Annotated in this window: 46 protein-coding genes (2 of these 46 cut by a window edge); 20 read left to right on the top strand and 26 right to left on the bottom strand. The window is 41.2% G+C overall.

Annotation, left to right across the window (positions count from 1 at the left end; genetic code table 11):
* From RMX69_RS17035 to RMX69_RS17025, 3 genes are all read left to right on the top strand, one after another.
* Window positions 1-1,043: the 3' end of a DUF3131 domain-containing protein gene (locus RMX69_RS17035; protein WP_322638163.1), read on the top strand. It extends 1,789 nt beyond the left edge of the window; the window shows 1,043 of its 2,832 coding nt (coding positions 1,790-2,832); its start codon lies off the left edge, out of view; it ends in the stop codon at window positions 1,041-1,043.
* Between the two features lie 452 nt (window positions 1,044-1,495).
* Window positions 1,496-3,457, top strand: coding sequence for a glycosyltransferase (locus tag RMX69_RS17030; RefSeq protein WP_322638162.1), 1,962 nt, complete (start codon window positions 1,496-1,498; stop codon window positions 3,455-3,457).
* Between the two features lie 195 nt (window positions 3,458-3,652).
* Window positions 3,653-3,979, top strand: a complete 327-nt coding sequence (locus tag RMX69_RS17025; protein ID WP_094351411.1) for an STAS domain-containing protein — start codon at window positions 3,653-3,655, stop codon at window positions 3,977-3,979.
* 42 nt (window positions 3,980-4,021) lie between these two features.
* Here RMX69_RS17025 and RMX69_RS17020 read toward each other — a convergent pair whose 3' ends face one another.
* Window positions 4,022-5,212 carry a SpoIIE family protein phosphatase gene (locus tag RMX69_RS17020; protein ID WP_289798216.1) on the bottom strand — a complete coding sequence of 397 codons (1,191 nt, stop codon included), beginning with the start codon at window positions 5,210-5,212 and terminating at the stop codon, window positions 4,022-4,024.
* A 150-nt stretch (window positions 5,213-5,362) separates the two neighbouring features.
* Here RMX69_RS17020 and RMX69_RS17015 point away from each other — a divergent pair, with 150 nt between their 5' ends.
* Window positions 5,363-5,779, top strand: a complete 417-nt coding sequence (locus RMX69_RS17015; protein WP_289798215.1) for an ATP-binding protein — start codon at window positions 5,363-5,365, stop codon at window positions 5,777-5,779.
* 333 nt (window positions 5,780-6,112) lie between these two features.
* Here RMX69_RS17015 and RMX69_RS17010 read toward each other — a convergent pair whose 3' ends face one another.
* The 10 genes from RMX69_RS17010 to RMX69_RS16965 form a co-directional block, all read right to left on the bottom strand.
* Complete coding sequence (locus RMX69_RS17010; RefSeq protein ID WP_322638161.1) at window positions 6,113-10,840, bottom strand: response regulator; 4,728 nt, start codon at window positions 10,838-10,840, stop codon at window positions 6,113-6,115.
* Window positions 10,841-10,902: 62 nt separating this feature from the next.
* Window positions 10,903-12,150 (bottom strand): hypothetical protein, encoded by a 1,248-nt coding sequence (locus tag RMX69_RS17005; protein ID WP_322638160.1) that lies wholly within the window; start codon window positions 12,148-12,150, stop codon window positions 10,903-10,905.
* A gap of 345 nt (window positions 12,151-12,495) precedes the next feature.
* Window positions 12,496-12,708, bottom strand: a complete 213-nt coding sequence (locus RMX69_RS17000) for a CopG family transcriptional regulator (protein ID WP_289798212.1) — start codon at window positions 12,706-12,708, stop codon at window positions 12,496-12,498.
* Window positions 12,709-12,763: 55 nt separating this feature from the next.
* On the bottom strand, window positions 12,764-13,438 hold the full coding sequence (locus RMX69_RS16995) for a response regulator transcription factor (RefSeq protein WP_094351405.1): 675 nt from the start codon (window positions 13,436-13,438) through the stop codon (window positions 12,764-12,766).
* 496 nt (window positions 13,439-13,934) lie between these two features.
* Window positions 13,935-15,368, bottom strand: a complete 1,434-nt coding sequence (locus tag RMX69_RS16990) for a HAMP domain-containing sensor histidine kinase (RefSeq protein ID WP_322638159.1) — start codon at window positions 15,366-15,368, stop codon at window positions 13,935-13,937.
* Between the two features lie 747 nt (window positions 15,369-16,115).
* On the bottom strand, window positions 16,116-18,164 hold the full coding sequence (locus tag RMX69_RS16985; protein WP_322638158.1) for an amylo-alpha-1,6-glucosidase: 2,049 nt from the start codon (window positions 18,162-18,164) through the stop codon (window positions 16,116-16,118).
* A 178-nt stretch (window positions 18,165-18,342) separates the two neighbouring features.
* Complete coding sequence (locus RMX69_RS16980; RefSeq protein ID WP_322638157.1) at window positions 18,343-18,984, bottom strand: GNAT family N-acetyltransferase; 642 nt, start codon at window positions 18,982-18,984, stop codon at window positions 18,343-18,345.
* 63 nt (window positions 18,985-19,047) lie between these two features.
* A complete protein-coding gene (locus tag RMX69_RS16975) occupies window positions 19,048-19,860 on the bottom strand; it encodes a PD-(D/E)XK nuclease family protein (protein ID WP_322638156.1) in 813 nt (270 codons plus the stop codon).
* A gap of 89 nt (window positions 19,861-19,949) precedes the next feature.
* Window positions 19,950-20,171, bottom strand: coding sequence for a hypothetical protein (locus tag RMX69_RS16970; protein WP_289798207.1), 222 nt, complete (start codon window positions 20,169-20,171; stop codon window positions 19,950-19,952).
* 82 nt (window positions 20,172-20,253) lie between these two features.
* The gene (locus RMX69_RS16965) at window positions 20,254-20,493 is read right to left on the bottom strand and encodes a hypothetical protein (protein ID WP_289798206.1); all 240 of its coding nucleotides are present in this window, start codon (window positions 20,491-20,493) and stop codon (window positions 20,254-20,256) included.
* 649 nt (window positions 20,494-21,142) lie between these two features.
* Here RMX69_RS16965 and RMX69_RS16960 point away from each other — a divergent pair.
* Window positions 21,143-24,670, top strand: a complete 3,528-nt coding sequence (locus RMX69_RS16960; protein ID WP_322638169.1) for an NB-ARC domain-containing protein — start codon at window positions 21,143-21,145, stop codon at window positions 24,668-24,670.
* Between the two features lie 63 nt (window positions 24,671-24,733).
* Here RMX69_RS16960 and RMX69_RS16955 read toward each other — a convergent pair whose 3' ends face one another.
* The 3 genes from RMX69_RS16955 to RMX69_RS16945 all read right to left on the bottom strand — a co-directional run bounded on the left by RMX69_RS16955 (window position 24,734) and on the right by RMX69_RS16945 (window position 26,279).
* Complete coding sequence (locus RMX69_RS16955; protein WP_289798204.1) at window positions 24,734-24,937, bottom strand: hypothetical protein; 204 nt, start codon at window positions 24,935-24,937, stop codon at window positions 24,734-24,736.
* 10 nt (window positions 24,938-24,947) lie between these two features.
* Window positions 24,948-25,511: a peptide deformylase gene (def, locus tag RMX69_RS16950; RefSeq protein WP_322638155.1), complete on the bottom strand. Its 564-nt coding sequence runs from the start codon at window positions 25,509-25,511 to the stop codon at window positions 24,948-24,950.
* Window positions 25,512-25,991: 480 nt separating this feature from the next.
* Window positions 25,992-26,279 (bottom strand): Mo-dependent nitrogenase C-terminal domain-containing protein, encoded by a 288-nt coding sequence (locus RMX69_RS16945; protein WP_289798202.1) that lies wholly within the window; start codon window positions 26,277-26,279, stop codon window positions 25,992-25,994.
* A 373-nt stretch (window positions 26,280-26,652) separates the two neighbouring features.
* Here RMX69_RS16945 and RMX69_RS16940 point away from each other — a divergent pair, with 373 nt between their 5' ends.
* The 3 genes from RMX69_RS16940 (at window position 26,653) to RMX69_RS16930 (ending at window position 29,976) form a co-directional block, all read left to right on the top strand.
* Window positions 26,653-27,555 carry an ABC transporter permease gene (locus RMX69_RS16940; RefSeq protein ID WP_322638154.1) on the top strand — a complete coding sequence of 301 codons (903 nt, stop codon included), beginning with the start codon at window positions 26,653-26,655 and terminating at the stop codon, window positions 27,553-27,555.
* A 24-nt stretch (window positions 27,556-27,579) separates the two neighbouring features.
* A complete protein-coding gene (locus tag RMX69_RS16935) occupies window positions 27,580-28,392 on the top strand; it encodes a DUF3598 family protein (protein WP_322638153.1) in 813 nt (270 codons plus the stop codon).
* 72 nt (window positions 28,393-28,464) lie between these two features.
* Entirely contained in the window at window positions 28,465-29,976 is a 1,512-nt protein-coding gene (locus RMX69_RS16930) for a BamA/TamA family outer membrane protein (RefSeq protein WP_322638152.1), read from the top strand.
* 105 nt (window positions 29,977-30,081) lie between these two features.
* On the opposite strand, the gene RMX69_RS16925 is transcribed toward RMX69_RS16930, so the two are convergent.
* Complete coding sequence (locus tag RMX69_RS16925) at window positions 30,082-30,759, bottom strand: hypothetical protein (protein ID WP_322638151.1); 678 nt, start codon at window positions 30,757-30,759, stop codon at window positions 30,082-30,084.
* Window positions 30,760-31,305: 546 nt separating this feature from the next.
* On the bottom strand, window positions 31,306-31,977 hold the full coding sequence (locus RMX69_RS16920; RefSeq protein ID WP_322638150.1) for a LuxR C-terminal-related transcriptional regulator: 672 nt from the start codon (window positions 31,975-31,977) through the stop codon (window positions 31,306-31,308).
* Window positions 31,978-32,077: 100 nt separating this feature from the next.
* Here RMX69_RS16920 and RMX69_RS16915 point away from each other — a divergent pair, with 100 nt between their 5' ends.
* The 3 genes from RMX69_RS16915 (at window position 32,078) to RMX69_RS16905 (ending at window position 34,848) form a co-directional block, all read left to right on the top strand.
* The gene (locus tag RMX69_RS16915) at window positions 32,078-32,734 is read left to right on the top strand and encodes a DUF3386 domain-containing protein (RefSeq protein WP_322638149.1); all 657 of its coding nucleotides are present in this window, start codon (window positions 32,078-32,080) and stop codon (window positions 32,732-32,734) included.
* Between the two features lie 149 nt (window positions 32,735-32,883).
* Window positions 32,884-33,393 (top strand): HugZ family protein, encoded by a 510-nt coding sequence (locus RMX69_RS16910; protein ID WP_322638148.1) that lies wholly within the window; start codon window positions 32,884-32,886, stop codon window positions 33,391-33,393.
* Window positions 33,394-33,840: 447 nt separating this feature from the next.
* On the top strand, window positions 33,841-34,848 hold the full coding sequence (locus tag RMX69_RS16905; RefSeq protein ID WP_322638147.1) for an alpha/beta hydrolase: 1,008 nt from the start codon (window positions 33,841-33,843) through the stop codon (window positions 34,846-34,848).
* A gap of 17 nt (window positions 34,849-34,865) precedes the next feature.
* On the opposite strand, the gene RMX69_RS16900 is transcribed toward RMX69_RS16905, so the two are convergent.
* Window positions 34,866-37,598 carry a zinc-dependent metalloprotease gene (locus RMX69_RS16900; RefSeq protein ID WP_322638146.1) on the bottom strand — a complete coding sequence of 911 codons (2,733 nt, stop codon included), beginning with the start codon at window positions 37,596-37,598 and terminating at the stop codon, window positions 34,866-34,868.
* 970 nt (window positions 37,599-38,568) lie between these two features.
* Between RMX69_RS16900 and RMX69_RS16895 the strand changes: the two genes are divergently transcribed.
* Together RMX69_RS16895 and RMX69_RS16890 are read left to right on the top strand one after the other, a co-directional pair.
* Window positions 38,569-38,952: a hypothetical protein gene (locus tag RMX69_RS16895; protein ID WP_409878201.1), complete on the top strand. Its 384-nt coding sequence runs from the start codon at window positions 38,569-38,571 to the stop codon at window positions 38,950-38,952.
* A gap of 760 nt (window positions 38,953-39,712) precedes the next feature.
* The gene (locus RMX69_RS16890) at window positions 39,713-41,161 is read left to right on the top strand and encodes an AAA-like domain-containing protein (RefSeq protein WP_322638144.1); all 1,449 of its coding nucleotides are present in this window, start codon (window positions 39,713-39,715) and stop codon (window positions 41,159-41,161) included.
* Window positions 41,162-41,244: 83 nt separating this feature from the next.
* On the opposite strand, the gene RMX69_RS16885 is transcribed toward RMX69_RS16890, so the two are convergent.
* Entirely contained in the window at window positions 41,245-41,622 is a 378-nt protein-coding gene (locus RMX69_RS16885; protein WP_289798192.1) for a hypothetical protein, read from the bottom strand.
* A gap of 982 nt (window positions 41,623-42,604) precedes the next feature.
* Here RMX69_RS16885 and RMX69_RS16880 point away from each other — a divergent pair.
* The gene (locus RMX69_RS16880; RefSeq protein ID WP_289798191.1) at window positions 42,605-43,096 is read left to right on the top strand and encodes an orange carotenoid protein N-terminal domain-containing protein; all 492 of its coding nucleotides are present in this window, start codon (window positions 42,605-42,607) and stop codon (window positions 43,094-43,096) included.
* A 312-nt stretch (window positions 43,097-43,408) separates the two neighbouring features.
* On the opposite strand, the gene RMX69_RS16875 is transcribed toward RMX69_RS16880, so the two are convergent.
* On the bottom strand, window positions 43,409-44,188 hold the full coding sequence (locus tag RMX69_RS16875) for a glucosamine-6-phosphate deaminase (protein ID WP_289798190.1): 780 nt from the start codon (window positions 44,186-44,188) through the stop codon (window positions 43,409-43,411).
* Window positions 44,189-44,424: 236 nt separating this feature from the next.
* On the opposite strand from RMX69_RS16875, the gene RMX69_RS16870 reads away from it, so the two are divergent.
* Window positions 44,425-45,111: an HAD-IA family hydrolase gene (locus RMX69_RS16870; protein WP_322638143.1), complete on the top strand. Its 687-nt coding sequence runs from the start codon at window positions 44,425-44,427 to the stop codon at window positions 45,109-45,111.
* A gap of 205 nt (window positions 45,112-45,316) precedes the next feature.
* Here RMX69_RS16870 and RMX69_RS16865 read toward each other — a convergent pair whose 3' ends face one another.
* Window positions 45,317-46,231: an AraC family transcriptional regulator gene (locus tag RMX69_RS16865; RefSeq protein ID WP_322638142.1), complete on the bottom strand. Its 915-nt coding sequence runs from the start codon at window positions 46,229-46,231 to the stop codon at window positions 45,317-45,319.
* A 208-nt stretch (window positions 46,232-46,439) separates the two neighbouring features.
* Between RMX69_RS16865 and RMX69_RS16860 the strand changes: the two genes are divergently transcribed.
* Both RMX69_RS16860 and RMX69_RS16855 read left to right on the top strand, forming a co-directional pair.
* Complete coding sequence (locus tag RMX69_RS16860; RefSeq protein WP_289798187.1) at window positions 46,440-47,171, top strand: SDR family oxidoreductase; 732 nt, start codon at window positions 46,440-46,442, stop codon at window positions 47,169-47,171.
* Window positions 47,172-47,224: 53 nt separating this feature from the next.
* The gene (locus tag RMX69_RS16855) at window positions 47,225-47,431 is read left to right on the top strand and encodes an aldo/keto reductase (RefSeq protein WP_322638141.1); all 207 of its coding nucleotides are present in this window, start codon (window positions 47,225-47,227) and stop codon (window positions 47,429-47,431) included.
* On the opposite strand, the gene RMX69_RS16850 is transcribed toward RMX69_RS16855, so the two are convergent.
* The 3 genes from RMX69_RS16850 to RMX69_RS16840 all read right to left on the bottom strand — a co-directional run bounded on the left by RMX69_RS16850 (window position 47,384) and on the right by RMX69_RS16840 (window position 51,021).
* Window positions 47,384-48,022, bottom strand: a complete 639-nt coding sequence (locus RMX69_RS16850; protein ID WP_289798185.1) for a PadR family transcriptional regulator — start codon at window positions 48,020-48,022, stop codon at window positions 47,384-47,386. The genes RMX69_RS16855 and RMX69_RS16850 overlap by 48 nt on opposite strands.
* Window positions 48,023-49,135: 1,113 nt before the next feature.
* Window positions 49,136-49,591, bottom strand: a complete 456-nt coding sequence (tsaE, locus tag RMX69_RS16845) for a tRNA (adenosine(37)-N6)-threonylcarbamoyltransferase complex ATPase subunit type 1 TsaE (protein ID WP_289798184.1) — start codon at window positions 49,589-49,591, stop codon at window positions 49,136-49,138.
* 26 nt (window positions 49,592-49,617) lie between these two features.
* Window positions 49,618-51,021 (bottom strand): gluconeogenesis factor YvcK family protein, encoded by a 1,404-nt coding sequence (locus RMX69_RS16840; RefSeq protein ID WP_322638140.1) that lies wholly within the window; start codon window positions 51,019-51,021, stop codon window positions 49,618-49,620.
* A 175-nt stretch (window positions 51,022-51,196) separates the two neighbouring features.
* Between RMX69_RS16840 and ruvC the strand changes: the two genes are divergently transcribed.
* The gene (gene ruvC / locus RMX69_RS16835; protein ID WP_322638139.1) at window positions 51,197-51,688 is read left to right on the top strand and encodes a crossover junction endodeoxyribonuclease RuvC; all 492 of its coding nucleotides are present in this window, start codon (window positions 51,197-51,199) and stop codon (window positions 51,686-51,688) included.
* 221 nt (window positions 51,689-51,909) lie between these two features.
* On the top strand, window positions 51,910-54,078 hold the full coding sequence (topA, locus tag RMX69_RS16830; protein ID WP_322638138.1) for a type I DNA topoisomerase: 2,169 nt from the start codon (window positions 51,910-51,912) through the stop codon (window positions 54,076-54,078).
* A gap of 492 nt (window positions 54,079-54,570) precedes the next feature.
* Here topA and RMX69_RS16825 read toward each other — a convergent pair whose 3' ends face one another.
* The 3 genes from RMX69_RS16825 to RMX69_RS16815 all read right to left on the bottom strand — a co-directional run bounded on the left by RMX69_RS16825 (window position 54,571) and on the right by RMX69_RS16815 (window position 56,173).
* A complete protein-coding gene (locus tag RMX69_RS16825; protein WP_289798181.1) occupies window positions 54,571-54,870 on the bottom strand; it encodes a HigA family addiction module antitoxin in 300 nt (99 codons plus the stop codon).
* A gap of 10 nt (window positions 54,871-54,880) precedes the next feature.
* A complete protein-coding gene (locus RMX69_RS16820; protein ID WP_289798180.1) occupies window positions 54,881-55,201 on the bottom strand; it encodes a type II toxin-antitoxin system RelE/ParE family toxin in 321 nt (106 codons plus the stop codon).
* 456 nt (window positions 55,202-55,657) lie between these two features.
* Window positions 55,658-56,173 carry a phosphoribosyltransferase gene (locus tag RMX69_RS16815; protein WP_289798179.1) on the bottom strand — a complete coding sequence of 172 codons (516 nt, stop codon included), beginning with the start codon at window positions 56,171-56,173 and terminating at the stop codon, window positions 55,658-55,660.
* 99 nt (window positions 56,174-56,272) lie between these two features.
* Here RMX69_RS16815 and RMX69_RS16810 point away from each other — a divergent pair, with 99 nt between their 5' ends.
* Window positions 56,273-57,671: the 5' portion of an MFS transporter gene (locus RMX69_RS16810; RefSeq protein ID WP_322638137.1), read on the top strand. It continues 53 nt past the right edge of the window; 1,399 of the gene's 1,452 nt are visible here — the first part of the coding sequence; its start codon is at window positions 56,273-56,275; the stop codon falls past the right edge of the window.

Genomic DNA, 57,671 nt, shown 5'->3' with positions numbered 1-57,671 from the left:
TCCAACCAGTCGATTATGGTGGAAATCCAGTTCCCGAAGGAAATGGTTGGTCAGCTTTAGATTTGGGTAGAATGCTGGCAGCGCTTTACAACTTAAAAAGCTGTCATCCAGAATACACGGCTGCTGTAGATAAAATTGTCCTGGATTGGTCATACTTGCGTGTGGTGCGCGAAGGTATTCTTTCTAGTGCCACCGTTACCAAAGAGGAAGATGGGCGATATCTCACCCGCGTTAACCCCGAAATCCGCTTGGGTTATGAGGAATATGCCGCTCGTGCTTTTCAATTATGGGGGTTTAATCTCGATCGTTCTGCTGTTGGGGGTGAATATCAAACTGCCTCAGTGGAGGGATTGAAAGTCCCAATTCAACGCCATCGCACAGATACTAATTCCAAAGTTAACCAATACACAGTTAGCAATCCTTTTGTACTCTATGCATTGGAGTTTGGATTAGATCCAAAAATGCGATCGCTCTTTGAGCCAATTTTCCAAGCACAAGCTGAACGTTACCGCCGCACCGGCACTCTCACAGCCTCAGCCACCACCTTAATCGATCGTAAACCTTACACTGTCCACAGTACAATTACTGCACAAGGGGACTCTTGGGTAGCTTTAGGAGATGATGGTCAACCAGTACCAAAGGGGCGATTGGTAAGTACAGCGGTAGCTTTTGCCTATAATGCCCTGCTTCCAGACAATAAGTATAGTCAACAGTTACAGGAAGGAACGACTGACTTATATAATCCACTAATTGGATTTTATGAGGGCTTCTACGAAACCACCGGCAAAACAGCAGTTGGTTTCACCAGCAGCACCAACAGTATGATTTTGCAATCCTTGCTATACAATGTGACAAATCGACAACCCTTAATTCGTCCGATTACCACTATGAAATCTCTTTGGTGGCAGACAGTTACCAAGGGAAATTCTGGGCGAGGTCTACCAAATAGTGCCACACAACAAACCAAGTTAACTTCTGATAGTTCTGGAAGTTACTGGGTTTCAAGTGGTGAAAATACTCACCTAGTAACTGGCACAAAATAACATAACCAAAACCCTCATTTTCAGGTAGGGGCAATTCATAAAACATTGGTATCAACTTAAGCCGAGAACTATATCAGACAGGCGTTTTGCAAATCCCTCATGCCCTCATCCCCTAACCCCTTCTCCCAAAGGAGAAGGGGAATTGAATATCTAGCTCCCCTCTCACGGATGGGAGAGGGGGGTGAGGGCAAAACGTTGTCACCAAGGGGGTTTAGCGTTAATTTGACACCAATGTTCATAAAATTGCCCCTACAGCATGTAGTTTTGCATAAGTCTTAGTAATACCAAAATCCTTGTAGAGACATAGCATTGCTATGTTTCTATATCCAGATTCATAACTCAAATCAGCAACGCCAATTTTGGGTTGATTGAGAAAAAGTTGTTAGTCACAAATTTAACTAGGGAATACTTATTTTGATGGGGATGCAGATACATTAACTATCGGTACTAAGATGACTTCAGTTTCTCTGACAAACTTTTCTGGGAACAGCCGCTCATTACTCAAAAAAAGAACGCTATTATTTCGTTATTTAGCAGAAATCAATTTAATTTTTGGTATCTGGTATTTGCAATGGCGCGTCACCCATTCGATCAATCTTGATGCCCTCTGGATTTCTATTCCTTTGCTGATAGCTGAGATTTACAGCTATTTCGGTGGCGTAATGTTTGTAATTGGGTTGTGGCGACCTTTAGTCAGACAAGTTAAATCTCTCGACCAGATGACCCCACCCATACCCAGAGCCGACTGGCCAACAGTGGATGTGTTTATAACCTGCTACAATGAGCCGCCGGAAATTGTCGAAGAAACTGCCAAAGCGGCCCTAGCAATGGATTATCCGCCCATCAAGTTACGCGTTTATGTGCTGGATGATGGTAACTCGGCTGATATGCGAGCGATGACAGAGAGATTGTGTATTGAAGATTTGCAGTCAGAACAATTACAGCTAGAAGCGGAACGGATTGATGCAGAACATGCTGGATTGTTGGAGCGCTTGAAGCAACTGGAAAATCTGACACCTAATACTCAAGCTGCCGAACAATGGCTGCAAACATCAGAATCAGTGGTGAATCAGCCTGCGGCTGGATTTGTGCAAAGTTTGCGATCGCTGATTCTTTGGCTACCTCCGACTCATCAAAGTATTCGCGATCGCCTAATTACCGAACGAAAAACTTTAGAAGAAGCTATTTACAAAAAAGAACTAGAACTAGTTGAACTCACTCGTTTTCGCTACATTGCTCGTCCTAAGACGCCTGGTGTAGCACATCATGCGAAAGCAGGCAACATCAATTACGCAATTTTTTCTGGAGAAACTTCAGGAAATTTTATTGTTACTCTAGATGCTGACCACATTCCCAAGCGAAATTTTCTCAAGCGAGTTCTGCCTTATTTCTACACCTATAATCTTTCAACCGGAAAATACGACCAGAACCAAATTGCTTTTGTACAGACGCGCCAAGATTTTTACAATATCCCTCCAGGCGATCCTTTTGGACATCGAGCAAATTTATTTTATGGGCCACTTCAACAAGGTAAAGATGGCATGAATGCCGCGTTTTATACGGGCACAAATGCGATCCTCAGACGTGAGGCATTAGTTAGTGTAGGATTGCAAAACTTTGCTGATGAATTCGCCAAAGATGAAAAACGTTTAGATGAATTTGATTTAGTTGGTGGGGTATCCAGTAATAGCATTACGGAAGATATGAATACAGCCATGCGTCTACATAGTGCTGGCTGGAAATCTATTTATCACAATGAACTTTTGGCAGAAGGTTTAGCCCCAGACGATCTAAGTTCTACTCTTAAACAGCGGCTACGCTGGGCACAAGGAACTATCCAAGTGCTAGTGAGGGAAAATCCACTGACAAAATCAGGGCTAACCTTTTGGCAAAGGTTGCAATATTTCAAGACGATGTATAGCTATTTCTCTGGTTTTGCAACTCTGGTTTTTATTTCTTGTCCAATTATCTATTTTTTTACGGACATTGTTCCAGTCAAAACCTACGGCCCTGACTTTGCCATACACTTTTTCCCAGCTTTTATTATTAACCGTCTGACTTTCCTTACAGCCACCTGGGGCATTCCAGCTAGAGAAGTATGGCGTTCTGAACAATATGCGATCGCTTTATTTCCCTTATTAATCCAAGCTGTATGGAGTGTGTTAATAGGGCAAAAACTCAATTTTCAAGTCACACCTAAGCAACGGCAATCCGGGATTTATCTCCGGCTCGTTTGGCCACAGTTGGTTGTTTTTATCCTTACCATCTTGGGAATGTTATGGAGCCTTTACCAATTCGCAATTGGCCATTTAAATAATCCTGATGTTCACCTACTCAATGGTGCATGGGCTATCTATAATTTATTACTTTTGTGGGCGATCATCCGCGCATCTGTTTGGCAGCCTCCAAAATAGGTTGAAAAGCTCAAAAAGATGGCTATTTTGGAGCTTTGGAAATTTATCGGAAATGGGTTGACGCTAGCTTTTTTACTGCCATAGCAAATAATAGTAATCAGCAAGTATTAAAACAAAACTAATTGTGGACTTTATCTCTTGCAGTTTGCATGAATTCAATGCCAAAATATAACTATACAATAGGGCAATAAAACCATGAATTTGAGTGTAAAAGTACTAGAAATATCTGGAATTTTAGATGGTATTAGAGGTAACGAACTACGTCGTGAAGTTAGAGGTATGCTAGCAAACGGGGCCGATATTTTGTTGATCGATATGAAAGAAGTCAAGTTTATTGATAGCTCTGGTTTAGGTGCTTTAGTATCAGCCATGCAAATGGTACGAACTGCTAATGCTAAACTGTTTGTTTGTTCGATAAGCGATCAAGTCAGGATGTTGTTTGAACTGACTAAAATGGATAGGATTTTTCAAACCTTTGCTGACAAAGATGAATTTCGCCGCCAAATATTGGCAACACAATAAGCTATTATTCAATCCCAAGTTAACTATGCATATTTGACTATTCTAACCAAAATTAACTTTTACTAAAGATAAGTCATCATCAAGATTGTCTTGAGCATTTAAGGTGAGAATTTTTGCTAATAGTTGATTGAGGTTGCAAGTATGTTTTTGACTATATTTGGTTAGTAATTCCATGAAAGCATCGATACCCCAAATTTTACCATCTGACTGATTAATTTCATAAGCACCATCACTAAAAATGTATAAAGTGCTGTTTTCTTCAATTTCAAAAATAGCATCCTCAAATTGAACTTCAGGCAAAAAGCCAATTGGTAAATCTAAAGAAGTTAGCTGTTTAACTTCGATGTTGTTAGTAGAGGTATTAGATAACAGTAAAGCTGGTGGATGTCCGGCGTTGGCATAAATGAGTTGACGTTTAAGGCGGTGATAAACTCCATACCAGATTGTAAAGTATTTATCACCGTGCTTACTCATTTGAAAGGCATGATTGAGAGCTTTTAGGACTTCACTTGGTTGACAAAAGTTAGTGTTAGGTAGAGATTGCGATCGCAAAACATTTTGTACGGATACCGATAGGAGGGCTGAACCCACCCCATGACCAGATACATCTAACAAATAAATTGCCAAATGATCCTCGTCAATCCAATAATGGTCGAAGCAATCACCCCCTAGCTGCGCTGAGGGAATAAACAGATTTTCTGTAGTTACTGCTCCTACAAGCGGTGAGGGTAAAAGCGATCGCACATAATCAGCGGCCTCAGCCAATTCTGCTTCCAAAATTTGCTTTTGAGTTTGCAAATCCTGATTTAGTGTCTCCAAAGCTTGCTTTTGACTTTGTAAATCCTGATTTAGCTGGTGTAACCTTAGTCCTGCTCTTACGCGTGCTTTCAATTCATTCATCTCTATCGGTTTAGAGATAAACTCATCTGCTCCAGCGTCAAGTCCCCTAACTCTATCTTCCTCTTCTCCTCGAGCTGCTCCCCTAGCCGTCAATAGAATAAAAAAAGTAGTTGCCAATTCTGGATCTGTTCTAATTCGACGACATACTTCTAGCCCATCTACTTGTGACATCATCCAGTCACAGATAATCAGAGCCGGATGTAGCAGTTGTGCTTGTTTAATTCCTTCTTCGCCATTGCTGGCTACAGTAGTCTCATAACCTTGCTTTTGGAGTGTACTTTTTAGTACAGCTCGTACTGTTGGGTCATCATCAATAACCAGAATTTTAAACATAAATTACAATTTATTAAGTAAAATGTTCGGTAAATAGTTGCTTTAATTTAAGTTATATGCAATTGAGTTTTTAATGTATAGTAAAAATACTCAAATTAAATAAACTAATTAAAGAATATGATTATTTCACAATATTTTCTTAGTTAAAAAGTGAATCATAAAATTTATCTCAAAGTCAATACAGACCTGACAGCTTCATCTCAAGTTTTGTCTTGGTTCGAGCAGATGAATCAACCACCTATTCCCGATCAACAAATGTGGTGGCAGTGTCAAACACTTTTGATAGAAGGCTTTACTAACATTGTTGAACATGCCCACAAAAATTTGCCTATTGAAACTCCTATTGAGATAGAAGCTGTGCGGTTAGATGAATATATAGAAATCCGCATTTGCTCTCAAGGACAGCCTTTTGACTTAGAGCAAAAATTACGGCAAACATCTGAATTTGAGAATAACGATCGAGAGCGCGGACGTGGTTTAAAAATCATGTCCACCATTGCTGACAAGTTAAGTTATGAGCCGACAGCAGATAATCGTTACTGTTTATTTATTATTAAATATTATTAAATATACTGATGTTGAAGAATAATTCAGAATTCAGAATGGGCTAAACCTTAGCTATCCGCTAACAGGAGTCAGAATCAAGACGCTCGTGACGCTCGTTCGCCCTTGAGAGAAGACTCGCTTTCCGCCAGCGATGCACTGAGTTTCGACACTTCGACAAGCTCAGTGCATCGCTGCGCGGTAATCGAGCGACTTGTGCCGAGCGAAGTCGAGGTAAGTCAAGATTAAACTACCGCCTGTCGTTGTGTCGTACAAAATTCATTCTGAATTCTGACTCACCTCGACTGCGCTCGGCGAACACCTGACTCCTGAATTATGTTCGATAAAAGTGGAAAATTAGGAGTTAGGAGTTTTCATTAAAAACTCTTGAATGCGTTTAATAAAATCTTCTAACTCTAAGATTAAGTTACTAGTACCTCGACGCTCTTGTTTATAAGCTAATTGTTCTAGTTTTTCTGCTGCCAGATGCATGGTTGTAACTCCCATATTGGCACTAGAACCTTTAATTTGATGACCTTGGAGTACTATTTGATCAAAGTCATGATCTGCGATCGCTATTTTAATTAACTCTAGACGAGGTTGAATATCCTCAACAAATATTTGCAGTAGTTCCAATTCAAATTCTGGGTTATTTTCTGAGAGTTGGTGCAAACGTTCCCAATCAATTGGGAGGTTAACTGAACCTACATCTGTTGTAGAAACTGTTTGCTCTGTGGCAGCTGTTTCTTTTGCCTCGAATATCACATTTCCCCAACGCTCTAGCGTCGCCGCCAAATCTTCTTTGATTACTGGCTTGCTCAAATAGTCATCCATTCCGGCATCTAGACACATTTGTTGGTCTTCTCTCATCGCATTAGCTGTCATTGCAATTACTACCGGACGATAACCACTAGCAAAGTAGTTTTCTTGCCAACGATGAATTTCTTTTGTGGTTTCTAAACCATCGAGAACTGGCATTTGGCAATCCATCAGAATTAAATCGTAGGGAATTTTTTCTAATAGCTGCAAAACTTCTTTCCCATTCCCAGCAACGTCAGCACTATAACCCAGGCTTTTGAGTTGCTTCAAAGCGACTTTCTGATTCACCAAATTATCTTCGGCTAAGAGAATTCTTAATTTTTGGGAGTTACGAGGTGGAAGCCGCGAACTAGAAGAATAATAGTTGAGGTTGTTTTCAGAATTTTGCAGTTTTAAATCCTGACTTCTGTTAGAGAAGCGGGGCGTAGCCCATTCTAACTCCTGAATTTTGACTTCAGACTCCTCTTGCATCTGTGTTCCTAAAATAGTCATGATGGTATCGAGGAGCCGCGATGGCTTAATAGGTTTGACTAAATAAGCCGCAAATCCTATTTTTAGCGCTCGTTGGATTTCATCGCGTTGATTAGTAGAGGTAAGCATAATCAAAGGTAGCCCAGCGATCGCTGAATTTGCTTTAATTTGTTCTCCTAAAGTCATGCCATCTATTTTTGGCATCTGCATATCAATCACAGCTATGTCATAGAAATTTTTTTGCTTGGCAGCTTCCTGAATAGCTTTGAGAGCAACACTAGCCGAGGCAACCTGATCCACCAGCATCCCCCAACGGGTAGCTTGATGGTAGATAATTTTGCGATTAGTAGCATTATCATCCACCACTAACAAGCGCCGATTGATCAAAAGTTCGCGTTCGCCTTCTAAGGAAATAGACTCAAGTTGCTTGGCAAAAGTTACTTCAAACCAAAACTTAGATCCTTTCCCCAAGCGACTTTCTACACCCATTTCTCCTCCCATCAAGCTTACTAGTTGCTTGCAGATGGCTAATCCCAAACCTGTGCCGCCATATTTGCGGGTGGTGGAAGCATCTACTTGGGTAAATGGCTTAAACAGTTTGGATTGATCTTCTGGGGTAATGCCAAGACCGGTATCTACGATCGCAAAATAGATGGTGGCTGTAGTTAGGGAAAGCGAACGCAATTCTGCGCGTAATACTACCTCTCCTTTACTGGTGAACTTGATCGCATTGCTAATCAGGTTCATAAGAATTTGCCGCAGACGGCCAGCATCGCCTTGGAGGTGGGTAGGGACGTTGCTATAGATTAATCCTGCAATTTCTAATCCCTTATGATGAGCTGAGGGAGCCAATAATTCCAATACTTCTTCTACACAGGTAGATAAATTAAAATCTAGAGTTTCTAGTGCCATTTCCCCAGCCTCTAGTTTGGACAGATCCAAAATTTCGTTGATCAGACTTAACAGAGCATCGCCACTAATGCGAATTGTCTCCATAAAATCCCGTTGCTCGGAATTTAGGGGAGTTTCTAACATTAAGCCTGTCATGCCTAATACAGCATTCATCGGAGTCCGAATTTCATGGCTCATGTTGGCCAAAAAGGCACTTTTGGTTTGAGAAGCTAATTCAGCTTGGTGACGAGCAATTTCGAGTTCTCGTCGTTGTTGAGTTTCTGCATCTAACATTTGGGCTTGGGCTAAGGCAATACCTACTTGGTCGGCTATTTGCCGTAAAAGATGAGTTTCAAAGCTAGACCATTGGCGGGAACTGCCGCACTGATGGACAATCAGTAAACCGCAGAGTTCTTCTTTGACAAGAATGGGTATGACTAAATTACACTGGACTCCAAATTGTTGTAGTAATTCGAGATGGTTGTTTTGGACTTCAGCTATATCCAAGTCAGCAAGCCCCAGATTCGGTTTTTGACGGTACTGCTGTAGATAGTACTGCTGGATATATTCGGCTTGAAAGTAAGCATCGACTAGCTCTTTATCTTTAATTGCCAGCCAGCCAGAAATTACTGCCTCAACCACGGTAGCTCCAGAGCCATCAGCCAAAGGTTGATAAATCAAAACTCGATCGCTATGGAGAATTTTTTGTACCTCAGTGACAGTGATTTGGAAAATTTCTTTGATTTGCAAAGACTGACGAATTTTGAGGGTGATTTCAGTAAATAGTTGCGATCGCAAGTTTTGGCGTTGGAGTTGTTCTTCTGCCTGCTTGCGCTCAATAAACTGCCCTACTTGCTCGCCAATCAAATTCATGACTTTTGCCAAATCTGGGTCAGCTTGCTGGATTTCATGGCTAAAGCAGGTAATGACACCGATGATTTTTTTACCACTACAGATCGGAAAACCAAAAGCTCCATGCAGTTCTGCTTCGGCAGCGATTTGAGAGCGAATGAAACTCCGATCTTTAACGACATCAGCGATCCAAACAGGTTCAAGACTAGCCCAGACACGACCAGGCAGCCCAATTCCTGGTGCAAATGTAATCTGCCGACTGAGGATGTCAAATTCTTGCATCTCAAAGGAGATTTTATACCATGCATTTAGCAAGGACAGTAGATTTGCTCGCCGATCCAGCATCCAAAATTCACTAAAATCCCATCCCAAACTTTCGCAGATTCCTTGCAAGATTTGGGGCATGGCTTCATTGATTGTGGTTGACTCTGCCAAGACACGGGTTGTAACATACTCTGCTTTCAAATGCTGTTCAGTTCGTTTGCGTAAGCGAAGTTCCTCAAAGACATCGCTGATGTCAATACCTGTAGCAACAATGTATTCAACGTGCCCCTCATAGTCTTTCAAGGTAGTGTTAGTCCAAGAAATAAGCCGCCGGCTGCCATCCTTAGTTACCCAATAGTTTTCGTATTCTTTGGGCGCTTCACCAGATCGCAACTGCTCAAAAACTGCTTTAACCGACTCTACCTGTTCAGGAAGTAGAAATAGGTTCCAGAAATGCCTTCCTTTCACCTCATCAAATGAGTAACCAGTAATTTGTTCGCAAGCTTGATTGAAGCGAACGATTTGCCCTTTCGTGTCAAGAACTATTACTAAAGCGCTGGTTGTATTAAGGACTGCTGAGATAAAGTTGCGTTCTTGATTGAGTGTTTCCTCTGTTAATTTCCGCTCTTTTCCTTCACGGTAAATAAAGTAGTAGACTATAGCCAGAATCAAAAAACTTAGACAAATCGCGATCGCCAGTGTCAAAACCGTGTTGTTAGCACTGGCTTTTGCAGCTTGTGACTGTTGTTGAAGCAACCCTCTATCCTGATTTTCTATCTCATGGACGATCTTGCGGATATCATCCATGAGATGTTTTCCTTGATTTGTCTGGATTACCTGCAACGCCGCCTCAAATCCCTGATTTTGACGCAGGTATATAGTCTGCTTAAGTATGGCAAGTTTTGCAGCTATCAAAGATTCAAGAGTTGCGAACTGCTTTTGTTGGTTAGGTTCATCTGCAATTAAATCCTTCAGTTTTACAATTTTGCGATCGATGTTTCCAATTACTGCTTGATAAGGTTCTAGATAACTTTCTTGTCCAGTGAGGATGTAACCGCGTTGTCCAGTCTCAGCATCTTTTATCTCAGACAGTAATTCTTCTAGTTTATTGATTTTCTCTTGGGTTATTTGTACTTGGTTATTTGTATCAATCAATATATGTGTATTTTGATAAGAAATCACACCAATCAAAACTAAAACTGCCGATGCTAACCCAAACCCTCCAGCTATCCTTTGAAAAAATTGTTTGCGTGTCTTCTGGGACTGTTTGCGTGTATCACTTGCCAATACCAAACTTGCTAAATTGCGGCGCATTTCTAGTTGCTTAATTACCTGATGACCAATAATTCGTAATGCTTCAAGTTGTTCTGGAGAGAGGTTTCTTGGTACACGATCGATTACACAAAGTGTTCCTAGTGCATATCCTTCAGGGTTAGTTAGCGGTACTCCAGCATAAAACCGAACATTTGGGTCAGAGGTGACAAAGGGGTTTGTCGCAAACCTTTCGTCTTCTGTTGCATCAGGTACAACAAAAACTTCAGGTTGCAGAATAGCATGGGCGCAGAATGCCAAATCACGGGGTGTTTGTAGGGCATCCAAACCAACTTTTGATTTGAACCACTGACGATTAGTATCAATTAAGCTGATTAAGGCAATGGGAGTTCCACAAATATATGAGGCTAAACGGGTGAGGTCGTCAAAGGCTGCTTCTGAAGGAGTGTCGAGTATTTTATACTGCAAAAGAGATTCGATTCGCTGTGTTTCGTTATCAGGTAATGGTGCTTTCATTCTCCAGCCTTATACCATTTTGGATTTTAAAAACAGAATTCTGACTCCTGAATTCTTTTTTGTTAAAATTTGACCCGCAACTGTCCTGTGAAGGAATTACCACCGTAAGCACTTCCGCTGGTTTCTTGATTGCGGACATTACTAAAGCTATAGCCCAAGTCTGCTTCTATACTGGGCGACAGTTTTACCGTACAGCGCGTTTGATAGGTATTGGCGTTGTCAAATTCTCCTTTAAGTCGCTGCCGTCCTAAGTTGGCAGCAAGGCGACAGCGTAAGAATTGAGCAATATCTCCCTCCCAAGCTAACTCACCGTTGTAAACTAAGAAATCTGGTGGAGAAAAATAACCGCTTGTGCGTTCTAAATCGCGATCGTAACTCCAAGTGAATAAGTTAGCTGCCAAAGAAAATTGTCCGAACTTGCGCTCTAACCTACTAAAAGACTGCACCTCAGAATTACCATCGTTGTAATTACCCAAACGCAATGATGAAAATAAGCTGGTATTACGGTCAATCTGCCAGTATAAATCAGGCCCAAATCGCCAAACAGTAATTTGATTGTCTAAAGTTCGAGCATTAGATTTATGAGGCCCTTGTTCTAAATTACCTGATATTATTACTGCCGATAGCAATCGACCTGATGACGAAACTCGCGGCGGCGCAATCGGAGCATCCACCTTAACATTGAGATTGATAGCTGTGGGTAAACGATTGAACACATCGACTCCGGCTGCTGTTTGTAGAGTCACTTGTCCAATTTTTCCTTGCCATCCAACTTGCAAAGGAAAATTGGTAATTGATTCAACACCGCGTTGCTCAAAGAAGTTAAAACCTGTCTTGAAAAATATTTTATTGCCATTTCTCAATCGAAACTGAACTGTTGGTTCTAAGAAAAAATTAGTTTGGCCAAAGTTGTCTGTATCATAGCGATAGTCTGTATGAATACTTTCCAAAACTGCATCCGGTGTTTTTGCTTCGGTGGCAGTTGTTGGTGGGCTAGAATTCGGCTGCGGTGGTTCGGGTAGCGGTGGTGGGCTAGAATTCTGCGGTGGTTCGGGTAGCGATGGCGGTAATCGCAAATCAGGATTGAAGTTTTCGGGTGCCGCCAGCAAAATAGGTGTTGATTTTAATCGATAGGGGAGTGGTTTTGAGTATTGCTCTGCTGACTCAGGATTTATTGTGGTGACTTGCTCAGTCAATCCTAAAGGTGATTTCCAGGTCTGATGTGCTTGGGCTGCTTGTAATTGAGCTTCTGATAATATCCAAATACCTACGCTACAGATTACTCCCAATTGAATCTGTAGACATCCCAAAAGAAATACAGCGTACAAACTATATCGAGAAACAAAGAGATAAGGTCTAAAACTACATACCATCGGTTGATACTATATTTATAAATGAAAAACTTGCTGCCAAATAGTTTTCTGGCTGCTAGCTGATGTATTCGGACTGGGATTATGATGCCCATAATCGATGCTTGTTAAGACATAGGAAAGGCAAAAGGCGTAAAAACGTTAATTTGGCGGAATATAGAAGTTCCCAGGTGCATGAAGTGCATATTAAAAACTCACCCCCAACCCCTCTTTTTATTAAGAGGTTGGGGGTGAGGTTAAGTTATACCTCATTCTGATTAGTAAATGCTATATTCGAGTCGATATTTACTGTGATTTTGACCAACTGCCAACAGTTATTGTTGAGTCTGCTGTTTCTATCTCAGAGTTTTCAGTATTGTCAACCTCAAGACCTCGGAGCAATTCTCGAATTACATCTGTTGCTGGTCTTCCCGTGAGAGCGCAGTATTGTTCAAGTTTCTTCATTTCCTCGGTTGTAAGATTTACTGTCAGTCGTTTAACAGCCCATTTTTTCTTCATGTTCCTCTTTTATCTTGAATATGTTGCTTTTCTCGAAATCACCAAGTCATTACGATTACTCCCGTAGTGCATAGCCTACACCACGGACTGTATGAATCAAACGTTTTTCGTTATTTTCTTCTAACTTAAGTCGCAAATAACGAATATATACTTCAATAATATTAGAATCACCCATGAAATCGTAACCCCAAACTTTCTCTAAAATTTGATCTCTAGTAAATACTTGACGGGGATGTGAAAGGAGATATTCTAATAAGTCAAATTCTTTTGCTGTTAACTGAATGCTTCGTTTTTCCCGAAATACTTCACGAGTGCGCCGATTTAAGCTTAAATCTTCAAATTGCAACAAATCCTCGTCTGTTTCTTGCGTGCGCCGGAGATGAGCGCGAATTCTAGCTAATAGTTCCTCAATGCTGAATGGCTTAACTACATAATCATCGGCTCCTGCATCTAATCCGGCGACGCGATCGCTCACTTCATCTTTTGCTGTCAACAAAATCACTGGTACTGTACTACCTGTTGTTCGCAAACGCCGACAAATTTCCAAACCTGTCAACCCTGGAAGCATCCAATCTAGAATCGCTAAATCTGGTGATGAGTCTCGCGCCAGAGTCAAGCCCGCAATGCCATCATGGGCGACACTTACCCGGTAGCCTTCGCTATTAAGTTCTAATTCGACAAATCGCGCCAGTTTGACTTCATCTTCCACCAAAAGGATATGTGCTGTCATATTTTTGCTCCTAAAGCAGGTGATGTGAGAATAAAAGTGCTACCCATAACCTGGCTTTGAAAGGATGGCAATTTTGCCTCCCAGACCTTCGGTTAGGTGTTTCACAATCGATAAACCCAAACCCGCTTTGCCAGTTAAACGAGGGCTGCCTTTATTCTCACAGGAAACGGAGTGACTTCCAAATAGATTACCCGATGCTTAAATTTCTGGCATTGCTGATTAGATGTATGAATCTTGGTGTAGAAATGTTACATTACCAAGTATCTACAAAGGTTTTGAAATCAAGCAAAATCATTTTCATCCTGGAATTCAGCAACGCCAAGTTTATCTGTAATCTGTACTATATCTGCAATAAAATCAAGAAATTGGGGATCTGAGTCTTGCAAATTTTACAAATCAGATAGAGCTACTATAGCAATCCTAAATCATTTGTGAAAAATTAGATCCCCGACTTCTCAAAGAAGTCGGGGATCTAAACACCGTGCATTTTTACAAATCAGATAGAGCTACTATATGTAGGTAAACTGATTGTAAACATACTCCCTTCTCCTAACTTTGATTCCACACTGACACTACCTCCCATACCTTCTACAAGAGTCTTAACAATCGATAAACCCAAACCACAACCCCCAGTAGTATGAGAGCGAGATTCATCTACACGATAAAATCTCTCAAATATCCGTGCTTGTTGTTGTAAAGGAATGCCATAACCTTTGTCACAAACTTGAATAATGGCCCGATCTTGAAGCCGATCTAACTTAAAAATTATCGGTGTATCAGCATCAGAATACTTAATGGCATTATCAATTAAATTTAATAATACTTGTTTCAAGCGACTATAATCTGCTTTTATCTCAATTGGATAAATTTCTGACTCGATTGTAATTGTGCGATCGCTATATTTTTTTGCCATCATGACAACTTCTTCAACCAAGTCATTCAGTACATAAGATTTCATTTGAAAATATAGGTATCCGCTATCTGCACGCGCTAAATCAAGTAAATCTTGTAGCAGACGAATAGTGCGTTCAGCTTCCGATGCCGCAGTTTCTAAAGCTTCTTGTTGAGTTTGGGTTAAGTTATTCTGCCTTCGCAAGACGCTTTGTAAATAACCATGTACAATTGTTAAAGGTGTGCGTAATTCATGAGAAACATTACTCACAAATTCTCGTTCTTGCTCCCATGATTGGGAAAGGCGCGATAACAGCATGGTTAAAGTTTGAGCTAACTCTTTAACTTCACTGGGTGCATTATCAAGATATAGCTGTGCTTGTCCTAAATCTTCAGCGGAAATCACAGAAGCCATTTGATTTAGCTGACGCAGAGGTTGCAGAGAACGCTTAATATAAAATGCGATCGCAGCAGTTAAAACAATAATTGCCAAAATACTAGTAATACCTAAACTCTGCACCATTACTACAAACATTCTCTGTTCGCGGGTAATATCCTTGACTACAAATAACTCACCTAATAATTTACCTTGCACTTGTACAGAACTACCACATAGAACAAAGTAGCTTTGGTTCACTTTGTAAACTTGTGGTTTAATCGGCATCTTAGTCAGGGTAATTAATTCAGCTACCGTAGTATCAGATAATAAATTCAAAGTGGTAGATTTTGCTAAAATTTTATTATCAGGACTTTTTAGCCATAATAATGTATTGGTATTTGCTAAATTATTAATAGCTTTTTGTAACCCAGTTTCAGGTTGCATCATTTCACTATAAATTTGTACATCTTGCGGCAAGCGCTTGGCAATTTGTTCTATATTATATTTATGACTATCAACTAAAATTTGCTGCATTTTCCAACTAGTCCATGTAGCAAGACTACCTAATACCAAAGCTGAAAATGATGCAATACCAACCGTGAGGCGTAATTGTAAGGAACATGGATCTATATTTATCCCAAGTTTGATGATTTGCTTCACTGTTCAGGTTGCGTTTTAGGTGTTTAATAAAGCTTTAAAAATAAAACAGGAGTCAGAATTCAGAATTCAGAATTCAGAATATTCTACCCATAAAGGGATAGAGTTTTAAGGCGAGAATATTTTAATTTTTTTCGCCCACTATTCCACTCGCTTTTAAGCAATATTCAGACCTTGCAGACTCGCTTTACGCGTCGCTATCACCCACTCGTACAGAATTCATGCTGAATTCTGACTCCTGAGTTCTGAATTCTTCTCATAAAATCAGACTGCTAAATGTAAAGTTACTGTTAACCGCTACATCTTTCGTTATAGCTGATTTTAACTTACCTCTGTTGCATACCTACAGTGAAAAGTGCAGCCATTCCAAAAAGATTGCTAAATATTTTTATTTAATTGCCATCTCAAATCCGCGAATTTTTATCTAATAATAATCTAAATGCATTTACTAGTAATTAAATTAATTTCTGCTGAGAATTACCTTAAAATTTTTAATCCTCGAAATTGATTCCGAGGCGGGGTGGTAACAACAAGCCTTTGTCACTATTTAGAGAGAATCAGATTTGGATGTCGGTTGTCTATTTGCCTTCGATCATCATTCCTGACGCCATATTTTCCTCCTAACACTAAAGCGTGTCTATAAACTTTTGAGGATTACTTCAGCATTACGTCTTTCCTTTTCTGAAGGATGTTAATTTCTTAAAAATTCTTGACAAAATCGACTTTGTAGATAGACCACGGTTCGGCATATCAACTCATTGTCGCAAACCAAGCACGCAAAACCTCTGCCACTGTCCACGCTTGGGCAATGCATCCCCGTGGAGTCATGGGGGCATCACCATCAAAAATTTCGCTGAGACTGCCAACACCGTGTGCAGTCAAATGATTAGCCATTGGTTCCAAAAATTGACGAGCCTGTTCGGGATTTTTATAGACGCGCAGGTGTGCTAAGACGAACGGCCCCAACAACCAACCCCAAACTGTCCCTTGGTGGTAGGCTCCATCACGTTGATACTGATTACCACCGTATTTACCCTGATACTGAGGATGATCGGGGGAAAGCGATCGCAATCCATAAGAAGTCAACAGCGATCGCCCGCAAGCTTCCACCACACCCCTTTGCTGAGAAGGTGTGAGCGGACTTTCTGGTAATGAAACAGCAAATATTTGATTAGGTCGCAACAACCCATCATCACCATCAGGACTGTCTAAAACGTCATAGCAATAACCTGTCTCTTCATTCCAGAAGCGAGAAAATCTATACTTTGCCCGCTCTGCCATTGCCTCATACTCTTGGTGTGGTTTCCCAAGTTGACGGGCAAACTTTGCCATTGTCCGTAAAGCATTATACCAGAGGGCATTAACTTCAATCGGTTTGCCAATTCGGGGCGTAACTACCCAATCATCAACTTTGGCATCCATCCAGGTCAGTTGTACACCAGCAACGCCTGCATAAAGTAAGCCATCGGCGGCATCGAGGTGGATGTTGTAACGTGTACCGCGACAGTGCCAATCAATGATGTCTGCAAGTATGGGAAAGAGTTCACCAAGCAAGGTATCATCGTCTGTAGCGCTGTAGTAGACGCGGACTGCCTCAAAATACCAGAGAGTAGCATCGACTGTATTATATTCTGGTTGCTCCCCCGCATCGGGAAAGCGATTAGGTAACATTCCCTGGTCTACGTATCTGGCAAAGGTGCGAAGAATTGAGCGTGCTAACTCTGGACGACCAGTGGAAATTGTCAAACCAGGTAGACTAATCATCGTGTCGCGTCCCCAGTCGCTAAACCAGTGATAACCAGCGATAATGGTTTTGCCGTAGGGGTCTTCTGGCAATGAGCGATCGACAATAAACTGGTCAGCAGCTAGTACTAGATGGTTGATCCAGCTAGGTGATTCCTTAGTTTTTAGGGGTCGATTAGTTTTCCAAAATCCTATTAACTTCTGCTCTTGAGCGCGACGTAACTTTAGTGCCGCTTCACCATTGAGATTTGGTTGTTTTTCTGTGCTGGCTACAATGGCGTAGGCGCAGCCCGTCGTAGACATCGCTTCCCCAGGATTCAGTGTAACTTCAAAGGTGGCGGCGTGGAGGTGGTCTTCTTTATCTCTCAATCCCCGATAGCGTTCAACTGCTAAGTCAAAGCCATGATACCAATTGTGGACAACAGATACACTAGGGCGTGAAGCGTTGCGTAGCTTGCCGCCGTAGGCATCGCCTTTAGGTGAATCACTCAGTAGATATAGTGGTACAGCACCCGGATAAGCAGTTACACAAATTCCCTGTTCCACCTCCTCAACAGACATCTGCCAACCATTGCTTTGAGTGTCGCTGTGATAATCGCGGTAGTTGACTATTGCTTTGAGCGTCAACTTTAGCGGTTGAGTGGCACGACGCAAAGTATATTGAACATAAGTTGTGTTCGCACCTTGTTGCATCCACACCCGTTTTTCTAGTAAGGCATCGGCAATAGCAAAATGCCATACAGGAATTGTACCTTCCAGAGAAAAACGTTCAATATGCTGATAACCGTGCGGATTGACAATACCATCTGCCCAACGATTGGTGTCTAGAGAATAAGAGCGAGTATCGTACAGGACAGTTTCATCTAGTTTTGTCAGCATTAAAGTGCGACCCAAAGGTGGTTTTAATGCTGCTACCAATAGTCCGTGATAGCGGCGAGTTAATAAACCAGCCACAGTCCCAGAAGCGTAACCACCAATACCGTTAGTAACTAACCACTCCCGCGATTCTGCAATCTCAAGATTGCCGCAGATTTCCCGCCCAAATTCTATACACATAAGTCACGCCACTTTGCTCTAAATTCAAAATTAACAATCGCTATCATGCTTTTCTCTCTGCGTTTTCTATGCATCTACGGGTTGAAAGTAATTTATTGAACCACAGAGGCACAGAGAACACGGAGAAACGATCGTCCCAAAATTTTACCCACCTTGAAAGGGCTACTCCTAACTTTTGTTAGGTTGGAGATTGCTCCTCAGTGATTGGAGATTCATTTGCTAGAGGATTGAGAACGACTTCATTAGCTACACTATCAGCTTTACGGGCACGAATTGCTGGACGCGATCGCTTGTAACCGGCTCTTTCAGCTTTTTGGTGTTCGTAATCAATCAATCTGCCATAATATTCATGCTTGCTTAAATTCATAGACAAGAAAATATGCTGGCGAGTATTACCAAAACCTTTGCGACTAAAAAACTTTAATGCTGAAGTATTGGTAGGGTCAGTGTCTACCAACATGAACCGCGCCCCATCTTCAATCATCCGGGCGACGACTTTATCAACCAACTTGTCTGCAACTCCCCGACGCTGATATTTCGGGCTAACTCCCAGCCATAAAATATATCCATAAGTCCAGGATGCTTTGGTGATGATAGTTCCTAAAATGAATCCTGCTAATTCTCCGTCTGTTTCAGCCACAAGACAGTATTCTGGATCGGTGTTGTAAAGTCCAATCACCTCCCATTCATCCCAGGTTCGGTATAAATAAGGGTATAAATCGCTGGTAAATAAGCTTTCTCCCAAGTGATAAACGGGAGCAATGTCATCAATTCCTAATTCGCGTACATAAATTGCTTCAGTTTCGTCAAAGGTTGACATAAATTTACATACTTTTAAAAGTTATAACTTCTTTATACCCCGATTGGATTTTACAAACATCCTCTAATGTATAGGGTTGAGTGAGACTTCTTGAATACTGTCAAAATTTGGCAATGAGTCTTTCACTGCTTCTTCATTAACTTGTATGCGATCGCACCGTTTGGCAAACTGACAATAATCACAGTTTTTACTACCCTCCACCACTTGCGGAAACTGCTGGTTATTTTGGTAATTTTCCAGCCAATTAGTTAACTGACTTAATAGTTGATTAAGTTTCTTTCCTGTTTGTGCGTGTTGAGTAGTACTGTAATTAAATTTAATATTTTGCGGTTTACCCTCAGATTGGACAAACCAATAAGTCATAGAAATCTTTTCTGGCAAATAGTCGCTAGTTTCTGCCAATACATATAGATAAAGCCGTGTTTGCCAGTTGGATTCTAACTTGCGTTTATTGGGTGGTTTAGGATAAGTTTTCCAGTCGAGAATTTGCGCTTGTTGGTTATCTGCAATCAATAAATCATAGATAACTGTGAGCAAATAATCCTGAACTTGCAGAGTGCGGTAGTGTTCGCTTTCACGGAAAGTTTGATTATCAGATGCAGCCGTTAAAATTTCTGGTGCTGCATCAGCAAAACCCAGCATCCAGCTTTGCAGTTGAGCATCTGCTTGCAGAAAACTATCAATTGGCAAACCCATTTCTCGCTGTTGCATTAGCAAGTGAAAACGACTACCCAAAGTTTGCCGTTCTTCTTGTTCTGGATTGGAGGGGGAATTGAGTTTTTCGAGATAGGTATGTTGAAATTTACGCGGACAAGCTTCTAGTAAGTTAAGTTGTCCTTGAGAAAGTCGCAATAGTTGAGTGGGAGTTGACAGCATTCTTCTATTTTAGAAGTAAATTATAATCTGCAACTCACCTTTGGTAGACTATCAGTAAAAAACAGGTATTTTTACTGCCTTCACGTCTGCTATTTCAACTCGTCTCGATCTACCTCATCCTGGCGATCGGAATGTTTACTTTTTCCTTGGGACTTGATTGAGCCAAAGCTGTAGGCTATGGCTATTTTAACGATGTCAAAATATGCCGGGTGATTAGCTTTATTAACGATCGCTAAAGAAATTGACCCTGCCACTAAGATGATTAAAAGTGGCGAAAGTGTTTCTACCCCAGAGCCGTTGTTGTTAGGCATGATATCATCTCCAAGTGAAAAGATTACGAAGCCTTTGGCTGACCTTCACTCAGCTAAAGGCTATTTATGGTCAATATGAGCCTTAACCCCAAGACTCAAACATCATGGCGATCGCAAATAGACAGACTAAAAAAATCGCTATCCTCGTAATCCATGACCGTAGACTTGCCGATAAAAGCATTCCAACGATCGCATTTGCCTCAAAAGTGTGAGACACAACAAAGGCTATTCCCAGCCCCAGCAGCCCCAGCAGAAAATATTTGAATCCTATACAAAACCACTTGAACAACAGATTATCGTTATCTTTGAGACTGGGTTTCATAGTTTTTTCCTGTTTTGAAAGTTGAATCTAGGTAGCAGTTTGCGCTCCCCCGACCACACTAAGGAAACAGCGAATCTCCACAGTTTTGCTCCCACCAAGTCAAGGTAGACAAAAGTCCTACTCCTGAGTGGAGTGGGAATACCAACAAAGGTGGTTTTGATATTTGCGGCTGATGAAAAATTAAGCTCTTTGATGAATTACCAGGGCAATCTGGATATCAAAAATTAGGCGTTCAATGCGCGTAGCAGCACAGAACGCGCATTACGCGCATTGAACCCTCGAAATTCCTACACGCAATTTGTATGCCTTTTTCAGAATTTGCAGTTCCAGTCTTTGCCTTTATGTATTACTCACTAAGTTTCTTTAATTCACCCGTAACCTTACTAAGTCACTGTGGTTTCTACTGTTAAACTCACTATAAAGTAACTAAGTTACTTAGGTCAAGGTAAACTATAAAGAAAATTATCTAAATAGCATAAGATACTATAAAAATGCCTGAAATATCTGGCTAAAGAGGGAAAAGAAAATCAGAAAAACTGTCCCTTATTCGCTGTCCCCTGTTCCCTTCGTCAATGAATGCTCACTTGTTGCAGGAAGATTGACTCACATAGTGAGCTAACATTGGTGTGTAGTGTGTTTTTGTGTGAGTATGAGTGTCATTCCCGAAAACCTTCTTTTGGCTTTAGCCGAAAAACGGTGCTTGTCTAGCAGCGAGATAGAGGTGTTTTTACACGCTGTTGAGGGACAATCGCCAAATGCGATCGCGAAAAAATTGGCAATCAGTGCCGAAGCAGTACGCAAAAGATTGAGCGAAGTTTACAAGAAATTTAATGTTACTGGTAGTGGCCCAGGTAAGCTCACTAAGTTACAGCAAGTTATAGAATCTGAGTATCAAGCATCTTCAGATAATGAGAAATCCATTACCCAAAACCGTCAAGATTGGGGTGAAGCGCCTGGTGTCTGCTTTTTTCGGGGACGCATAGCAGAATTGTCTCAGCTAACGCAGTGGCTCATTAAGGATAACTGCCAACTAGTGGCAATATTGGGAATGGGCGGAATCGGCAAAACTGCTTTATCTGTGAAATTGGCAAAGGAAGTTCAGGAGAATTTTGAGTATTTGATTTGGCGGAGTCTCCGCAATGCGCCACCTGTTGCAGAGATGTTGGCAAACCTGATCGGGTTTTTATCTGATGAGAGAGAAACAGATTTGCCAGAAAGCGTAGATGGTAGAGTAACGCTGCTGATGAATTATTTACGAGAGCATCGTTGTCTTGTGGTATTTGATAACACAGAGACAATTTTACAAGAAGGCGATCGCGCCGGACAATATAGACAAGAATATGAAGATTATGGTCAACTACTTAGTCGGGTAGGGGAAGAACCACATCAAAGCTGTTTGGTGCTGACATCTCGTGAAAAACCAAAAGAATTTGCTCCTTTAGAGGGAGAAGCATCACCAGTCAGAACACTATCGTTACTCGGCTTAGAAAAAACAGAAGGGCAAGAAATTCTCCAAGATAAAGGGTTATTTGGTTCACCACAAGAATGGGCCAAGCTAGTTGAGAAGTATTCCGGCAATCCTTTGGCATTAAAGCTAGTTTCTGAGCCAATTCGGGAGTTATTTGGTGGTGATATTGCTGCTTTTCTGGCTGAAGGAGAGATAATTTTTGGCGACACCCGGAATTTACTAGACCAGCAATTTGAGCGATTGTCAGAGATCGAAAAAGAAATAATTTATTGGCTAGCAATCAAGCGCGAGTTAGTTTCTCTAGACGAATTGCTCAATGATATTGTGCGTCCCTTGACCAAAAGGGAAGTGATGGAGGCGCTAGAATCTCTACGGAGGCGATCGCTAATTGAACAAAGAACAGCACTTTTCACCCTCCAATCTGTGGTGATGGAATATATCACCGACCAACTGATTGAACAGGTTTGTGACGAAATTACCACTTGTAATATTAGATTATTTATCAACCATGCTTTAATGGAAGCGACGGCCAAAGATTATATTAGAAACACTCAGATTACCCTAATTATTAAACCAATTATAGATAGGTTATCAACTATTTTTAGATATGCTAAAAATATTGAACATCATCTATATCAAATTTTATTGTCCCTGCGACAAACTCCCCAAACAGCAGGATATGCAGGTGGAAATCTATTAAATATTCTTTGTCAACTACAAACTGATTTTAGCGGCTATGACTTTTCAAATCTGACCATTTGGCAAGCATATTTACAAAGTGTGAATTTGCATCGGGTGAATTTTGCCAATACCGATTTAGCTAAATGCGTTTTTGCAGAAACATTAGTTAGTATTTCGTCAGTTGCATTTAGCCCGGATGGAAAACTTTTGGCTACGGGTGATGCTGATGGCAAAACTTACTTGTGGCAAGTTGACGATGGAAAGCTACTGTTTACCTGTATTGGACATAGCAGTTGGGTAAAATCAGTTGCTTTCAGTCCCGATGGTCAAACTTTGGCTAGTGGTAGTGATGACCAAACAGTGAAATTATGGGATGTTCGTGATGGTAAATGTCTGAAAACCTTGCACGGACATAGTAATTGGGTTAGGTCAGTTGCCTTTAGTCCTGATGGTCAAACGTTGGCTAGTGGCAGTGAAGACCAAACAGTAAAGTTATGGAATGTCCACATCGGCAAATGTCTGATAACTTTGCAGGAGAACACCAATCGAATTATGTCAGTTGCCTTCAGTCCCGATGGTGAAACTTTAGCTAGTTGCAGTGAAAAGCAAACAGTGAAGTTATGGGATGTTCGTGATGGTAAATGCCTGAAAATTTTGCAGGGACATAGCAGTTGGGTAAGATCGGTTGCTTTTAGTCCCAATGGTGAAATTTTAGCTACTGGCAGTGACGACCAAAGCGTGAAATTATGGGATCTTCGTGATGGTAAATGTCTGAAAACCTTCCAGGGACATACCAATCGGGTATGGTCGGTTGCCTTTAGTCCCGATGGTCAAACTTTAGCTAGCGGTGGTGACGACCAAAGTGTGAAATTATGGGATCTTCGTGATGGTAAATGTCTAAAAACCTTCCAGGGGCATACCAATCGGGTAAGGTCAGTTGCTTTCAGTCCCGATGGTCAAACTTTAGCTAGTGGTAGTGAAAACCAAACAGTGAAGTTATGGAATGTCCAGGATGGTAAGTCCTTGACAACCTTGCAGGGACATAGCAATCGGGTAAGGTCAGTTGCCTTTAGTCCCGATGGTCAAATTTTAGCTAGTGGTAGTGAAAAGCAAACAGTGAAATTATGGGATGTCCGTAACGATAAGTTCCTCAAAATTTTGGAGGGGCATAACAGTTGGGTACGGTCAATTGCCTTCAGTCCTGATGGTCAAATTTTAGCTAGTGGCAGTGAAAAGCAAACAATTAAATTATGGGATGTTCAGACGGGGCAATGCCTGAAAAAATTGCAGGAACATACCAATCGAATTAGATCGGTTGCTTTTAGTCCAAATGGTGAAATTTTAGCTAGCGGCAGTGACGACCAAACGGTGAAATTATGGGATATCTACACCGGAAAATGTCTCCAAACCTTGAAAGGGCATACCAGTTGGGTAAGATCGGTTGCCTTTAGTCCCGATGGTCAAACTTTAGCTAGTGGCAGTGAAAACCAAAGAGTCAGGTTATGGGATATTTATACAGGAAAATGTCTCCATATTTTGGAGGGGCACAGCAATCGGATCAGATCGGTTACTTTCAGCCCAGATGGCCAAACTTTAGCTAGTGGCAGTGATGACCAAACAGTGAAGTTATGGGATGTTTTCATGGGCAAGTGCTTCACAACCTTGCAAGAACATACTAATCGAATTTGGTCAGTTGCCTTTAGTCCCGATGGTCAGACTTTAGCTAGTGCCAGTGAAGACCAAACGATAAAATTATGGGATGTCTATAATGGCAAGTGCCTGAAAACTTTGCAGGGGGCTAATTGGGTAAAGTCAGTTGCCTTTAGTCCCAATGGTCAAACTCTGATTTGTGGTAGCCAAGATGAGACAATTAAGCTTTGGGATGTATCGACGGGTAATTGCCTAAGAATACTGCGATCGCCACGACCCTATGAAAAAATGAATATCACCGGGGTTACAGGATTAACCGCAGCGCAGTTAGTGACGCTCAAAGCTTTAGGCGCAGTGGAAAATGGAGAGCAAAAATAAAAGGTAAAAGAATGAATTTTGCCTTTTTCCTTCATCCTTTTACCTTTTTTATGTACCTGATGCTTATTTCATGTTAGCCCGTGCGTCCTTCACTGCGGCAAAGAAAAATAATCCGGTGAGTGGAATGCTTAATACCAGGATAATTGCCGTGGCTGTCACACCAAAGTCTGGTTGTCCGTAACCGAGTTCAAAAATCGAACCAACGGCTGCGATCGCACTTACACAAGAACCACCGAGAAATAAACTGCTTTTTGGAGTTAAATACACTATTGCCCCCCTATGCTATTGGTTTCACCGCTTGATACGAGAAGCCATTCTTAGATAGCTCCTGGGCTAAAGTCAAGGAGTTTTCTACACGGTCTACAAATACCACGCCGTTAAGGTGATCCATCTCGTGCTGAATGCATCGTCCCAGGAGGTCATTAGCCTTCAATGTCCGAGGACGACCGTACTCGTCTTTATAGGCGATTTCCACGACTTCGGGGCGCTTCACGTCTAAATATACGTTGGGAATACTCAAGCATCCTTCTTGGGCAACAGAGGTATCGCGGCTGACTTGTTTAATGGTGGGGTTAATCAACACCAAAGGCTGATTAGCTGCGTTCTCTGGTTCCAGGTCGATGACAATTAATTGTTTGTGAATTCCTACTTGGGGTGCAGCCAAACCAATGCCATCATTGCTGTACATAGTTTGCAGCATTTCACGCACTATTTGGCGAAGTTCGTCATCAACTTTAGAAATCCGCTTTGCAGCTTGACGCAGCACGCGATCGCCTAAATAATGAAGCTCCAATGGTGGATTTTTTAACTTTTTTTTCTCGACAGCAATTTCAGAGGGCATGAGTCTCGATGGCTAGATGGTGAAAATTCCTACTATTTTCATTCTATCAATCTCAGTTAGAGGATGTTTAAAAAGTCCTGGAGTATACCAAAAACCCATTTGCCATTTCTCTTTTTGCTTGCCTAACGGCAGGCTGATGCCAAGAGGGAGAGGCTGTGAAACCCTTACTTTATCCTCAGTAAGGTTTGCTAGGGGGTTAGGTCTCCGAGGTTGTATTGTTAGCAATAATACTTTTTAAACATCATCTTAGACGTAGTACCAATCTCCAAAATAATTAGTGTGAAGTCACGTTGCACCATACTTGAAGCGATCCTTTTATCGAGGCTGACATCATTCAACAGTACTTTTAAATGTGAAATTGATTGTCAGTCGTTTACCAGCCTATTTCTGATTCACATCTGATTGCAACTAGGATTCCTATACAATTTTTCTTAGTAAAAAGATTTTTCCAATCTATTTTTGATTGATGGAAACCTATGTTTAGCAATATTTTCTGGCATCCTCACCACATTCATTGACTAAATATAATAAACACTTAAAACGAAGACCAACTATCTGTTCATAAAGAGGGTTCAATTTACATAAAGGTGGAATGTGAAGCAGAGTCCGACCGAAAAGTTTAACAGTTCTTTCAAAAGGGCAATTGGAAGGAATTATTTTGCACAATAGTCTGGCTAGATTAGAATTATGTATTTCTACGGACTCAAGCTGATAGCGGATCTGGTTTAAGAAGCTATTGTCCAAATTGGCTTTATTTAATGAGTTCATGGTTCAACTTTCCTTCCATCAATCTGTTTCTCCCTATCAAATTACTACGATCCCCAGAGAAAAACATCGTATAAATACTAAACTATTTCCCCACTTTTTTGAGGTCAGTTTAAAGAACCGTAGAATTGCTTAGACACTAGAACAGCTAGCCAATTACTATCAATAACTGTTAAAAGCAATAGTGAATATATCTGTGGCAAATGGCATGAATATCAGGTAAATGGTCAAGGCAGCAGGAAGGAAGTAGCAATAGATAAAAGCTGATGTATTGGCAAACTTTGCACCATTGACTATAAATAGTGGTGTTATTGACGCAAAGACGCAAAGGCTGAACTTATTGCTTTGGCGTTAAGTTCAAATTTTGAGGTGATGTGTGTTTAAATCTTTCACGAAGCTTGACTATCTGCTGAAAGAAACTTTCCTCGGTTTACTGCGGGGAGGTTGGATGAATTGGGCTGCTGTCAGTACTGTGACGGTGTTACTGTTTTTATTCGGCTTGAGTTTGCAAACCTCTTGGCAAGTCGAAAAACTTCTCTATCAGTTTGGTAGCCAGCTAGAAGTATCAGTTTATCTCGAACCGGATACGCAAATCGAAAGTATTGAGCCACTAATCGCAAAAATGCCAGAGGTGGCGGCAATAAAAACCATTACCAAAGAAGAAGCTTGGACTAAGTTAGTTAAGGAAATGAGAATTTCTGATATTGAGGGTGCTACCCAGCAGCTAGGTGAGAATCCTCTGGTTGATGAGATGAAGGTGAAAGCACGTAATTCTCAAGTTGTACCAACCTTAGCAACACAGTTGGCTAAATTACGAGGAGTTGAGACGGTGCAGTATGTCGATGAAGCAGTTAAACGCATTGCCCAGTTGCATCGGGGTCTGAACTGGATTACTTTAACAATTACGATGATTCTGACTTTAACAGCGATCGCAGTGACTACCACCACAATTAGGCTGATTGTCATGGCGCGTCGCCAGGAAATTGAAATTATGCAATTAGTGGGAGCGACTTCTGTTTGGATTTACCTCCCGTTTATTCTACAAGGAATTGCCTTTGGTTTGGTTGGTGGTGCGATCGCTTGGAGTTTCATTTCTGTGATTCAACAGTTTCTCGGTAAGTTGCTAGTCAATCAACCTGAGTTTATCCAAGTCATCACCAACAGAGTGCAACTCACTCCAGCAGAAATTTTATTATTGCCCCTGATTCTTTTGAGTTTCGGTGCAGGTGTAGGATTAATGGGGAGCTTATTTGCTGTCCGACGTTTTGCTAAAGGATAGTCATTGACAAATGACAAATGACAAATGACAAAATCACAATGGGAATGTTTTTTGCAGAATCTGGGTGTTTGGGAAGGTTCATTTACGAATTTTTCTCCCCAAGGAACACTTTTGAATGATACTCCTAGTCGTCTTTCCCTAGAACATTTGAATAATAGCCAGAAAGTGCGCCTAACTCTGAGCCGTTCGGGACAAGATGTAATCAGAGACTTTAATACCGTGGGAGGGGGTCTGCTATTTTTTGAAAATGGTTCATTTTCTGAAGGTTTAATTCAGCTAGGGCCATTTTCCGAATTTGGTGGAGAACTCGCTTTTGTTCATGAAAATCGTCGCTTGCGTCTAGTGCAACTGTTTGATAATACTGGTCAGCTAAAGGAATTAATCTTAATTCGAGAACATCTCTCTGGAACCCCAGCAGATGAACGTCCAACTTTACAGATAAATGATTTGTTGGGAGAATGGCAAGGTCAAGCAGTAACAATATATCCAGATTGGCGATCGCCTGATACTTACTCTACAACTTTAAAATTACAACTAGATGAGACTGGGCGATTAATTCAAAGTACCTCTTTTGGCGATCGCACAATTACCTCAACTGCTACCATCAAAGGCCCCATTGTTCTCTTTGACCAAGATCCCCAAAAGCAGGTGCAAGTATTATTTTTACCAGATGGCGCTTCTGCGACATCACCTGTCAAAGTGCAGTTACGCCAACCATTTTTTATCGAAGCGGGTTGGTTAATCCAGCCAAACCTACGCCGACGGATGATTCGCAGCTACAACGAGAAAGGCGAATGGGTTAGTTTGACATTAGTTACTGAAGAAAGAAAGCTTTGATCTCATGTCCACTTGATTACTTGTCAAATATTTAACTGTTGCCAAAATGTGGGTAATGACAAAGCTTTATTTATGTATATTCAAATAGCTGTAGTTGCGATCGCAGTCATCTTAATAGCTGGAGAAAATCTAGAGGCCGTTGCAGACTCGCAATCTTCTACTGAAGATGGCCCTAGTAGTATTGTGGCAACAAAACCAACTTTAGAGATAGAAGGAGGGTATGCAAAATATGGTGACTATATCGGATTAACTCCAGTAGATAATCAGTCTACCGAGTTTTCTCAAAGAATTGTCAAAGACATCCAAATTCGTTTTGTTAATAACAAAGATCAATTACTCAATGACAAAGGTCAGCCGATTAAAGGACGGACTCAAAAAGAATTTATCATTGGTCTGCTGAAACTCAAACCTGGTGAAGTATTCCGTGAAGATTTACTAGAAGCAGACTTGCAACGATTGCGGAGATTAGAGTCATTTAATGAAGTCAATGTTTATCGACAAGAAGATGCCAATAGCGTTAATCTTATCTATGAAATTAAAGAGCGTAACTTCCCTTCTCTAATTTTAGGAGGTGGTAACAACGACGATGTTGGATTATACGGTCGAGTAGGTTATAGAGATGAAAATATCAGCGGTCTTAACGATAAATTAGATACAACTGTGCAAATCAGCGGTAAAGATGTCCAATTTAATGGTCAGTTTACTAGTCGTTATCGTCCTCAAGAACCAAACCGCTTAGGCTACAGCATCAGAGCTTTTCGTACTCGTAATACATCAGGAACTTTCAACGACGATATCAGATTGTCTAACGGTGACAAGGTACGCGAGGGAAGGTTTGGCGGTTCTGTGGGAGTTTTAAAATCTTTTGATGAGTGGGATGCAGCTATAAGTTTGAACTATACCAGAATTAGCCTACGCGATCGCGACTATAAAGTTTCACAGGTTGATAGTTTAGGGAATCCTTTATCTCTTAGCGGTACTGGTATTGATGACTTATTTACAGTATTATTTTCTGTATCCAAAGATCAACGCGATCGCCGAGAAAATCCGACTCAAGGATCGATTCTGACTCTCAGCACAGAACAAGCAATTCCCATTGGACTGGGTAATATTTCTAGCAACCGCCTACAGGGAGATTATATTCAGTATTTACCAGTCAGTTGGATCGGTAATGGTAGACCAACTGACAATCCAGAAATGTTGGCGATTAATTTCCAAATTGGTACGACTATTGGAGACTTTCCACCAGCTGATGCTTTTAATATTGGTGGACTAGATTCTGTTAGGGGTTACGGTTATGGAAAAGTTGCCAGTGGTCGGAGTTATGGTTTAGCTTCTGTGGAATATCGTTTCCCAATTTCTTACTCAATTGGAGGAGTTCTTTTTACTGACTTCGCCTCAGATTTCGGGTCTAGCGAAACCGTGCTAGGAGAACCAGGAGTGCTACGAGATAAACCCGGAAGTGGCTTTGGTTACGGCTTAGGATTGCGCGTCAAGTCATCCTTTGGGCTGATTCGAGGTGATTTAGGAATTAGCGACCGAGGAGAACTTAGATTTGAAGTTACAACAGGTCAGCGATTTTAATGGGTGGCGGAAAAGTTATAGAAAACTACTGAGTATTACTTAATAACACACTCAGGGCTGCTTGAGTGTGTCTAGTCCAAAAGGACATAATCAAGATATTGGAGATTAATTGCACATTTGTAACGTGCGGCGATCGCTAGCTGCGATCGAATTTAACTGATAAAAGTCTTGCAGAGCCAGGGAGTAAGCATAAGAATTTGACTCATCCTCACCAACCTTGGGCAGTCTATTGCTTGTAGCTACCTGATTCGATTGATTAGAGTTGGCTTCATTTGACGAACTATTAACCGTCATCGCCAACTCACCTGATGGGTTGATTGTACCCTGAAAACAATTAAACTCTGATTGGGGCATATACAAAGCACCCGTTACCTTATTCTGCTGCTTTTGAAATATGATATAACCTTGACCAAGCTGGTTTGGTTTTGGGGATTGGCCATAGAGGTAAATCCCATCTTTTACAGGAAAACTTGCTTTTGGTAAAACTCTTGCACTTTTTGTAATTCCCCCATCGCCTGGAACCAGTGCTGTGATTGTAGGTACTGTTTTATCGCCTCCAGAAGCCGCATTAAGTTGACTTCTCTGCTCTCGAACTTTTCTCAGCTGCGACAAAAGAGAGTTTTCGGAGGTTTTCTGAATCCGAGCCGATGATAATCGAGAATCTGTAAATGATATTACTTGAGTCTGCTTGGCTAGAAAGCCCAAACCGAGAAGTAAGCCTAAGCCCGCGAGGGGAATTCCCCACTTTCGGGGAGATAATAACTGATGAAGGTTGTTAAGCACCCTACTTCTCCTGTTAAAAAACTAACTAAGTTCTCTAGAACTTACTTAAATCATAACTAAGTCTTAATTGTCAAAGACTTTATTTACGACTTATATTACTATTGTCCAAAAAAGAAAACTGTCAAAAACAAAAGTTTTTATTGGATTTCATTCTACAATCTTAGATTACCATCAGTTAGAGTCTTTATAACAGAAGGTAGGAGGCAGTGTTTTGACTATGCTCAACAACCAAGCAGGGGGCCGGTGGTCACTGAGCTTGTCCTGAGCGTAGCCGAAGGGCGTAGTCGAAGTGAGGCAGTGTTTCGACTACGCTCAACAACCAAGCATGAGCAACCCACCTTTAACAAGCGTGAGATTAAAGTAAGAAGAATTGTATCTCGCTACACTCTACTCAATACAATTCTTGTTTTAAAACTGGATTTTATACCCAGAATTAAAGTTTTCATATCCAGTCCGGCTGATAGTTCTAATTCCCGAATATACGCACAAAGCCCAAAAACCTCTCCCTGGTTGTTGAGCGTAGTCGAAACACTACCCCTGCCCCCTTCAAGAAACTTGTATATCTTGTAGCTTTGCCACCATTTCTGCACGCGCCGAAACCTTCAACTTCCGAAACATCCTCTTTAAAGCTTGTTTGACGGAATTTTGCGTAATCCAAAGTTTTTCTCCGATTTCCGCATTCGTTAACCCCTGCGCCACCAAATCAGCAATTTCTAACTCACGCGTTGTTAAAGGACTAACTAAAAGGGAATTGGATATTTTGGGTTTTGTCCGTAGGGTTGCCATTTTTGCTGACAAATGAATACATAAAGCGCTCAAGTCAGCTAAATCGTTACCATTAAAGGCAGGATTTCCCTTGTCACGTGCCAAGTTAAGGGTTCCGACAAGACGACCATCGCAAACAATTGGCCCGGTCATCACGTGTTCGTGGTCGGAACGCGAACAAAAATGCTTCCAGTCTCCTGGCGATAATAATAACTGTTCGTGGGCGGGAGCATGACGCTCAACCACGTAGCGCCCCACTGGATTGCTCTCTAAGCATACTGCTGGAATGCCTGGAACATTAATCTCAGTGGTTGGCTGCTCATCAAGGAGATAAATACCCCAATTTTGCACGCCAAAATGCTCGCTAATTTTATCCGTGAGAGCGAGTCTTAACTCTTGCTCATTCTGGACATTAGCGATCGCATGAAATACAGCGTGTAGAGAATTAGCCATAAGTGTACCCAGTTGGGGACTATCCAAGCCTCAACAATTACTTCTATGCTAATACCAAGGAAACTAAAACGCTAATTACAGTAGCGACTAGGAGAAGCACATGACAGTTACACAACTCTCTGCTCAGGAACTTTTCCGGGCTGCTTATGAAAACCGCTATACTTGGGACAAGAATTTCCCTGGTTATACTGCAAATATTACCTATAAGCATGATGATAAAGTGTTTACAGGCAAAGTTATCATCACTGCCAATCTCAAAGCCGAAGTTTTGGATGTAGATGATGAGTCAGCCCAGAAAGCAATTCATGGTCAAGCCTGGGAGATAGCAATTCACCGCGTCCGCCGCAGCTTTGAAGACACCCACAGCGCCAATACGTTTACCTATGGTAAAACTGACGAAACTGGTGCGGTTGAACTTTTAATGGGTGGTAAGGCTGAAGGCGATAAATACAAAGTCCGCAATAATGAAGTCTGTCATGTTCACCGTCTAATCCACGGTACTTACGTCACCATTGACACCTTCAGCAGTCACGACACTGGCGAAGGCTACCTGTCTCACCGCTATGACTCTGTGTACCATGACCCCAAAACTGGGGAACAAAAGGGTGGTAGAAGCGAATTTGTTGATGAGTATGAAAAAGTTGGCGACTATTTCATCCTAAATCGTCGGGAGATTCGCACCGAGACAGCAGGACAATTTTCTACTCAGGAATTTATTTTCTCTGACATTAAATTGTTGGAACCTGTTGCTGCTTAAGCAGTATTCTATAATCCAAAAATTTAGCGATCGCTCCCTTTAACTAAAGAGCGATCGCTTTCTTTTTTGAGCTTTGTATGGGTCGTAGATATCGCTCAATCACGTTAGGATACTTAATTAGGTGTTCCTAATCGAGCAGTAATTTACTTATGAGTCAACTTGAAAACATTCAAACTGAGTACGAGAAATTTCCTGAAGCGTTTGAGAGCGTAATCATTAGCACTGTGAGCGCAAAGGCAATACCTAATGCTAGTTATGCTCCATTTGTAATGGATGATTCTAAGAATATCTATATTTACGTTAGTGGTCTTGCGATTCATACCGCAAATCTCTATGCCAACCCTCATGTTAGTGTTTTGTTTATCGAGGATGAAGCTAAGACTAATCAAATTTTTGGCCGTAGCCGTTTGAGTTTTGATTGTACGGCAACTTTAATAGAGCGTGAAACAGACAAGTGGAATCAAATTGTTGAGAAATTTCAAGGACGGTTTGGTCAAATTATCGAAATTTTGCGCGGCTTGCCTGATTTTCGGATTTTCCAGCTAACCCCCCGTGAAGGTCGTTTTGTCGTCGGTTTTGGGGCAATCTATGATATTGGCGGTGATAACCTGCACCAGCTTGTTCCGGTAACAGCAGATGCCGACAAAAAGCAAGGTTAACAATTCAAGATTCAAGTTGTAAGCTGTTCCACATTTAAATTGCATATACTGGACGGGCAAGATGCCATTAGTGTCAACTTAAGGTTAAAACCCATTTGTCAACGATAGGTTTTGTTAGAAACGAAGTATAAAGGTAAACTTTTTCTGACTTCTATACACAAGCTGGAAGTGATGCTAATAAACAAAGCATTAATAGTCCTTGAAAAAGTTCGTTTTTTGTCCCTTGAAAACCGAATTTTTAAGCCTAAATGCTTATTGACATAGTAAGTTTGAGCTTAACTTGACACCAATGGCAAGATGCCCATCCCACAAGAGTTATATTTAATTCGATTATGTAAATTAGATGTTTTTTAGCTTACTCCTACAGGGAAGCAAGCTACGCGCAGCGTCTTGTAAAGAAGAAAGTTTCAGGCTCTTATTTAAACTTAAACTAAACTTTTTAATTTTATGCTTGAGTTTCAACCTCCTGGCTTTGGACATAAAGTAATCCATACATCTTTGGGAGCAATGGTTTACTATACCCAAACGAATGCACCTTGGACGATTGCTGACACTGAAGATTTACCCCCACTATTATTTCTCCATAACTTTGGTGGTGGAGCATCTGCTTATGAATGGTCTAAAGTTTACCCAGCTTTTGCTTCTAATTACCACATTTTAGCCCCCGATTTAATCGGCTGGGGAGAATCAGCCCATCCAGTCCGAGATTATAAAATTAGGGATTATCTCAGCACGATCGCAGAGTTTATCATCCAAACTTGTCACCAGCCGGTGACAGTGGTAGCCTCATCTCTCACAGCCGCTTTTGCTATTCGCCTAGCTATTGTTCAACCCAATTTATTCAAAGCACTGTTTTTGGTTTCCCCTTCTGGATTTGATGATTTTGGGCAGGGTGCTGGACGCAGACTTCCGCTTTCGGTAATCAATGCACCTCTGTTGGACAATTTTATTTATATGCTTGGTGCTGAAAATGAAATTGCAGTCCGAAATTTTTTACAAAGTTTTCTGTTTGCTAAGTCACAACGAGTATCTCAAGAAATGGTGGAGGCTTATTTAACCTCGGCACAACAACCTAATGCCAAGTTTGCTGCTTTGGCATTTTTGCGGGGCGATCTTTACTTTGATCTGAGTTTATATATTCAACAACTAACAATTCCCACTGTCATTTATTGGGGAGAAAAAGCGCAATTTACCGACATTAAATTAGGGCAACGTTTGGCAAATTTAAATCCAAGAGCAATCCGAGATTTTTATGCGATCGCAGATGCCGGAATATTACCTCATTTGGAAATACCAGAAGTTTTCATTGGCTTATTGCAGCGGTATCTTGGGGAAGTGGAGAGTAGGGGAGCAGCACTTCGGCTCATTTCGGCTCCCTTCTCTACGAGAGGCTGCGCCAACGGCTCCGCTCAGGGCAAGCCGCTCAATGACCGAGGAGCAGGGGAGAATAACTAATGACAAATGACAAATGACTATTTAGAAAGTAACTGTGCGTTTAATGCTTTAGCAATGCGATCGCCAGAAGCTTCTAAGTGAGCTAAGGTGTAAACATCAAGGCTTTCGCCAAGTTGTTTAAGTCTGGCATCAATGGCTTTTTGGAGTTGGCGCAATTTATACCAAGCCAATGTCCGACCATCTTCAGGTGTATTAGTAGTACCCAACATCATCTGTAACAAAATATTCAGATGTTCCCGTTGCAATGAACGCCGGATGCTCGAAATTGGCTTTGGTTCTCCGGGGGCGAAAACTTCTGTCCAGATGCCTGTTTGCAGGGTGTCGAACAGTTCTGGCATAGAAAGCGCTTCTCCAGGCAGAGTTTTTAATTCTATATCTTGTAACCGATTTAGGCGATCGCTGTCTAATAGCGATCGCAATATCATACTTTGAAAACTCAAAATGCGATCGTGAATTGGATAATCAAGGCGGTTATTAGGTGCAGAATTGCCCCAGTGTTCCCAACGCGATGGTGCTAGTTGATTGAGCAATTGTGGTGAAAAGCTGAAAGCATTATCTGCAAATACATACTCTTGCAACTTTGTCAATGCTTGACGTTGTTTTAAAAGTGAAACTGGTACAAATGTCCAAGCAGCATCATTACTGGTATGGAGACGCCGAAAAGATTGTCCACCAATGTATTTAGCAAGCAAAGTGGCGTTCCGAAAATAATATTTAAGTACTTTATTAAACTTAAGGCGCAGGTTACTATAGCTTTCTCCTTTCGATAGATAACCCTTATCAAGACGCTGCCACATAAAACGAGCATTATCCATTTGCCACTGCGAATAAAGTAGCACATCACTACTCATATCCCAGACATTTGCTAAAGGATTGATGTCCCAGATATCTTCATCGCTTGCGTAAGATAATTCTGGTTGAGGCGATGCTAATGCAATCTGGTCTAAAAAACTTTTTTCTGATTCTGGAATAGTTACCTCAAGGGCTGTTGATGGACATTTTTTATAACCATACTCAATTGCCCATTTGTCATAAGGCCCAATAACTCCTGGGAAATAGTCACCTTGCTGTACTCCCTGTGGTGCTATGTTCACAGGTACATAGTCCATCACCGAACCTACTAAACCTTTGGTGTGAGTGATTTCAGTATTATTTAATTCTTCTGGCGCTAACATGGTGCTGCCATGAAAATTATGGCGCAAACCCAGAGTGTGCCCGACTTCGTGAGCGATGAGAGAACGCAAATATTGATGCACATACTCTTTAATCGTTTCACTACTAGGTGTAGTGTCTGGCAACATTGACAACGCCAGCGCCCCCATAGCTGCTTGATTTGAAGATTCTATACCATAGCACGACTCTGAGGAGAAAAAGTGAGCAGAGGAAGAGGAGGCAAATTTATCCAGGAATTTCCCCGCGTCTTCACGTCCTTTCGTATTTTCTTGACATGAATTTGCCTCCATCAGTGCGTGATATTCTTGCTGAACTAAACGCACCATATTGGCATCCACAATGATATCTGCATCCAATATTTCCCCGGTGAATGGGTTGACGCGCATCGGCCCTTTGGCAAAACCTGCATCTAAAGAATTGAACCAGCGAATAGTGTTGTAATGTACATCTGCTGGTTTCCAATTAGCATCATCTGGCATTTGCTGCACTTCAATGGCATTTTGAAATCCGGCTTTCTCAAATGCTTTGTTCCACATCAAAACGCCTTCACGAATCGCATCGCGGTATTCTAGTGGTACAGCATTTTCAATCCAATACACAATTGGTTTTTTGGGTGGTGATAAAGGGGCGTCAGGATTGGATGGTTCTAGATGCCAGCGATTAATGTAACGTACAAATGATTCGTGAGCATTATTGTTAGAGAAATCTTGGAAAGCAGTAGTAAAATATCCAACTCTGTCATCGGCAAGTCTGGGAATATAACCATTGTTTTCTCTCAATTGAGAAAAGCTGTAGTGTACCTTCAGAGTGAGTGCCCTACTATCGGGTACAGCGATTAAATTTGAGCCTTCTAGTGATGAAAAACCGTAAATTGAATCAATCTCTATATTGTCTGGGAAGCTGTTAACATCACCAAAATATGACTTGCGTGCATCTAAGCGGTAATCAGCCTGTAAAGAGTATTTTAATAGAGGAGTTAATCCAGGAAAATCCTGCATTAGCAGTCCATTCAGGTCGATCAGAATATTTTTATTCTTTGGCTCGATAGTGGCTATTTCGAGTGAATAAAGAACTGAATCGCTAAATGAGCGAGCAAGCGATCGCTGTTCTGGTATACTATCTGTACGGAATTTTACATTCCGCACAACAAAATGCAATCTATTATTTACTCGTCGGAAGTAAAAAATAAAATCAGAGAGAGGTAATCCACTATAAATTCCACTTTCCCCGACGCCTGATTCCAATGTCACTATAGCTAGATAGTCTTTATTTAGCTGCTCTGGCTTAAGTTCTAAGAAAACCTTTCCTGAATCCTCGCTACAATAAAGTGTGAAGAGTCCCTCTAATTTATCTACTCGATTAACAATCCCATTAAATCGGCAAAAATCTTCTTTTTTAATCTCAGCAAGATTCTTGTCAGCACTTGCTACGTTTTTAACTACTGGCAGTGTATTTAATTGCTGCACATCAATATTAGAAGTATTTGAAAGTTGGTTTGCTGCTGCATAATCATTTGATAGCAACAAGTTAGACAGTAATACTATACAGACTGCTAATTTCGTTATCCAGTATTTCATCCTTTGGCTTTCCACCTGAAGCAGTTCTCGTGTTAAGGAAAAATGTCGAGTAGTTTTTCGTCTGTAAACCCTTCAAATCTACTCAGTCAGATAAACAATGCCTCTAGTACAGCGCAGCAAAAATCCAACTACCATCTCAATTAACTAGACAAATTGTTCAAGCAACTTGCTAAAGTAGGCAAACTTCCGCCACAGTGTACTAGCCTAAAAGTCGTGTGACTGTTGATTGTTATTAGTAACTATTTAGGAAATATCCATTAAACATCTATCTCTTAAGGTTGATAATTTATATAACCAAAGATACATGTTTTCTTTACTTCTATCTGTATTAAAAGCCAAATGTAGCATTAAAAATGTATTTAGTGCTACATTTGGTAGCCGAAGGAATCTCAAGTATGATTTATAAATAAAGAGTAAGACTTATAAAAAAGCTGTTATTAAGCATTTAAATGCTTTTTTAGGATGAATTTTGGAAATTTATGCTAATCTCAACCGTTCTCTCACATTTTCCATTGTTCTCAATGGTATTCAAAGCGTTATTTCCACACAAAATTAGCTTTTTTGCCTAATTATCGACTTTTTGCTCTAGCCAGCCAACCACAAACTAATTTTGAGTGCTTTGCTCTTATTTTCTGTAGAAGCAAAAACGAGTACACCAATTTCTACCGCTTAGGTGATGTCAAAATCAAGCAATATATAAAAAAAATCGTAGTTTACTAAATATTGCAGTTAATACATATCTGGTGAAATTAAATATACGTTATCCAGAACCCTTGTAGAGACCTAGCATTGCTACATCTTTACATTATTTTTCACTTCTATAAATGGTTTGATTTAGTTGATTTGCTTGCGGATGATTGGTATAGTCTCATCCCAGATTTTTCATAACTGAGATATGCCTTTTGTTAGAAGGATAATTATTTTTTTATAGTTAGTCTTTATTGGTACTCCAAAAAACAAGTTAATTGGCATGATAAATTTGATTTCTAGGACTATTAGTCACATCAGTTCTCTGCTTAAAGGACTTCAAATAAAAAGTTTTTTGGCTATTGTCATAGTTGGTTTTTTAGTGCTGACGACGAATTTTGCTCCTGGGCAAAGTAGTACAGGCTTAAAGGAAAGAGTTCGCGAACAGATACAGCAAGATGATTCTCAGAGACCGAGAACAATCGGGGAGTGGAATAAAGAAGCTCGTGAAACGGAAGGTTCTCCCGGTAAACGACTTCAAAAGATTGGAGAAGAGTCAGCAGAAGCCTTTAAACAATTTGGATCTGGATACGTAGAAGGTGCTCAGAAAACTGCTAGTGATGTAGGAGACAGTGCAGCCCGTACTGGCGAAAAGATCCTTAACTAGTTCGATGCTAAATGCGTTGCAATCTTTACCTGGCAGTAAGTACAAATAACTTTTCGCCAATAAATGAGTAATATTAGGAAGGCTGGTGTCTAACCAACGAACTCTTCTAATATTTGGGTAACACCCTCATCCTTGCTGATAATAGATTGTAGCGTTTTATCAATTGCATTAAACATAGGTTTTTAGTAGGGGTGGTACAGCTAGGTGTACCACCCCTTACTGCGTGCTATAATTTTATGTCTGTTTGATCGCTATTAAAATCGAAAAAGCCCAAAGACCAAACTTTGGGAAGAAATTAAGTGAAGCCAGTGCGGTATTTTCCCTACAGCCCTACCCGCATCCTACGACAGGCGCCAGCATCACAGCCCTTCGTATACATTGCTTACTCCTTGTTGTCTGGGTCTGCACTGCAAAATTCATATTAATACCAGATAAAAAAGATTTTTCAGTAATACTGAGTAAATTGGTAGAAATAAAGTCAACTATTAAGGCTTGTCATTTGTTATTTACAAGTAGTCAAAGATACTTGATGCAGAAGCGCCAACGTCTTTCTGGAGGGGAGAAAAAATGACAATCAATATAGTTATGTTTGTTTATACCCATTTATCTAACTATCCCAAACACTATATGTATATTTTTTTACAAATTTTTTAGGATTTTAAGAACGGGTAAGTAACTGTTGAATAACTGTTTTAAAACGTGAAACAATGAAGAAATAGCTAAGACAGTAAATCAAGAAAGTAGATTAATAATTAGTGATATGAAGCAATCTAAGAGCACGCGAAGGCGGGGACTTGTTCTAACGATCGCTGGGCTGAAGCGTTTGCAAGGGGCGATTCTGGCTATAGAAAAGGTAGAGAACAATGGACATCGCTTCACTCTAGAAGATTTAGGCGATCGCATGAAGGTATCTACCAAAACTCTGAACCGATTATGGTCGTTGAATACAGGCGTGGATCAAAAAACCTTGAAATTGTGCTTTAGCGCCTTTAACCTAGAATTATGCAGCGAAGACTATGGAATCCTGAGTGAACCGAATCATACTGAAGGCTTTCAACCCCTCTCAGTGAGTTTAGACACAGGAGAAAGAAAATTATTTCCGTCTTTACCCTTAGATTATCTTGCGACTCAACACCATGACCAACTCGAAAATCTTTGGTCATACCCAGATGGCCCCGTACCTGTAGATTCCCCCTTTTATGTCGATCGTCCTCCCATCGAGGAACTTGTTTATCGAGAAGTAATTCAACCAGGCTGTGTGATTCGGATTCGAGCACCAAGAGAAATGGGAAAAAGTTCTCTTGTGCTGCGGCTGTTAGCCTTTGCCAAGATGCAAAGTTATCGCTCGGTGAACGTGAATTGCAACCAAATCGATTCAAGCTGTCTGACAGACTTAAATAAACTTTTGCGTTCTCTTTGCCGGCAAATTGCAACAGAATTAGATATTGACCCTAAGCTAGATGAAAACTGGGATGAGGAAATAGGGTGTAAGTTGAGTTGCAGTTTATATTTGCAATCTTATTTGCTCAAGCAATGCAAAAGTCCAGTAGTTTTAGTGTTAAATGAGGTTGACCGCTTTTTTGAATATCCAGAAATTGCTCCAGAGTTCTTTGGTTTGTTGCGCTCTTGGTATGAAGAAGCACGACAAGATGCCAACTTGCAAAAACTAAGGTTAGTGGTAGTTTACTCCACAGAAGTATATGTCTCGCTGGATATCAACCGTTCTCCATTTAATATTGGACTACCGATCCGTCTGCCAGAATTTACTGACCACCAAGTAAAATACTTAGCCCAACGACATGGTTTAGATTGGACTTCTAATAATGAAGTTAACCAACTAATGTCTCTCGTGGGGGGACATCCAGCACTGATTCGGATTGCTCTATATTATCTATGCTGTCAAGGAATGACCTTAGAAGAACTGATACAAGATGCGATCGCTAACGGCGGCATCTATCGCTATCATTTATGGCGACACTGGGCAATCTTACAAGAAAATCCTAGTTTAGTAAAGGCGTATGTTCAAGTTGTAGCCGCAAAACAAAGCATTTCTCTCAATCCCATTGACGCTCATAAGCTCGAAAGCTTGGGTTTGATCGCTTATGAAAGCGATCGCATCCTACCGCGTTGTGAACTCTACCGTGCTTACTTTAAAAAACAACTAGGTGTTGCTGAATTTGAATATAAATCATTGCAAAAACGTGCTTGATAAAAAACTATCACAGACTCTTTTTCTGACGCTCACCGTAACGATCCTCTAGGATTAGAAACAAGGTTTTCAACGAAAAATAATTAATTGTTTGACCAATAAAGCTGATAATCCTCGATATAAAATTTTCCATTATTGGAAGACATTTTGAAAAAGAAGTAATAATCTTCTGGCTCCCAAATACCAAATTCTTGCTCTTGTTCTTGAAAACTAGCTGTCGAACCACTATTAGGGATAGTCATGCCAGCAGTTAGTGTTCCATTTTGTGTTCTCATTAGAAAAATTTCTAGCAGACAGAAACCCTGTAGTTCAGCAGAATAACGAATTTTGAAACGAATTCTTCCACCATTGCGTAGGGTCTTTTTAATATAAAAATTTTCTGTTTTAATGGGATTGCCAGACAGATAAATACCTTGGCCTTGTGTTAGTATATAATTTTGTGTTTCGTTGAATGAATTCATGATTTTTTCTCCTCCAAAATAATAAAAGTGATTGAGATAATTGCATTCTTGACAAATAAATCTTTGGAAAGATGGGTTCTTTCTGTGCTTCTGAATGTCACGTTTGTATTTTCTCGCTATCTTCAAAAAAATGCAATGACAGTTAAGACAGTTAAGACAGTTAAGACAGTCAAGAAGATAATTAAAAACTGAATTCTGAAGAGCGATACCTGCGGCGGGCTACGCCAACGCAACCTACAAAAATAGAGATTAACGATTCGTCACTCGATTTTGGATTTACGATTTTGAATTAACCCATGCATGAATGCAGGGGCTTGAATAATGAAATTGTTTGATTCTCACTCGCGTCTGAAGTCGTTAGTTAACAGTAGACTTCTTGCATAAATCCAAAAAGGAACCCCACCCCGTCTTTGACTTACGTCAAATTCTCCCCTCCCCGCAAGCCTACGGTGTACACACAAGTCCTAAAAACCTAGCTTGATAAGCATTTTCTCGTTTTCCTCGTTCCCAGTCGGAGACTGGGAACGAGATAAACGATGCCTAAATTTAGCCATTTCAAATATTAACAAGTAGTGCTTCTTTACCACATATTTGGGTCTGTTCGCGAAGCGTCTCGTAGAGAAGCCCCGTGCTGCACGCAATGCTTTAAAGTAATGAGTGGATGAAAAATGGGTATTTACTCATTACTTATTACTTATTACTCATTACTCCTTCTTAAGAGCGCCTTTAGGTCGGTGAGGATGTCAACCACTATTACAATCAAGCTAACATCCATCCAGGGAAATACCTTTTAACAATCATTCAATTTGGCAACAGACTTCTAATTGCTAACTCTTTCATTTGGCACTTGCCAAGCATTATTTTGGCTTTGAACGATCTTCTTTATGATTTTCATACATCTGTCTTCAGTAGGGTAAAATTCCAAATGTACATTTGATAACATTACTTAAGAATAAATAAGTAATTGCAATTGAAGTTAATCATGACATACACACAAACTAACGATCCAACTATTCGCGAACACGTTCAAGCTTGGCAACAGTTAAATGTAGATCAACAACTTGCTTTGTTTTGGTTTATCTATAAAGAAATGGGGGGTTCAATTACTCCAGCTGCTCCTGGAGCCAGTACTGTTTCTCCAGAAATAGCTGAAGGTTTATTTAACCAAGTTAAGGAATTATCTCACGAACAACAATTACAAGTTCAGCGTGATTTGATTAATAAAGTGGATACCCAAATTTCTCGTGAGTATGGCTCTTTGGGTGATACGACAAAACTCCTGTTTTGGTATCGATTATCTCAAGGCATGGAAGATGGCACTATCATTCCTGTACCTGATGATTATCAACTTCCTTCCGAAGCTAAAGCTTTGTTTGGCAAAATTCAAGGATTAGACTTTGAACAGCAGATTACTGTTTTCCGTGATTATGTTTCGCCAATGGGTGCTGAAGCAAAATCAGGTGCTGGAATTTAGCACCTTTGAACTTTTGAGGATGCTTAAGGGTATCTATTAAGTGATTTATACCCTTCCTTTCAAAGCTTGCTAAATTCGCCAGTCGCTTAATATAAAACCAAATTTTGATGACTGGCGTATTTAGAAACTTTTATTTCATTACTTTGAGATGTTTATGACTTCTATAAACATCAATTTTTTAGAACAAAGTGTATCAGAATTTGCGAATTTGGATATAAAATCTCGCTTGATAGTTATAGCGTTACTGTATACTGAAACTACCTCATACAATTCCAGCGATCGCTGCAATAATTAGCTTGGAAATGGATAAGTTTAAGGTAATTCTAGTACGCTAGCAGAATTAACATCTAAAAACAACGTCGCTTGTGGTTGTTGACGGAGAATAGAAGCCGGACAGTCTGTACCGATATAACTTTGCAGCATTTCTTTTACAACATTCGCTTTACGTTTTTCTGGAGCAAGACAAATAATTTTTTTAGCTGAACAAATTGTTGGGATAGTGACAGTAAAAGCATACTGTGGGACAGTTTCTAAATTCGGAAAGTGACCTGTATTTACTTGTTGCTGACGGTTCACAGTATCCAGTTTTACCAGCTTCACGCTGTAAGGATCTTGAAAATTTGCTACAGATGGATCGTTAAAAGCTAAATGTCCATTTTCGCCAACACCAAGACAGCATAAGTCAATCGGTTGTGCTTGCAATAATTTGGTGTAGCGATCGCACTCTGCCAGTGGTTGTAATATATCACCATCTATATAGTGAAATTTCTTAGGATTAACCTTTTTCTCTACACGTTCTCGCATATAACGCCGAAAACTAGCAGAATGGTCAGCAGTAATTCCCAAATATTCATCTAGATGGAACAGAATAATCCTTGACCAATCTACACCACCCAATGCAATCAAAGCATCAAGAAATTTTAGTTGAGAGTTACCTGTAGCTAACAATACAGCAGCTGTATCTTGAAGATTAAGAACTTGCTGTAAATACTTTTGCACGATTTCGGCAACATCCTCAGCCATTTCGACTTCAGAGTTGTAAATCTGCACTAATAAATCATCAACGCGAAAAAAGTTTGTGGCGGCTACCATTTGCTTACGAAGAAGGTTATCAATTATACGGCAGTTTGCCCAGAGGTTTTACCTGTCTACGCTTATATGCCCTATCCAGTATAGATTTTAGGATTTAGCAGATTAATTTCTGACTCTTGAAATTTTCTTCTCTAGTCCCCAATCCCCGTATTAACAAAGGAACAATCACTAAAGACAAAAAACAATGTAAACTATTTAAATTAAGTTAACAATTATTTACATTCTACCGAAAAATCATGCTGGCTGCAATTCTTTTTGACCTAGACGGCACTATTGTCAATACTGACCCTATACACTACCGAGCTTGGCGGGAAATGCTGTTAAATTACAGCATAGACATAGACGAAACATTTTATAAATCCCGAATTAGTGGAAGGCTAAATCCAGAAATTGTTAAAGACATTCTGCCACAATTATCAGCAGCAGAAGGGCAAAAATTTGCAGACGAAAAAGAGGCACTGTTCCGCAAACTCGCCCCACATCTCAAACCGCTAAGTGGATTTTCTGAACTACTAGCATGGACAGAAACACATCAGTTAAAACGTGCCTTAGTAACTAATGCTCCTAGACTAAATGCAGAATTTATGCTAGAAGTTTTGGGGATAAAAGAAGCTTTTCATACAATTGTTTTAGCGGATGATTGTATTGCAGGTAAACCCGATCCTACGCCCTACCAAGTTGCCCTGAATAAATTGGAGATTACAGCAGAAGAAGCGATCGCTTTAGAAGACTCTCCCTCTGGTATTCGTTCAGCAGTGGGCGCAGATATTCGCACCATTGGCATCGCCTCCACCCACGATCCGCAAATTTTGCAGTCAGTCGGTGCATTTATGGCAATTCCAGACTTTACTGATTTGCAGTTATGGACATTGCTAAACTCACTCATCGAGCCAGATTTAAGTGCGATCGCTTCTAATTTTTGAGGACATGGGGCAAAGAAGCGGAGGGGCAGAGGGGAAAAGACTTACTGGGCATTGCTGAATCAAAGGATGATTTTTGTAGGGTGGGCGACACGAGATCCCTAAAATACAAGGGATGGGCTTTTCGGCCCATCCCACAAAACTAGCAAAATCATCCCGCAAATATGCAACGCCACTTACTGCAACTTCCCCCCTGCTCCCCTTCCCCTCATCCCCCATCCGCAAAAACTCCACTTTTTAACCGAGCCATATCACGCAACGGTGGTGCGCCGAACAAGCGACTGTATTCACGGCTGAACTGTGAGGGGCTTTCATAACCTACATAATGACTAGCAGTCGCCGCATCCATACCTTGCCCCAGCATCAGACGACGGGCTTGTTGAAGCCGAAGTTGTTTTTGATATTGCAAAGGACTCATGGTGGTGACTGACTTGAAGTGATGATGAAGCGACGAGGGACTCATGCGCGCTTCACGAGCGATCGTATCGATCCGAAATGGTTTTTCGTAGTTCCATTTCAGCCAGTTGATCGCTCTGCTAATTGCTTGGAATTGTTTATCGACTAAAGCAATCTGTCGCAATCTAGCACTGTGTTCGCCAGATAATAAACGGTAGAGAATTTCTCGGACAATCAAAGGTGCGAGGATGGTAATATCTTCAGGCGTTTCCAACAATCGTACAAGTCGGATTGCAGCATCAAGTAGTTGCGGGCTAACAGGATTAATAGACAAGCCTGGTTCCGGTGGTTCGTTTGCTGGAGCCTCTAGTTTTGCCTCCATCATCAGTGTGCTGAGTTCTCCCATATCTAAATCGAGCCGAAGACACAGATACGGAACGCTTGGCGTTGCTTCAATCACTTGACCGACAACAGGCAGATCGATGGATACCACCAAATATTGGTCTTGACCATAAACATACAGATTGTCTGCCAACATTACCTGTTTCTTGCCCTGAGCGACGATGCACAGGGCAGGCTCATGCAGAGCATGGAGAGGCGCAGTCGGTTGTAAGGAACGGATCAGGAATAACCGCTCGATCGCTGTGGGATGGACACCATCTCCATTACTGTTTTGTGCAATCAGAGCGGCTAGCTCGGACTGCTGCTTTCTAACAGTCTGTTCCATAATGTCGTTTGAAATCCTTTATGAAACTAACATTCAGGGCAGCCGCAATCTATTTAGCCGCTGAGGTCAGTTTATCTTTTCATGATAAACAATGAAGAAAAATGCAGGATTAGGCAAGAATTTCGCAGGTTCAGATTACCGCATCAAGCTTTGACACTCTTAATCTAAGAGTGTGCTAGAGAATACAATAACTTGGAGATCCGGTTTTATGACTACCAACCAACAGAAAGTCGTACTAATTACAGGCGCAAGTAGCGGTATCGGTGAGGCGACAGCACGTCTACTCGCTCGTAAGGGCATCCACGTCATCCTGGGCGCACGACGCACGGAGCGGCTAGAAACCCTCGTGGCTACAATCCGCGCTGAGGGAGGCTCGGCGGAGTATCAGACCCTTGATGTTACTAATCGCGCCGACTTCCAAGCCTTTGTAGAATTTGCTCAGAGCAAATTTGGCCGCATTGATGTCATCGTCAACAATGCAGGCGTTATGCCCCTCTCGAAGCTAGAAGCGCTGAAGGTTGATGAATGGGACTGGATGATTGACGTGAACATCCGTGGCGTACTCAATGGCATCGCCGCTGGGCTACCGCTGATGAAACGCCAAGGATTTGGCCAGTTCGTCAACCTGTCCTCCATCGGCGGACATGCGGTGTGGCCAACCTGCGCCGTTTACTCAGCAACTAAGTTCGCGGTGTTGGCAATTTCGGAGGGGCTGCGTCAGGAAAATACCGACATTCGCGTTACAGTTATTTCGCCAGGCGTAACGGAGTCAGAACTGGCCGATAGCATTACTGACGCCGAAGCTGGTAAAGGTATGCAGGAATTCCGCAAGATTGCGCTTCCGGCTGAAGCGATCGCCAGAGCGATCGCCTTTGCAATCGAACAACCAGATGACGTTGATGTGAATGAGATTATCGTGCGCCCTACAGCCAACGTATAGTTATGCAAAGATGCGGAGAATTTTTAACCTAAACTAGCAGTAAAACAAGTGATTTGCAAATCGAGTACTCCCTGATTAGCCGTAGTGCTGAGAGCGAGATTTTTCCTGTACTGGAAGAACTTGGTATTGGTGTGACTGCCTATGGTGTGTTGTCGCGAGGCCTACTGAGTGGCTCCACTCCAGCCACACAGAGTCTTACTACGAGCCTCTACTTATTTTTCAGCCAGAATCGTGTAAATTTCACGTTTAACTTGTTCTAAAAGCTCGCGCACCCGATTTATCCGCTCCATATTGCCACTACGAGCAACCTGCACCACCGCAGCAGCTAACTCTGTGGCGGCATTCCGCAATTCGATAAACTCTTGGGGCTTACCTGTAACAAAACTTTTGAAGGCATCCCAAGGAGTATCTGAAGGTTCTTGTTGGGTACGTTCTGCCAATAATTGTTTACCCTCATCCGTAATCGTATAAATCCGCTTGCCCCCTTCCTGTGCGCTTTTGAGATAACCACCTTCTTCCAGCAATTGGAGTGTTGGATACACTGAGCCAGGACTGAGGCGACGGAAACCACCATAACGAGTTTCCATCTCTTTAATCAGGTCGTAACCATGACTAGGATGCTCGGATAACAATTCCAGCAGAATGAACTTGATGTCACCCCGACGAGTCCGGTATTCATCTCCCCAACCACGACCAAACATTTCATTATCAAAGCGTTTGTCATGATGTCTACCATGATGCTTGTCATGATGGTTGCCATGTCCAAACCACGACCTGATAAGCAATGAATCCTCTTCGCTAACTCCTGCCCATGCAGGTGCGCCAAAACGTGACCGAAAATGTCTAAACATAAGTAAATCTCAAATCAACTTTCTCTAATATACGATATATCGAAATATATCGCGATATATCGGAATAGAATTTTGATGAAGATTTGTAACGAAAGCAACTTCGACTAGCTAAGAGTCTGCGCTTGTTTGGCACCAAGAAAAGATACAGCCCTTGCTCTGAATGGTTCCCAGCCTAGAGGCTGGGAACAAGATGACACAAGCCTGTGGGCTTTTCTTAGTTGCCATTCAACTCTACCCATTGCAAAAATGCTTAATCTACGATTAAACGCCGTAGATTAAGCATTTTTGCTTAACTCTGAAGTGATAGGTGTAACAAAGAGTTCAGTCCACAGATAAAACCCTGTATCTTTACATGGTTTGCTTTTTTCGTGTCTTGTCTTTCTAGATAAAATATGTATAAATACGAGATATTTTAGTTAAATATTTTATTGATATCGGTGCTAATTACAGATGTGAATATAAGAATTTATTGCTAGTTCAAATTATTAAAACTAATTTTGTAAATTTATAAAATAGTTTATTTTTTTGTATAGATTGTGAACTTAACTTGGGAATACTAAGTGTAAGAAAAGTTAAAATTATACATAAACTGATGATTGCTTAACTTTTTTACTAGCATTCGCTGCTAAATAATCTAGATTCCTTTTTTGAACCACAGTAGGGAACTAATCGGTTTCAATCGAAGCTGACTAGTTCTCTCAAAACTCTCATTGACCCCAACAACAGTTTATTTGCACTTGCTTGATTCGTATATCCCGTTTAGTTAAGAATCACTTTAGGTTCAATACTATTCGGATAAGATAACCCCGCCTGGATTTAAGGGAGTGAAGGAAAAAATAGTCTCCCTTTTAAAGAAAGAAAGCTAGTGTATTGCGAACTTTCCTAAATTTATAGGGACAGGTGTCAGCAAAGCCGACTACCAGTTTTCTATTGAATAAAAGCTGATTAAATATTTTTGTTTTGGTTGAGATAATAATGTTAGGAAATGACAGTGGCGAACGTGGTAGTGGCAGATAGGAAGAGTGTAAAGTTCTCTTTTGATTATTTGTAGGAATTTTTGAGTGTTGCGATCAAAAAACTGAAATCCCTCATGCTTATAGTCGGGATATAAGCTTAACTCGCGGCAATGACTTTGCTAATGGCAAAATTGAATGGTGTGAGTTCGACTTGACGAGTGCCTTCATGTCCATAAGTCAAACTCACGCTCAGATAACTATCTGGTTTGTAAGGCAATCGTTCCGCCCATTCAACTGCCACAATTCCTGGTATCACTTCAATACCTTCCCAGTAACTTTCTAAATTTAGGGTTGCAACTTCTTGCGGTTCCAAGCGATATAAATCCAGATGGTAAAGGGGAAAGTGCCCTTCTGTGTACTCATTAATCAGCGTGAAAGTGGGACTGACAATGGGTTCAGCAATTCCTAAACCTTTACCAATGCCTTGAACTAAAGTAGTTTTACCAGCGCCTAAATCACCTTCTAGTAAAATTACACTCCCAGGTGTTAGGGATTCGCCAAGAGTAATACCTAAGCGCAGCGTCGCTTCTGTATCTGCAAGAAAAATTTTCATGATTGAGGTATAAATTTTTATCTTCCTTAATTTTGAATTTTGAATTTTGAATTTTGAATTCCCCGAAGGGACTGACTTCTACCGTACCACCGCAATAACACTTGTGCTAGTTTCTGCGGATTGTGACGTACAAAACCTGTTTCATCTTCATACAAAACATTAGCTGGAACAATCCGTCGCCCTAGTTGAGTTACGGCTTCTCTATCGAGGAAAACGGGATGGGAGTTTTGTTGGGCATAGCGGATAAGTGATTGCTCCGAAGGAGATTTTTTGTGTATTAATACAGCATCGAATAGTCGTCTTTCTCCACAAGCAGCATCAATTGCTCTGATGTGGTCGGCAACAGTGTACCCTTCAGTTTCTCCTGGTTGAGTCATGATATTGCAGATATAAATACGGGGGGCATCTGATTGAGCGATCGCATCGGCAATTTCTGGTACTAATAAATTAGGAATTAGGCTTGTATAAAGGCTACCTGGGCCAATAATGATGTAATCAGCTTCTTTAATTGCCTTAATAGCTGCTGGCACCGCCGGAGGATTAGCCGGGATGCAGCCAATTTTGACAATTTTACCGCCAGCTTTGGGAATACTAGACTCCCCCTCAATACGACGACCATCGGCTAATTCTGCCCAGAGGCGAACATCACTGAGAGTTGCTGGTAGTACTTGTCCTCGCACCGCTAGAACTTTAGAACTGGCTGCAACTGCTTGTTCTAAATCTCCAGTAATATCACTCATTGCCGTTAAAAACAAATTGCCAAAACTGTGGCCAGTTAACCCATCTCCAGCCCGAAAACGGTATTGAAACAATTCTGTTAATAACTTTTCTTCATCTGCTAGTGCAGCCAAACAATTGCGAATATCCCCTGGTGGTAGCACTCCAAACTCTTGACGCAAACGCCCAGAAGATCCACCATCATCAGCGACAGTTACAATTGCAGTAATATTAGCGCTGTAGGTTTTCAGTCCCCTCAACAACGTAGAAAGTCCCGTACCACCACCAATTACCACGATTTTTGGACCGCGGTACAATCGACGATGGGCCAGCAAGACATCAATGAGTTCCTCTCCGCCTTCTGCTCTTAGTACCTTAGTAATTGAACCTACAGTGCGAGTTTGCCCCCAAAGCACTAATAGCAAGCCGCCAAGCAGCACCAAAGGCCCACTGATATAGTTCGGTAAGAGATTGGCGATGACTCCCAAGAAACCTCTAACCAACTCAATCATCCAAAAAATTGGGGTTAGCTTAATCCAAATGGCTAACCCCAAACTCGCCAGCAGTACACCCCCAACACTAATCAACAACCAACGTTTTACCGATAGTCCAGGGGATAACCATTTAAACCACTGGTTAACCCGATAGGAAGTACGAGAGCGCGACTGCTTTTGCAGGGCGTTGAGGGCTTGTCTGAGAAAACCAATTGACATACCTGATTTGGAGCAGTGCTACAAACAATAATTAACAGAAAATTTACACCGCTTGGTTTAAAAGACCAGGCGTGAAACTATTATATTTATCAATCCTATTAGACTAAGAGCAAGTCGTGAACATTGCCAGTATTTCTAGTTAAACAATAACCCTGGCTTGGTAAAAGTGAATTTAATGGAAAAACGAATTTTAGGATTAGATCCAGGACTGGCAATTTTAGGATTTGGGGCAATTAGCTGTACACAAAATCTCAACAAAGTACCAGAGACTACAGTAAATATGCTGGATTTTGGAGTCATTAAAACGTCAGCAGATGTAGAAATGGGACAGCGCCTATGTACCTTGTTTGATGATTTACACACCGTGATGGAGGAATTTCAACCAGATTTAGTGGCGATCGAGAAACTATTCTTCTATCGTATGTCAAGTACTATCCTGGTTGCACAGGCGCGGGGTATAGTCATTTTAGTCTTAGGCCAGCGTCGTCTTCCTTATGTAGAGTTTACTCCGGCTCAAATTAAACAAGCTTTAACAGGCTATGGCAATGCTGATAAGTCAGAAGTGCAAGAAGCGGTAGCGCGGGAGTTGGATTTAGATGAAATTCCTAAGCCAGATGATGCTGCGGATGCTTTGGCAGTGGCTTTGACGGCTTCTTATCAGCTGTAGTTATGTACGCAAACAATAAAGTTCTTTACTAACTGTCACAGAGTAAAAATACTTACGCCGACTTACTTACCTTTAAACTGAGTTAAGCAATTGCCAAAGCTTTTTGGTACAGTATTCTAGAAAATCTAGATGACAAGGAAAGGCGTTCGCCCTTGGCGTTGGCGCAGCCATCGCTAATTGCAATTGCCAGTTTATTGCTGAGAATCAAGAACGCAGCTGCTATGATCAAACGCCTGCTTGTGGTCGAGTCTCCCGGAAAAGTCAAAAAACTCAGTCAAATTCTGGGTTCAGATTGGAAAGTTCTCGCTAGTTGTGGTCATATCCGAGAACTCAGCAATGAAGGGGATGATTCCTTGGGCTTTGTCATGGACGGCAGTAATGTCCGGTGCAATTACGTCCCGCGTGACCAACGAGCAAAAGAAACAATCCAGAAGCTCAAGTCTGCGGTTAGACAGGTTGATGAAGTTGTTTTAGCAACTGACCCAGACCGGGAAGGTGAGACAATTGCTTGGCATCTCAAAGAAACGCTAGGTTTAAGGGAACCGAAACGAGTAATTTATACTGAGATTACAGCATCGGCGGTGCAGAGTGCGATCGCTAATCCCAGAAAGCTAGACCAAAATTTAATCGGTGCTGGGTTGTGCCGAGATTGCCTAGATAAGTTGGTAGGTTATAAAGGTAGTCCTTTAGTTTGGGCATTGAATAACGGTGCTAAGAGTGTTGGCAGAGTCCAAAGCGCCACGTTACACCTGATTTGTCAGCGAGAAAACGAAATTCTGGCTTTTGTCCCCCAAGATTACTGGAGTGTCTGGGTAGATTATGCGGAAGGATTTCGAGCTTTTTACAAAGGGACGGTGGATTCTGCGAAGGATGCAGCAGACCAAGAAAATGAAACTCATGATGACGCGAAAGTGGGTAATAGTCCAGAAACACCGGAGTCTAAGCGTGTTCTTTCCGAAGCAGAGGCTACACGTTTAGTTGAAGAAGCACAGCGACATCCTCATCAGGTGATTCATTTTGAAGGAAAAATCGTTAATCGCCAGCCACCGCCACCATTTACAACTTCCAGCCTTCAGCAAGCAGCCGGTTCAAAGTTGAGGTTTGCTCCCGATAAAACTATGATTGTGGCCCAAAAGCTTTATGAGGCAGGGCTGATAACATATATGCGAACAGACTCAGTAATGCTGAGTCCAGAATTTTGTGCCAGCGCCCGTAAATGGTTAGAGCAAAATGATCCGCCGAATGTACCGCAGCAAGTCGCCAAGCATCGCAGTAGCAAATCGGCTCAAGAAGCACATGAAGCGATTCGTCCCACGGATGTGTTTCGTCCATCAGTTCAATTGCGTTTAGAACTTCCTGATGATGAGTTTAATTTGTATGTGATGATCTGGAAACGGTCAATTGCCTCTCAGTGTCGTGCTGCTCAATTGCGTAAAACTTTGGTGATTACTCAGTCTGGTTCCCTACTGTGGTCAGCTAGAGGGCAAGTAATTGAATTTTACGGTTATGCTCGGTACTGGAACAATCTCAGCAAGGATAGTGTTTTACCTTCATTACAACAGGGACAAGCATTGAAACTGGAGAATGCTGGACATGAAAAGAAGCAGACTCAGCCACCACCCCGTTATAGTGAACCAAAATTAGTGCAATTGATGGAACGTAAAGGAATTGGTCGCCCAAGTACCTATGCTCCTACTGTTGCTACCTTAAAAAAACGCAATTATGTCGAGTTGAAAAAAGACCATCTGCAACCGACAGCGTTAGGGTTAGAAGTTGATGCGTTTTTGCTCAAAGCACTGCCGGATTTACTAGAGGCGGAATTCACAGCGAAAATGGAAGATGCTCTTGATGCCATTTCCGAAGGAAAAAACTCTTGGCAGCATTATTTAACTAGTTGGAATCAGAATTACTTTGTCCCAGCACTCACCAAAGCTAAAACTGTAGTTGCGAGTTCCTCAATAGGTAAAGCTAATGTGATAACTGAGCGCAAATATGAAACTTCCAAGACGCGATGCCCTGAATGCAAAAATTTTCTTGCCAAAATTCCGAGTACTAAGGTTAAAAAGAAATATTTCCTCAAATGCACAAAAGGCTGTGAAAATGTCGTGCTATTTTGGAGCGACTTTAACAAAACTTGGCAGCCACCACAAACTAAAGCAGTCCAAGCTGAGAATCAACAAAAGCCTCCCGTGAAGATCACAGAATATCCCTGCCCAGTATGTAAGAAACCTCTAGAGGAGTACAGTTACATCAAAGAGGGACAGAGTAAGACAATGTTGCGATGTTCTAACGCACAATCGCGTAAAGATACCAAACATAAAGATGTGGCTTATTTCAGTACGCCAAAAGGGTGGTGGAGTCCTAAGTTTGGGGAGATATCAAAAACTTAACTAAGTAAATTGACGCGAAATAACCTAAGTATGTTACCAAACGCAAATAGGCTGAAAGCCCTTAATAATGACCGATGATAAAAGACACCCCCCTCCCAATACTGCTCGGTTAAACATTTTAGGCTAGGAATTTGACTTATTAACGTGAGTTCGATGAACCTCTCCCTCCCAGCCTCCCTCTCCGAAACGGAAAGGGAGGAGAAACGAAAAATTAAGCTTTTTGCTCCCCTCTCCGCGTCGGAGAGGGACTGGGGGAGAGGTCAAATAAGACTTGTCGAACTCACGTTGGCTTAGGAAAAAGGTTAAAGGTTTTTTCTTTCCCCTTTCCCAGGTTGAAATCCAAAAACTGGGGGTATTCGGGGGTGAAAATGCGACTTTCTGAGTATCAATTTCACTAGTCTGTTAAGTTAGTCTAGTAATTTATTTAAAATCTGTATAATTAGAAGCCCAGAGCGATATCTCTGGGCTTTACACATTCTATTAGACTGCTAATTAAGAAGGCTGTAAATTGATAGGAGATATTTTTTTCAAACTTTCAGATTCTTGTGCAGCATTCCAAAGATCGTAGTTTTGCTGAAGATTTAACCAAAGTTCTGGAGTCGTTTGAAAAGCTATTGCTAAACGAAGCGCCATAGTGGGAGAAATACCAGCTTGCTCATTTACAATTTCTGAAACTGTTTTACGCGAGACATCTAAAATCTCAGCTAGCTGAGTATTGGTCATCTTTAAAGGTTCTAAATATTGACGCTTAATCAAAGCACCAGGATGTCTCGGCTTTCTTTTAGTTATCATAATCAAATTCCTAGTGATAATCTTCGTAATCAACAACGTAAGCATTACCATCTTCAAATTGAAATGTTAGACGCCAATTTCCAGATACTTTTACCGACCATTCATTTTTTCGATCGCCTTTTAACTGGTGAAGGCTAGAACCTGGGTATCTCATGTCCTCAACTTGAGAAGATGCATGAAGTCTATCAAGAATATCTAGTAATTTTTCTGCGTGTTTAGGCTGAATACCGCTTCTATCATCAAGTTCAAAAAGTTTTTCCAGTCCTTTATGCTTAAACGTTTTAATCACTGTCTGAATCGTAACCCCAAGGGTTACATTTGTCAACTGCACATATATTACTCGGTTAGTTGTAATTTCTGATCAAAAACAAGATCGCATCTCGCGTTGCCTCAATTGGCAGCTTATATCCGAAAAAAATTACCCATCATATCATGTCCGCGTAATTAGTTATGCTAACCGCAGTCATTACACCCCACCCCTTAATCCCCTCCCCGCAAGCGGGGAGGGGAGACAAAGCGTAGCTTTGGCGGGGTGGGGTTCTTCGGGTTTAATAAGCAATCAAGCGGACATGATATCACGAATGCCTTCAAACACCTTCGGAGTCAAATTGTTGTATGCTTTGGATCTCAGGGTCTACACTCTCACAATTAAAATAAATCGGCACGGAAGCGCCAAGGTTCTAACGCTGTCAGAGATGTAAGTAAATATACTAAAATTGGCAAAATATAGTAAAAAATCTGGTGAGCCAAAAAAGTTCACTTCATAACTTTTTTGAATTTTTAATTATCAACACGAACTCACTTTACCCGCAAGTTCTGCGATGTTCATCTGCTCGTAGTGTTCAAAAGGTTGATGAATCCAGGGGTTTTCAGGCAGATAATCAACATAATAATTGGGTGCTATAACTGAACAAGCTTTATACCAAAGAACGGCAGTGCGAATTTCCTCAATGGGGAAATCAGTATTTTGCTTGAGCCAAGGTATAGTCTGCTGGAGTGTTACCCCAGAGTCTACTAAGTCATCCACTAGGAGAATGCGCGAACCTAACTTTTCGGCAGTCATTGTCAAGTGGCGGGAGAAAACTAAATTACTTCTTTCTTGCTTACCACTGCCACTGTAAGATGAGGTTGCTAAAATTGCCAGTGGTTGCTGGTATATACGGGAGAGAATATCTCCAACTCGTAGTCCTCCTCTGGCAAGACAGATAATCTGGTTAAATTCCCAACCGCACTCATAAATCTGAATAGCCAGTTGTTCAATTTTTTGGTGATAATCTGACCAAGAAACATAAAGGTCTGGCATAAGTTTAACGGGAGTGATAGATGGCTGTATTGAAGGCGATGTCTACGACGGGCTATTTGGCGTCGCAGATTTTTTATTTTAGTATGAGTGCAAAGTTTTATGAATGATTCTACAGCTGATGGCGGTGCCAAACGAGATGTTCTCAGTGAAAAACTCGACCTAAAAACAAAGCTGGCTTATGGTGCAGGAGATTTAGGGCCAGCAATCACCGCAAATATTTCCGTCTTTTTTCTGCTGGTTTTCTTCACGAATGTCGCTGGTATCCCTGCGGGTTTGGCGGGCAGTATTTTGATGATTGGCAAAATCTGGGATGGCATAAACGATCCGTTTGTCGGGTTCCTGACTGATAAAACGAAATCTCGTCGCTGGGGCCGTCGTCTTCCTTGGATGTTTTATGGAGCAATTCCCTTTGGAATTTTATTTTTCTTGCAGTGGATTGTACCGCAATTTAGTGCAAATAGGAGTGATAACATTTGGCCGCTGTTCTGGTATTACGTAGGGATTGGTGTATTATCTCAGGCGTTCTACACGGTTGTAAACTTGCCTTATACGGCGATGACTCCAGAACTGACTCAAGATTACGACGAACGCACCAGCCTTAACAGCTATCGCTTTACATTTTCTATTGGTGGCAGCATTTTATCGTTGATTTTAACGCAAATAGTTTTTTCACTGATTGCCGATCGCCAACAACAATATCTTGTTTTAGCAGCAGTTTGTACAGTAATTTCGATTTTAGGATTATATTGGTGCGTTTTTGGAGTCCGCGATCGCATCTTAGCTTTTGAGGCTAAACGCAGCCAAACTGAGGAACCTGCATCTCTCCCTTTCTTTGAACAGCTAAAAATTGTCTTTAGTAACCGACCTTTTTTATTTGTTATTGGTATATATCTTTGTTCTTGGCTAGGTGTGCAGGTAACAGCCAGCATTATCCCCTATTTTGTAGTCGATTGTATGGGACTCAAAGAATCAGATGTGCCCACAGTCATGATTGCAGTCCAAGGAACTGCTCTGTTGATGCTATTTGTCTGGGGAGCGTTGAGTAAAAAAATCGGCAAAAAAGTTGTTTATTTTCTGGGAATGAGTTTGTGGATTGTAGCAGCAGCCGGATTATTTTTCTTACAGCCTGGTCAAATAGTTTTGATGTATGTGATGGCTGTGATGGCAGGTATTGGTGTATCCACAGCTTATCTAATTCCCTGGTCAATGATTCCAGATGTGATTGAATTAGATGAACTGCAAACCGGACAACGCAGAGAAGGCATTTTTTATGGCTTCATGGTTTTGCTGCAAAAATTTGGTTTAGCTTTGGGACTATTTTTGGTGGGAAATGCTTTGCAAGTATCTGGTTTCAAAGAATCTGTAGCTGGAAGTCCGCTACCCATCCAACCGGAATCAGCACTGTTTGCTATTCGCGTTGCCGTTGGCCCCATACCGACAGTTTGTTTGATTTTTGGCTTGGTTTTAACGTATTTTTACCCAATTACCCGCGAGATGC

Origin of the sequence: Nostoc sp. EspVER01, from assembly GCF_034530635.1 — a bacterium.
In the GTDB taxonomy this organism is placed as follows: domain Bacteria; phylum Cyanobacteriota; class Cyanobacteriia; order Cyanobacteriales; family Nostocaceae; genus Nostoc.
Note: the sequence above shows the minus strand (reverse complement) of the source record. Positions and strands in the feature narration are given on the sequence as shown.

Coding starts and splice junctions, on each gene's coding strand:
- RMX69_RS17030 (WP_322638162.1), top strand. CDS start 1,496: ATGACTTCAGTTTCTCTGACAAACTTTTCTGGGAACAGCCGCTCATTA.
- RMX69_RS17025 (WP_094351411.1), top strand. CDS start 3,653: ATGAATTTGAGTGTAAAAGTACTAGAAATATCTGGAATTTTAGATGGT.
- RMX69_RS17020 (WP_289798216.1), bottom strand. CDS start 5,212: ATGTTTAAAATTCTGGTTATTGATGATGACCCAACAGTACGAGCTGTA.
- RMX69_RS17010 (WP_322638161.1), bottom strand. CDS start 10,840: ATGAAAGCACCATTACCTGATAACGAAACACAGCGAATCGAATCTCTT.
- RMX69_RS17000 (WP_289798212.1), bottom strand. CDS start 12,708: ATGAAGAAAAAATGGGCTGTTAAACGACTGACAGTAAATCTTACAACC.
- RMX69_RS16995 (WP_094351405.1), bottom strand. CDS start 13,438: ATGACAGCACATATCCTTTTGGTGGAAGATGAAGTCAAACTGGCGCGA.
- RMX69_RS16985 (WP_322638158.1), bottom strand. CDS start 18,164: ATGTGTATAGAATTTGGGCGGGAAATCTGCGGCAATCTTGAGATTGCA.
- RMX69_RS16980 (WP_322638157.1), bottom strand. CDS start 18,984: ATGTCAACCTTTGACGAAACTGAAGCAATTTATGTACGCGAATTAGGA.
- RMX69_RS16975 (WP_322638156.1), bottom strand. CDS start 19,860: ATGCTGTCAACTCCCACTCAACTATTGCGACTTTCTCAAGGACAACTT.
- RMX69_RS16970 (WP_289798207.1), bottom strand. CDS start 20,171: ATGCCTAACAACAACGGCTCTGGGGTAGAAACACTTTCGCCACTTTTA.
- RMX69_RS16965 (WP_289798206.1), bottom strand. CDS start 20,493: ATGAAACCCAGTCTCAAAGATAACGATAATCTGTTGTTCAAGTGGTTT.
- RMX69_RS16960 (WP_322638169.1), top strand. CDS start 21,143: ATGAGTGTCATTCCCGAAAACCTTCTTTTGGCTTTAGCCGAAAAACGG.
- def (WP_322638155.1), bottom strand. CDS start 25,511: ATGCCCTCTGAAATTGCTGTCGAGAAAAAAAAGTTAAAAAATCCACCA.
- RMX69_RS16945 (WP_289798202.1), bottom strand. CDS start 26,279: ATGAACTCATTAAATAAAGCCAATTTGGACAATAGCTTCTTAAACCAG.
- RMX69_RS16935 (WP_322638153.1), top strand. CDS start 27,580: ATGACAAAATCACAATGGGAATGTTTTTTGCAGAATCTGGGTGTTTGG.
- RMX69_RS16930 (WP_322638152.1), top strand. CDS start 28,465: ATGTATATTCAAATAGCTGTAGTTGCGATCGCAGTCATCTTAATAGCT.
- RMX69_RS16920 (WP_322638150.1), bottom strand. CDS start 31,977: ATGGCTAATTCTCTACACGCTGTATTTCATGCGATCGCTAATGTCCAG.
- RMX69_RS16915 (WP_322638149.1), top strand. CDS start 32,078: ATGACAGTTACACAACTCTCTGCTCAGGAACTTTTCCGGGCTGCTTAT.
- RMX69_RS16910 (WP_322638148.1), top strand. CDS start 32,884: ATGAGTCAACTTGAAAACATTCAAACTGAGTACGAGAAATTTCCTGAA.
- RMX69_RS16905 (WP_322638147.1), top strand. CDS start 33,841: ATGCTTGAGTTTCAACCTCCTGGCTTTGGACATAAAGTAATCCATACA.
- RMX69_RS16900 (WP_322638146.1), bottom strand. CDS start 37,598: ATGAAATACTGGATAACGAAATTAGCAGTCTGTATAGTATTACTGTCT.
- RMX69_RS16895 (WP_409878201.1), top strand. CDS start 38,569: ATGATAAATTTGATTTCTAGGACTATTAGTCACATCAGTTCTCTGCTT.
- RMX69_RS16890 (WP_322638144.1), top strand. CDS start 39,713: ATGAAGCAATCTAAGAGCACGCGAAGGCGGGGACTTGTTCTAACGATC.
- RMX69_RS16885 (WP_289798192.1), bottom strand. CDS start 41,622: ATGAATTCATTCAACGAAACACAAAATTATATACTAACACAAGGCCAA.
- RMX69_RS16880 (WP_289798191.1), top strand. CDS start 42,605: ATGACATACACACAAACTAACGATCCAACTATTCGCGAACACGTTCAA.
- RMX69_RS16875 (WP_289798190.1), bottom strand. CDS start 44,188: ATGGTAGCCGCCACAAACTTTTTTCGCGTTGATGATTTATTAGTGCAG.
- RMX69_RS16870 (WP_322638143.1), top strand. CDS start 44,425: ATGCTGGCTGCAATTCTTTTTGACCTAGACGGCACTATTGTCAATACT.
- RMX69_RS16865 (WP_322638142.1), bottom strand. CDS start 46,231: ATGGAACAGACTGTTAGAAAGCAGCAGTCCGAGCTAGCCGCTCTGATT.
- RMX69_RS16860 (WP_289798187.1), top strand. CDS start 46,440: ATGACTACCAACCAACAGAAAGTCGTACTAATTACAGGCGCAAGTAGC.
- RMX69_RS16850 (WP_289798185.1), bottom strand. CDS start 48,022: ATGTTTAGACATTTTCGGTCACGTTTTGGCGCACCTGCATGGGCAGGA.
- tsaE (WP_289798184.1), bottom strand. CDS start 49,591: ATGAAAATTTTTCTTGCAGATACAGAAGCGACGCTGCGCTTAGGTATT.
- RMX69_RS16840 (WP_322638140.1), bottom strand. CDS start 51,021: ATGTCAATTGGTTTTCTCAGACAAGCCCTCAACGCCCTGCAAAAGCAG.
- ruvC (WP_322638139.1), top strand. CDS start 51,197: ATGGAAAAACGAATTTTAGGATTAGATCCAGGACTGGCAATTTTAGGA.
- topA (WP_322638138.1), top strand. CDS start 51,910: ATGATCAAACGCCTGCTTGTGGTCGAGTCTCCCGGAAAAGTCAAAAAA.
- RMX69_RS16825 (WP_289798181.1), bottom strand. CDS start 54,870: ATGATAACTAAAAGAAAGCCGAGACATCCTGGTGCTTTGATTAAGCGT.
- RMX69_RS16815 (WP_289798179.1), bottom strand. CDS start 56,173: ATGCCAGACCTTTATGTTTCTTGGTCAGATTATCACCAAAAAATTGAA.